This is a genomic window from Bacteroides sp. AF39-16AC (assembly GCF_003602735.1).
GTDB classification, from domain to species: domain Bacteria; phylum Bacteroidota; class Bacteroidia; order Bacteroidales; family Bacteroidaceae; genus Bacteroides; species Bacteroides uniformis.
The window spans coordinates 1-57,671 of record NZ_QTLN01000010.1 but is presented as its reverse complement, the minus strand read 5'-3'; the positions used below and the strand labels follow the sequence as shown (position 1 = coordinate 57,671).

General features: G+C 47.2%; 47 protein-coding genes and 2 tRNA genes (1 of these 49 running past the window's edge). 8 read left to right on the top strand and 41 right to left on the bottom strand.

Annotated features, from left to right (window positions below):
- Both DW039_RS10440 and DW039_RS10435 read right to left on the bottom strand, forming a co-directional pair.
- A protein-coding gene (locus tag DW039_RS10440) for a hypothetical protein (protein WP_120381918.1) crosses the window boundary here: on the bottom strand, positions 1-379 show its beginning. It extends 2,159 nt beyond the left edge of the window; the window shows 379 of its 2,538 coding nt (coding positions 1-379); it begins with the start codon at positions 377-379; its stop codon lies off the left edge, out of view.
- 254 nt (positions 380-633) lie between these two features.
- Complete coding sequence (locus DW039_RS10435; RefSeq protein WP_243635023.1) at positions 634-2,913, bottom strand: exo-alpha-sialidase; 2,280 nt, start codon at positions 2,911-2,913, stop codon at positions 634-636.
- A 287-nt stretch (positions 2,914-3,200) separates the two neighbouring features.
- Here DW039_RS10435 and DW039_RS10430 point away from each other — a divergent pair, with 287 nt between their 5' ends.
- The gene (locus tag DW039_RS10430; protein WP_008664240.1) at positions 3,201-4,256 is read left to right on the top strand and encodes a porin; all 1,056 of its coding nucleotides are present in this window, start codon (positions 3,201-3,203) and stop codon (positions 4,254-4,256) included.
- Between the two features lie 67 nt (positions 4,257-4,323).
- Positions 4,324-5,184 (top strand): hypothetical protein, encoded by an 861-nt coding sequence (locus DW039_RS10425; protein ID WP_016274422.1) that lies wholly within the window; start codon positions 4,324-4,326, stop codon positions 5,182-5,184.
- 11 nt (positions 5,185-5,195) lie between these two features.
- On the opposite strand, the gene DW039_RS10420 is transcribed toward DW039_RS10425, so the two are convergent.
- From DW039_RS10420 to DW039_RS10380, 9 genes are all read right to left on the bottom strand, one after another.
- Positions 5,196-6,251 (bottom strand): Gfo/Idh/MocA family oxidoreductase, encoded by a 1,056-nt coding sequence (locus tag DW039_RS10420; protein ID WP_117703918.1) that lies wholly within the window; start codon positions 6,249-6,251, stop codon positions 5,196-5,198.
- A gap of 22 nt (positions 6,252-6,273) precedes the next feature.
- Positions 6,274-7,290, bottom strand: coding sequence for a metallophosphoesterase family protein (locus tag DW039_RS10415; protein ID WP_117703917.1), 1,017 nt, complete (start codon positions 7,288-7,290; stop codon positions 6,274-6,276).
- A gap of 38 nt (positions 7,291-7,328) precedes the next feature.
- Positions 7,329-7,808 carry a 2-C-methyl-D-erythritol 2,4-cyclodiphosphate synthase gene (ispF, locus tag DW039_RS10410; RefSeq protein ID WP_005833434.1) on the bottom strand — a complete coding sequence of 160 codons (480 nt, stop codon included), beginning with the start codon at positions 7,806-7,808 and terminating at the stop codon, positions 7,329-7,331.
- Positions 7,809-7,964: 156 nt separating this feature from the next.
- Complete coding sequence (locus DW039_RS10405; RefSeq protein ID WP_005833436.1) at positions 7,965-9,266, bottom strand: histidine-type phosphatase; 1,302 nt, start codon at positions 9,264-9,266, stop codon at positions 7,965-7,967.
- Positions 9,267-9,282: 16 nt separating this feature from the next.
- Positions 9,283-10,977 carry a RagB/SusD family nutrient uptake outer membrane protein gene (locus DW039_RS10400; protein WP_005833437.1) on the bottom strand — a complete coding sequence of 565 codons (1,695 nt, stop codon included), beginning with the start codon at positions 10,975-10,977 and terminating at the stop codon, positions 9,283-9,285.
- 23 nt (positions 10,978-11,000) lie between these two features.
- Complete coding sequence (locus DW039_RS10395; protein WP_117703930.1) at positions 11,001-13,949, bottom strand: TonB-dependent receptor; 2,949 nt, start codon at positions 13,947-13,949, stop codon at positions 11,001-11,003.
- A 302-nt stretch (positions 13,950-14,251) separates the two neighbouring features.
- Positions 14,252-15,871, bottom strand: coding sequence for a DUF6377 domain-containing protein (locus DW039_RS10390; protein WP_117703916.1), 1,620 nt, complete (start codon positions 15,869-15,871; stop codon positions 14,252-14,254).
- A 184-nt stretch (positions 15,872-16,055) separates the two neighbouring features.
- Positions 16,056-16,673, bottom strand: coding sequence for a fumarylacetoacetate hydrolase family protein (locus tag DW039_RS10385; protein WP_016274429.1), 618 nt, complete (start codon positions 16,671-16,673; stop codon positions 16,056-16,058).
- Positions 16,673-17,329 carry a redox-sensing transcriptional repressor Rex gene (locus DW039_RS10380; RefSeq protein WP_120381916.1) on the bottom strand — a complete coding sequence of 219 codons (657 nt, stop codon included), beginning with the start codon at positions 17,327-17,329 and terminating at the stop codon, positions 16,673-16,675. The genes DW039_RS10385 and DW039_RS10380 overlap by 1 nt, the downstream gene beginning before the upstream one ends.
- Positions 17,330-17,479: 150 nt before the next feature.
- On the opposite strand from DW039_RS10380, the gene DW039_RS10375 reads away from it, so the two are divergent.
- On the top strand, positions 17,480-17,827 hold the full coding sequence (locus DW039_RS10375; protein WP_005833443.1) for a translation initiation factor: 348 nt from the start codon (positions 17,480-17,482) through the stop codon (positions 17,825-17,827).
- A gap of 107 nt (positions 17,828-17,934) precedes the next feature.
- Here DW039_RS10375 and tsf read toward each other — a convergent pair whose 3' ends face one another.
- From tsf to carB, 12 genes are all read right to left on the bottom strand, one after another.
- On the bottom strand, positions 17,935-18,927 hold the full coding sequence (gene tsf, locus DW039_RS10370) for a translation elongation factor Ts (protein ID WP_120381915.1): 993 nt from the start codon (positions 18,925-18,927) through the stop codon (positions 17,935-17,937).
- A 122-nt stretch (positions 18,928-19,049) separates the two neighbouring features.
- Complete coding sequence (gene rpsB, locus DW039_RS10365; RefSeq protein ID WP_005829604.1) at positions 19,050-19,883, bottom strand: 30S ribosomal protein S2; 834 nt, start codon at positions 19,881-19,883, stop codon at positions 19,050-19,052.
- A gap of 172 nt (positions 19,884-20,055) precedes the next feature.
- On the bottom strand, positions 20,056-20,442 hold the full coding sequence (gene rpsI / locus DW039_RS10360) for a 30S ribosomal protein S9 (protein ID WP_005829603.1): 387 nt from the start codon (positions 20,440-20,442) through the stop codon (positions 20,056-20,058).
- Between the two features lie 6 nt (positions 20,443-20,448).
- The gene (rplM, locus tag DW039_RS10355) at positions 20,449-20,910 is read right to left on the bottom strand and encodes a 50S ribosomal protein L13 (RefSeq protein WP_005829602.1); all 462 of its coding nucleotides are present in this window, start codon (positions 20,908-20,910) and stop codon (positions 20,449-20,451) included.
- Positions 20,911-21,248: 338 nt separating this feature from the next.
- Entirely contained in the window at positions 21,249-21,740 is a 492-nt protein-coding gene (locus tag DW039_RS10350; RefSeq protein WP_117703915.1) for a DUF4488 domain-containing protein, read from the bottom strand.
- Between the two features lie 151 nt (positions 21,741-21,891).
- On the bottom strand, positions 21,892-23,295 hold the full coding sequence (gene asnS / locus DW039_RS10345; protein WP_005829597.1) for an asparagine--tRNA ligase: 1,404 nt from the start codon (positions 23,293-23,295) through the stop codon (positions 21,892-21,894).
- Positions 23,296-23,322: 27 nt separating this feature from the next.
- A complete protein-coding gene (locus DW039_RS10340; RefSeq protein WP_008664272.1) occupies positions 23,323-24,807 on the bottom strand; it encodes a pseudouridine synthase in 1,485 nt (494 codons plus the stop codon).
- A gap of 136 nt (positions 24,808-24,943) precedes the next feature.
- A complete protein-coding gene (purB, locus tag DW039_RS10335) occupies positions 24,944-26,290 on the bottom strand; it encodes an adenylosuccinate lyase (RefSeq protein WP_005829591.1) in 1,347 nt (448 codons plus the stop codon).
- A 157-nt stretch (positions 26,291-26,447) separates the two neighbouring features.
- Positions 26,448-26,522 (bottom strand) — tRNA-Val (locus DW039_RS10330).
- A 31-nt stretch (positions 26,523-26,553) separates the two neighbouring features.
- Positions 26,554-26,628, bottom strand: a tRNA-Val gene (locus DW039_RS10325).
- Positions 26,629-26,758: 130 nt separating this feature from the next.
- Entirely contained in the window at positions 26,759-27,319 is a 561-nt protein-coding gene (locus DW039_RS10320; protein WP_044467352.1) for a sugar O-acetyltransferase, read from the bottom strand.
- Positions 27,320-27,447: 128 nt separating this feature from the next.
- Positions 27,448-30,675, bottom strand: coding sequence for a carbamoyl-phosphate synthase (glutamine-hydrolyzing) large subunit (carB, locus tag DW039_RS10315; RefSeq protein WP_005833447.1), 3,228 nt, complete (start codon positions 30,673-30,675; stop codon positions 27,448-27,450).
- A 641-nt stretch (positions 30,676-31,316) separates the two neighbouring features.
- Between carB and DW039_RS10300 the strand changes: the two genes are divergently transcribed.
- Complete coding sequence (locus DW039_RS10300; protein WP_118931034.1) at positions 31,317-31,961, top strand: HU family DNA-binding protein; 645 nt, start codon at positions 31,317-31,319, stop codon at positions 31,959-31,961.
- 74 nt (positions 31,962-32,035) lie between these two features.
- On the top strand, positions 32,036-33,130 hold the full coding sequence (gene trpS / locus DW039_RS10295) for a tryptophan--tRNA ligase (protein WP_005829577.1): 1,095 nt from the start codon (positions 32,036-32,038) through the stop codon (positions 33,128-33,130).
- A 133-nt stretch (positions 33,131-33,263) separates the two neighbouring features.
- On the opposite strand, the gene DW039_RS10290 is transcribed toward trpS, so the two are convergent.
- The 12 genes from DW039_RS10290 to tig form a co-directional block, all read right to left on the bottom strand.
- Positions 33,264-34,457, bottom strand: a complete 1,194-nt coding sequence (locus tag DW039_RS10290; RefSeq protein WP_044468070.1) for an OmpA family protein — start codon at positions 34,455-34,457, stop codon at positions 33,264-33,266.
- Between the two features lie 129 nt (positions 34,458-34,586).
- On the bottom strand, positions 34,587-36,503 hold the full coding sequence (gene mutL, locus DW039_RS10285; protein ID WP_117703913.1) for a DNA mismatch repair endonuclease MutL: 1,917 nt from the start codon (positions 36,501-36,503) through the stop codon (positions 34,587-34,589).
- Between the two features lie 39 nt (positions 36,504-36,542).
- Complete coding sequence (locus DW039_RS10280) at positions 36,543-36,833, bottom strand: hypothetical protein (RefSeq protein WP_005829571.1); 291 nt, start codon at positions 36,831-36,833, stop codon at positions 36,543-36,545.
- A gap of 4 nt (positions 36,834-36,837) precedes the next feature.
- Positions 36,838-38,559 (bottom strand): OstA-like protein, encoded by a 1,722-nt coding sequence (locus DW039_RS10275; protein ID WP_044468068.1) that lies wholly within the window; start codon positions 38,557-38,559, stop codon positions 36,838-36,840.
- A gap of 25 nt (positions 38,560-38,584) precedes the next feature.
- Complete coding sequence (locus tag DW039_RS10270; protein ID WP_005829568.1) at positions 38,585-39,952, bottom strand: peptidylprolyl isomerase; 1,368 nt, start codon at positions 39,950-39,952, stop codon at positions 38,585-38,587.
- Positions 39,953-39,962: 10 nt separating this feature from the next.
- The gene (locus DW039_RS10265) at positions 39,963-40,811 is read right to left on the bottom strand and encodes a peptidylprolyl isomerase (protein ID WP_117703912.1); all 849 of its coding nucleotides are present in this window, start codon (positions 40,809-40,811) and stop codon (positions 39,963-39,965) included.
- Between the two features lie 57 nt (positions 40,812-40,868).
- Positions 40,869-42,431 (bottom strand): peptidylprolyl isomerase, encoded by a 1,563-nt coding sequence (locus DW039_RS10260; RefSeq protein ID WP_120381913.1) that lies wholly within the window; start codon positions 42,429-42,431, stop codon positions 40,869-40,871.
- Positions 42,432-42,520: 89 nt separating this feature from the next.
- On the bottom strand, positions 42,521-43,996 hold the full coding sequence (guaB, locus tag DW039_RS10255; protein ID WP_005829561.1) for an IMP dehydrogenase: 1,476 nt from the start codon (positions 43,994-43,996) through the stop codon (positions 42,521-42,523).
- Positions 43,997-44,099: 103 nt separating this feature from the next.
- A complete protein-coding gene (gene recQ, locus DW039_RS10250; protein ID WP_005829559.1) occupies positions 44,100-46,283 on the bottom strand; it encodes a DNA helicase RecQ in 2,184 nt (727 codons plus the stop codon).
- 174 nt (positions 46,284-46,457) lie between these two features.
- Positions 46,458-47,702 (bottom strand): ATP-dependent Clp protease ATP-binding subunit ClpX, encoded by a 1,245-nt coding sequence (gene clpX, locus DW039_RS10245; protein ID WP_005829557.1) that lies wholly within the window; start codon positions 47,700-47,702, stop codon positions 46,458-46,460.
- A gap of 2 nt (positions 47,703-47,704) precedes the next feature.
- Complete coding sequence (gene clpP, locus DW039_RS10240) at positions 47,705-48,367, bottom strand: ATP-dependent Clp endopeptidase proteolytic subunit ClpP (RefSeq protein ID WP_005829555.1); 663 nt, start codon at positions 48,365-48,367, stop codon at positions 47,705-47,707.
- A 131-nt stretch (positions 48,368-48,498) separates the two neighbouring features.
- Positions 48,499-49,854, bottom strand: coding sequence for a trigger factor (gene tig / locus DW039_RS10235; protein ID WP_005829551.1), 1,356 nt, complete (start codon positions 49,852-49,854; stop codon positions 48,499-48,501).
- 474 nt (positions 49,855-50,328) lie between these two features.
- On the opposite strand from tig, the gene DW039_RS10230 reads away from it, so the two are divergent.
- Positions 50,329-50,577: an RNA-binding protein gene (locus DW039_RS10230; protein ID WP_005829545.1), complete on the top strand. Its 249-nt coding sequence runs from the start codon at positions 50,329-50,331 to the stop codon at positions 50,575-50,577.
- A gap of 80 nt (positions 50,578-50,657) precedes the next feature.
- Here the strand turns inward: DW039_RS10230 and lptB are convergent, their stop codons facing one another.
- Positions 50,658-51,398 (bottom strand): LPS export ABC transporter ATP-binding protein, encoded by a 741-nt coding sequence (gene lptB / locus DW039_RS10225; RefSeq protein ID WP_034523256.1) that lies wholly within the window; start codon positions 51,396-51,398, stop codon positions 50,658-50,660.
- A gap of 182 nt (positions 51,399-51,580) precedes the next feature.
- On the opposite strand from lptB, the gene DW039_RS10220 reads away from it, so the two are divergent.
- Together DW039_RS10220 and DW039_RS10215 are read left to right on the top strand one after the other, a co-directional pair.
- The gene (locus DW039_RS10220; protein WP_005829541.1) at positions 51,581-52,324 is read left to right on the top strand and encodes an ABC transporter permease; all 744 of its coding nucleotides are present in this window, start codon (positions 51,581-51,583) and stop codon (positions 52,322-52,324) included.
- Positions 52,321-53,091 carry an ABC transporter ATP-binding protein gene (locus tag DW039_RS10215; RefSeq protein WP_005829539.1) on the top strand — a complete coding sequence of 257 codons (771 nt, stop codon included), beginning with the start codon at positions 52,321-52,323 and terminating at the stop codon, positions 53,089-53,091. The genes DW039_RS10220 and DW039_RS10215 overlap by 4 nt, the downstream gene beginning before the upstream one ends.
- A 114-nt stretch (positions 53,092-53,205) precedes the next feature.
- Here the strand turns inward: DW039_RS10215 and der are convergent, their stop codons facing one another.
- From der to DW039_RS10190, 5 genes are all read right to left on the bottom strand, one after another.
- Positions 53,206-54,519: a ribosome biogenesis GTPase Der gene (gene der, locus DW039_RS10210; RefSeq protein WP_005829538.1), complete on the bottom strand. Its 1,314-nt coding sequence runs from the start codon at positions 54,517-54,519 to the stop codon at positions 53,206-53,208.
- Positions 54,520-54,568: 49 nt separating this feature from the next.
- Entirely contained in the window at positions 54,569-55,450 is an 882-nt protein-coding gene (gene era, locus DW039_RS10205; RefSeq protein ID WP_005829536.1) for a GTPase Era, read from the bottom strand.
- Between the two features lie 85 nt (positions 55,451-55,535).
- Positions 55,536-56,540: a beta-ketoacyl-ACP synthase III gene (locus DW039_RS10200; protein WP_005829534.1), complete on the bottom strand. Its 1,005-nt coding sequence runs from the start codon at positions 56,538-56,540 to the stop codon at positions 55,536-55,538.
- 123 nt (positions 56,541-56,663) lie between these two features.
- A complete protein-coding gene (gene rpmF, locus DW039_RS10195) occupies positions 56,664-56,849 on the bottom strand; it encodes a 50S ribosomal protein L32 (RefSeq protein ID WP_004288267.1) in 186 nt (61 codons plus the stop codon).
- A 12-nt stretch (positions 56,850-56,861) separates the two neighbouring features.
- Positions 56,862-57,440, bottom strand: coding sequence for a DUF177 domain-containing protein (locus DW039_RS10190; RefSeq protein ID WP_005829530.1), 579 nt, complete (start codon positions 57,438-57,440; stop codon positions 56,862-56,864).
- Positions 57,441-57,671 lie beyond the last annotated feature (231 nt).

The window sequence follows — 57,671 nt, the reverse complement described above, 5'->3', positions numbered from 1 at the left end:
CTATCTTCACCTTGAACCAATGGGATTTCATCGCCTCCGCCTTACTGACAGGCAAGGCTATCAACACACACTTCCCCTCCTGGCTCAGACGGAACAAGATGTCATCGCCACGAAAATCAAAGAAAAGATTGAAAATCTGTCCTTCGTCAGCTCCCTTAACCCGCAATACATAGCCGACACTCTCGGTAGAATACAGAGCCATGTTGAACTCCAAGTCAAAGTAGTCTTTGAAAGAGGGACAACTGTGGGCAAACACATCATAGGATGTCCTTTCGTCGATAGGGCTGGCTGCGCCACGAAATCTCAATCCGTATGCGGAAACCAGTTGGGTAGTGCAAAGACTTATTATTAAAATGATATATCTATATAAATGTACCATTAGGTTTTCATTTAAGGTTATGCAATGCCATCATAAAACATTAGCCAACATTTATTAAGAAATGATGGGAAGATTAAAATGCAAATATATAAAATATTAATGAACGAATAATATTTTGCTTAAATAAAGTAAGTTCCTATACAGCTATTATAAAAGACTAAAAGTCCGTATCATCTCCGCTCCTATAGAGGCGGAAGATGTACGGACTGGATGAGAAGTAGATACAGAGATGTTATGAAGACTACATGGAAAAGTTATGACGCAGGTACTCCCGTCACAATTCCCCGACCATGTGTCCCTATATAAACCCGCCCATATTCCTGCATGTCACCGCAGATATGCAATACCAGGCCATATTGATGGGCATCATCGTTGATACGTACCCAAGAGTTCGCCGCATCGTCAGAACGGAAGAAACCGTATTGCCCGTTGACTACGCCTATCAGATAGATGGCAGGATAATCATTGCCTGGCTTTGCCTTGCCGAAACCAAAAGCATAGATGGTACGTACCTTATCCAAAGCACGGAAATCAAATTTTTCTGAAGCAGCAGAGCGGTACAAACCATCATAAGCTGCAATCCACAAATCTTTTTCATGACCGGGAGTAGCGTAGATACGGTCTTGTCCTCCACGCGGATCTCCTCTTCGTACGGCGGCACCGGCATTACCCCGTTGGAACCGTTTAACAGTTAAATTCAATGTGTCGGCATGAAAAGTCGCCCCACCATCCTCGCTGCTATACAATATTTCGGCCACAGCATCTACAGCATAAAAACGTTGGGGGTTCACCTTGTCTGCAATGATGCGGATATTCTTAGGCAAACCACGGCAAGATTGCCAAGAAGCCCCCTTATCACGGGTCAGATAAGCCTCCGAGCGGTCGGGTGTCCAAATCCAAGAAGAGCCGTCTGCTGCCACGGCGATATGCCCATTACGAGACTTTTCCGTCGGAACGGTGGCACACATAGTCCAGTGCCTGCCCCCATCTTCTGAATATGAAATGGTCTTTGCACCCGGCTGATGGCCGAACAGTGTACCAACCCTGACTATCAAATCCTGCTTCAGCCAGGCACCCGTCACTCCATTCGTATTTCCGAAATGAGGATTGGCATGGCTGCCCAACGAATCGGGACGATTGAGGTCGAAATGCGTAAAGCCACCATAATCACCGATACCGGAAATCAGACGCGCCCCTTTTTCGGGAGCATAGAGTTCGAGAGGTACGGTCTCTTCGATACCGGCAGACATGATGCTCCATTTCACCGGTTCCCCGCGTTCCACGGCAGATAGATTAAAAGTTTCCCAACCACCGAAACCAGTGGTAAACATGGCATGTTCAGCATCGGCTGGGTCTATCTCAATGTCGAACATCCAGTGCAGGGGCGCCACCTCTGTATAGGGAGCCTTAGAATAATCATACTCATATCCCGTCTTGAAAATCGGTTTCCAGCTCTTGCCACCGTCAGTTGTACGGAACATCTCATCACTTTTATAACCGTGCTTGCCCCCTAGACTGTGTGTACTGGCAATCAGATGCTTCGGATTACGAGAATCTACAGATACGGCTGCATAGCCAAATCCTGCCTTTTCGCCATCTGACAGTCTGACGGGAGAAATGTCTGTCCATTTGCCTTTACGGGTATCGTATTTCCATACGCCTCCATCCCCCATCTGGCTTGGACCGGGAGTATCTCCATACGTCAGGACCAATTGTCCGTCACCGGTCAAGACCATATGCGTGGGGCGATACTGCACCGGCTGCCCCCCGACCGGCCGCCAGCTTTCACCATAGTCGTGGCTCACGAACAGATTTTCCCTTCCCATCAATGAAGCCGCCACATAAATGTCACGGGTACCACGCCCATCGCGGGTGCCTTGTACATCGTAGACTATGCAGACAATGCCACTACCGCGATTCCCCCATGCAGCACGGTCGGCAGGATTGAACTTCTCGGAGACATCCGGGAAAGACACCACCCGTGCCCAGCTCTGCCCCTTATCCATACTGCGCCACAAACCATGCAAACGGGTTCCCATATAAATGATATTCCCATTCTGCGGGTCCACCATCATCCGTTCCCCATTACCACGCCCGTTCTCGTTGCCACCCATCGTAAAGGGCACATCGACACGGGCAAAGGTTCTGCCGCCATCATAAGAACAAAGTATGGCCCCATTGGAGCTACTGGTATACGTACCGCAGGCAATATACATGTTCTGCGGATTCTTCGGGTCGATGGCAATGCTCTCCACCCCCTGCAGATTGCTTTCATCCAGACTTATCCAGTCCAGCAAGGGCGTCCACTGGTTGGAAGCAGCGTCCCACCGGTAGGCTCCTCCCATATCGGTGCGGCAATAACGGACACCAGGAGCTTCCGGGTGAAAAACGATACCGTCCACAAAGCCTCCTCCCACTATCGGTACGCTCTTCCATTCGTAAGAAACGGAATTCACCGGAGATATATCTTGGGCGAGCATCGGCATGCCGCCCAGTATCAAACTTATTCCTGCTAAAAACAACTGTCTTTTCATAAGCATCAGGGTTCTAAAACAAACGTTCTTGATATTTCCTTCAAAGATAAGAATATTTCATTGATATTTCAGACTGAAACATTTGTGGCAGTGCACATACAATCCTAACAACCAACGTTTTAATAAAAACAAGAAACTAAATCAAGCCATAAAAAGATTAAAACGGCACCCATCGCAGTTCTTCCCTCCAACAGTTTTTTGTAACAACAATGCAACATATATGACACAAAAACACAACACGCATGTCCGAACTTTGTCGCCGACAAATCATTCGACAACAACAGATTATGAAAAAAGGTGCATTGACAGTACTAATTGCCCTGCTGCCGCTGGCCGCAATTGCCCAAACGCCCTCCATCAACGAGGACGGAAAAAAGATTGAAAAGGAGAAGATGGAAACCAAAGACTACCTGCCGGAAGTCCACGGAACCATCCGCGCCAAATACGAATATCAGACCACCATGGGTGCAGGACGTTTCGAAGTACGCAATGCCCGCGTCAGCGTGACGGGCAACGTATTGCCCAGCGTAGCCTACAAAGCCGAGATAGACCTCTCCGACGAAGGCCAAATCAAGATGCTGGATGCCTACGCCCGGCTTTTCCCGACAAAAGGACTGACAGTCACCGCCGGACAAATGCGGGTCCCCTTCACCATCGACGCCCACCGCTCGCCGCACCAGCAATACTTCCCCAACCGCTCGTTCATCGCCAAGCAAGTGGGCAATGTACGGGACGTGGGATTCACAGTAGGATATACCCTGCCTACCGATGTACCTATCACCGTGGAAGGAGGACTTTTCAACGGTTCCGGACTGACCAACCAGAAAGAATGGCACAAGGAAGTGAACTACTCCGCCAAAGCCCAGTTTCTCTTCACCAAAGGACTGAACCTGACACTGAGCGTGCAGAGTATCCAACCGGAAGAAGTACGCATGCAGTCCTATGACATCGGCGCTTACTACGAAACCGGCCGTTTCCATATCGAAGGCGAATACTTGTACAAGCAATATTCCGGCAACGCTTTCAAAGATGTACACGCCGTCAACACCTTCATCAACTACGACCTGCCTCTACGAAAAGTATTCAACAAGATGTCTTTCCTGCTACGCTACGACATGATGACCGACCAGAGCGACGCCAAAACCGCCGATGAGGAAACCGGCAGATTGACAGTGACCGACTACAAACGCCAACGCCTGACGGGCGGCATCACCTTCAGCCTCAGCAAGGCATTCCGCACAGACCTCCGGCTGAACTACGAGAAATACTTCTATGCCAAAAACAGCATAGCGAAAGAGTCGGAACAAGACAAGGTGGTATTGGAATTGATGGTACGCTTCTGATATTTCCTGACTTCCCCTTGCTTTTTTCATTCCAAAAAGGTATATTTGGAATAAACTATTCCGAGTTATGGCAAATCCAATCATACCCGGCATACTGCAGACTGAACAAGACTTATTGTATAGTAAGCTGAATGCATACAATCAAGGGAGAGCCTCTTATAAGGAAGTGGGCGCCTATCTTGTCGTACTGCCCCGACCGGAGCATCTCCAATATACTTTATGGATTTACTCTCCACTGCCCGGAAGACAGTCCATCTTCTACATTTGCGACCTTTCCACCGACATTCACGAAACGCTGCGGATGGCAAGCACGCTATGCTTCTACTCACCGCGCAGCCTGTTGCTTGTGGAGTACAATGCCAAAAGAATGCAGAGCAAAGGGGACGACATTATCTCCGTAGGCAAATACCACGGACACTTCCTGCACGAAATCCTCCGTATAGACCCTGCCTATCTTACGTGGATAGCTTTCAAATTCCAACCACGCATCCCCAAGCAGGAACGTTTTGTACAGATTGCCAAGATTTACCATTCGGTCCATCTCGACATACAACGGAGAAAAACGTACCAGACCACCGGCGGACGTTTTCTGGGGAAGGAAGGCGAAAAAGTGGAGAACCTGACGCTGACGGTGCTCAGCGTGCGACTGGAGGACAACCCCTACAAGACGCAGCTCAAAGGGACCACTCCTTATTTCTATGTGCGCCAGGTGCTGAAGCTGAAAGACTCCATCGGCAACTTCGTCAGCATCCGGCTGAATGCACGCACGGCAAGCCGGAAATCATGCCAGCTGCCCGCCGTGGAACATACCTACCAGGTAGGGGAACTGATGGAGATAGCATCGGCACGCATCGCGCGTACCTATATAATAGGAAGTACGAAATACACCCGGTTGACACATGTGAAGCTGCACATCCCTACCGGGTAAAAGATTTTCTATCAGATACGAACCACACGCTGCATACGGCTGCTTTCCCAGCCTGCCTCTATCAAGCGGATGACTCCGACCACCTCGCGGGCATCGCTCTGCAAAGGTTCGCCGTGACAAATATGCCGATAGATATTCTCGTAAAAAGCTGCATAATCACCGGGAAGGCTTGGATAAGGTTCATGCACGATTCTACCGCCCTTTTCCGTATGAAGTATCCCCCAAGAGGATTTGTCCTCCTCGCCCCAGTGCGGAGTGACGGGCAATACGCCTTCGTTCAAGGCGGCTTCCTGCGGGTCGAAACCATATTTCACGTAAGAACCTTCCCTGCCGTGGAGGACGAAACGGGGTTCGCTCGCACACATCAGATAGCTGGATTTCAGCGTTATCTTTACTTCGGGTGCCTTTGAGGGGCGTAGCAAATGAATGATGAAGTAGTCGTCTACCTTGCTGTCCTTGCGCAACGTGGCAATATCTGCAAAGACGGCTTCGGGCATACCGAACAGCTGCACAGCCTGGTCTATGACGTGGGCGCCCAGGTTATAGGTCAAGCCACCGCCATCTTGTCCGGTTTCCTTCCAAGTATTCGGCTTGATAAAATTACGATAACGGGGGAAGGTGGATTCAAACTCCACCAGATGTCCCAGCAGGCCTTTGGACAGTATTTCCTTGACCGTCAGAAAATCGCCGTCCCACCGGCGATTCTGGTAAACGCTCAAGGTCAGCCCCCGGCTTGCGGCAAGTGCCACCAGCTCCTCAGCTTCTGCCACGGTGGTGGTGAAAGGCTTCTCCACAACCACATGCTTACCTGCTTCGAGGGCGCGGCGGGCATACTCATAATGAGTGCTGTCCGGTGTGTTGATGACAACCAAATCCAACCCTTCCAGTCCGATAAGTTCCCCAAAACTCCGCACAATACAAGCGTCGGGATACTTTTCCCGGGAGAGTTCCTTACTGCGCTCCGTAACGGCAGTCAATTCAAAATGAGGGTTGGTGGAGATGAAGGGAGCATGGAAAACACGTCCCGACATTCCGTAAGCGGCTAATCCAGTTCTTATCTTGTCCATATCGTTCTTTTTAAGTTCACCCTTATTCCGTCACCAACGGACGCTTACGCCAATCGTCCTTCATATAGCTGTCGGGGTAGACCGTCTTATCAATGATTTCGCCACCTTTCAGACGAATCCAGGTGGTGAAAGTACGGGCACCTTCCTTCATCACAATGACACGGGCACCGTTGGATAAATGGTTGTACTCGGTATTGCCACCGGTGAAACGGCCGTAAGCCAGCAGAATGCCTTTCCACATTACGGCATAATCGTTGTCATGGTCGTGTCCGACAAACATACCCATCACATCACCGGCCTCTTTCATGGCAGTGAACATGCCCGTATTCAGTTCCGGAGCGCAAGCCTTTTCCATGCGGGTACCTATCAGTATGGCGTTCTCGTCAGAAGCGGCTTCATTATATTCCGGCAGAGGGATATGAAAGAATGCCAGTGCAGGCAAAGGTTGCCCACCGTTTTTTGCTTTATAAGCGGCACTCTGCTGGCGGTACCAGTTCACCTGGTCGAAAGTGAGCCAGTCGTACCCTTTTACATCGGGCAGTTTGGAGTAGGAATGGGAATCCAGACAGTAAAGCAGGGCTGCATCCTTCTTGCCGTCCGAGGATTTCAGTGTGAGGACATAGTCGGGGGATTCAACTCCGCCACGGTCGGGTTGGATATTGAAAGGCATGGAACGGATAACATCATAAAGTTCGGCACGTGTTTTTCCCTGCTCGTTGTCGTGGTTACCAAAGGTTACGACAAAAGGAATCTTACGGTCCGTAGCATAGGAAAGCACCTTGCGCATGGCTGTATCGGCAGGTGCGGCATAGACCACATCGCCGGTAAAGACTACTAAATCGGGGCGCTCAGCATCGAGCACCTCGCCAATACGCTTCAAAGCAATGTCTGAAGCCGGATTACCATACTTAAAGTGGATGTCTGTAAACTGGACGATTTTAAACTCTCCATTCTTGTTGAACTGTAAAGGCGATACTTGTGCCGGGCAGAACAAGGAGAATAAAAGTGCCAGACAAAAGGTCAAGGAGATTTTCTTCATATAAGTGGATGATTAAATTGAGTTGATATTATTTCATGTCATTCCTTCACTATCAATACAGTGGCATAGGCGGATATACCTTCCTCCCTGCCCGTAAAGCCGAGTTTCTCCGTGGTGGTGGCCTTGATGGAGATGTCATCCTCGTCTATTCCCATCACCGCGGCAAGCGTACGTTGCATTTCGGGAATATAGGACTTCAACTTAGGCCGCTCAGCGCAGATGGTAGCATCAATATTACCCACCAAATAGCCTTTAGCAGCTATCAGTTCTATTGTTTTCTTTAACAGAATCTTGCTGTCTATATTCTTGAACTCACCGGCAGTATCGGGAAAATGATAGCCGATGTCGCGCATATTCGCCGCTCCCAGCAATGCGTCACAGATAGTATGGATGAGCACGTCTGCATCCGAGTGCCCCAACAATCCCTTTTCATGTTCCAGGCGGATACCGCCCAGCCAAAGCTCGCGCCCTGCCACCAGTTGGTGGACATCAAAGCCGAAACCTACACGTATCTTCATATCGTTACTTCTTTAAGTTGATACGAAAGTACGGAAAAAATAGGAACAAGAGAAGGAACAAGACACAAATTGCACGGATTACGCCGTTTTTTGCTCCCCTTGTGGAAAGAAAATCGAACGTAAACCGTGCAATCGGTATGGAGTATGAAGAATATGTTACGGTCTGTCGGGCAGACTGTCTACAATTCCTTTATAAAAAGCTCTCACATCTTGCCAGTGATAGAAAGGAGCCATATCCGTCTTCACCGGGATACTTACTTCATGCTCGTGCAGCAACAGTTTTACAATCACATCTTCCGGCGAGCCTTTCTTGCGGAAGAACACCAGCTGTATATTTCCTGCCATCGGCGCAACCTTGTAGTTGCACCACGCCTGATAGAACTTATCGGGGTCGGCCTCCTCGTTATAGCAGTTCTCCAACTTCATCAATCCTGCCAGGGGGATAATGTTTCCATCATGTGCAAAGCGGAAAGTAGCCGAGTTTCTACCCGAAGCAATAGCCTCGTCGGCAGCGGCAATGATGTTCTCCAGTGTCGGTTTGGCGTTTGCCACCATCAGTCCGTTGGTCATGGGCGAGGGACCGTCGCACACGTAGTTCTTGTAGTTGTGTATCTGCCAAATGTCGAATAACTCTTGCTTCTCAAAAATATCATAGAACGATACTTCCTGCTCCACGTCCTGCATGTCCGAGGCTATCGCATAAAGACCGCGCATCAGTTCCTCCGGATTCACACGTTTATGGACAAACTCTTTATCGGAGAAAAGTGAGTTCATCAGACGTTCGGGACGAACATGGCTCTTCTCGAATTTGCGGAACTCCTCGTACCAAGGGCCCTTGTGCGAAGTGAACTTCATGGCTTCCTGCGTATGAAAGTTCAAGTAAGGCATGTATTTGTTGCTGGATTCACGCTCAATCTTCAGTTGGGGATTGAATTCCTTCAGACGTTCGCAGAAGGCATCCATACTGAGTACGCAACGTATTACGAGTGTAGCACATGCCGACATCTCCGGCGCACCTTTAAAGACTTCGGGAAATGCCTGATACATACGTTCGGCAATACCGCGCTGCTGATCCACGCCCACTGGGCTCAAGTCTCCACCGCGTCCTTCGGCATCTGCCCAGACAATAGCCAACCGCTTGCGCACATCTTCGCCCAGCGGAGTAAGTTTACCTGCCTGATGTGCCTTTTCAAACACTTCCATCACACGGATATACTCCTCGTCAGAAATCAGCCAGCGCGAGCCATGACGTCCGAAGTGACTGATATAGAAAGGCTCGTAACCCTTCGGTGCCTTGGTCTGTACACCCGGTGCCGGATAGGCATAATACACTCCTCCGGTAACGGCAATGTTATCGAAGATTTCTTCGCGCGTGGCTTGTGCATACGACGATGTATGCACAGCCGATGCGGCAAAAAGAATGGTAGAAAAAACGATTCGTTTCAATCTAAAATTCATAGGATAATAAAGCTTTTCAGTTCAAGAAATCAGGATTTTGTGTCAAATTAGGATTGGTGGTAAACTCGTCCTGCGGAATGGGGAAGAGGTTGTATTTGTCGTCCACATCCTTACCTATGTAAGAACCTGCCACGCCATTGTCACTACCTTTCCAGTCCCAGTTATATCCCTTGGTGAACTTACCAAAACGAATCAGGTCTGTACGGCGAACCAACTCCATGTGCAACTCGCGGGCACGTTCATCCAAAAGGAAATCAAGATTCAACCGACTGTCGCTGATGCGTCCCGATACGCCATTACCATATTTGCCGGACATGTAAGCACGGTCTCTGATTTCATTCACATACTCCAACGCTTCGGTACGCGAACCACCTTCGGCGCCACGCAGAATAGCCTCAGCCGCCATCAAGTAGGCATCTGCCGTACGGAACATCGGATAATCGACAGAGGAGTACTTCGTGCCGCCTGGTTCCAGTTCACTGCCGTCTTTGCGCACGTTTCTCCACTTGATGCAGGCGTAGCCGTTATTGAAATCGCTCTGGAACTCCTTGCCTTCTACCCAAGTTTCTTTGGTGTGGCCAATAGAGAAGAATTGGGCACGCTTGTCTTTCTTGCCGTTCCCCCAGATGTCGTCTGCCACAAAAGTCTGGTCTTCTTCTTCGAACATATCCACCAGCTGTGTCTTTACGCGGGCATTGCCCCAGGTGCCGTTCACACCTATCCGGATATAGTTGCCCATATCTCCATTCATCAACGCCTTAATCAGGAAGTTAGTACCTGCGCTGCCTTGCGCATAGTCTGCATCCTGCACCAGCGGCCAGATGATTTCGGAACAAGTTTCATTGTCTGCCAAGAAGATGTGGCGATAATCGGAAGCCAGCGGATAATTACCTTCCGTAATTACCTTTTTGGCATATTTGTATGCGTTTGTGTATTCATTCTTTCCTACCCAAGTTTCGGCATTCAAGTAAACACGTGACAGCAAGAACCAGGCTGCTACACGGTCCACACGGGCATATTCGTTCTTTTTGGGTTCTTTCAGCAGGGTGGTCAATTCTTCCAGTTCGGACACCACAAAGTTGTAGATTTCCTCGCGAGTGGCTTGCTCGGGCATGTCACCTACTTCCATCGTTTCGTCCACGAAGGGTGTAGAACCGTAAAGGTCGCAGAGCATACTGTAACTATAAGCACGGATGAAGCGGGCTTCGGCACAATAGTATTGATACTCGTCTTTCAAGGCTTCATACACACCTCTCTCCTGCAATTTGCTCTCTGTACATTCACGTAGGAACTCGTTGCAATAGTTAATGGTCATGAAAAGACGGTAATAAGGATAACCCACAATCTCAGTAGAAGCATCCCAATTCAAGTAAAGCATGGCACGTACACCCTTGCTGCCACCGGACTGGAATACGATTTCATCCGTACAAGCTTCCTGCAAGTAGAACAAGGCACGAGTATAACCAGAATATCCTTCATCGATGCCCGACACATCGCCGTCTCCTCCGTCACCACCCTTCTGCCCTGTCTGTATCAGGGCAGCATAACACTTGGCAATCATGCCGATATAGCCCTCGGGAGTAGAGTACACCATCTCACCGGTCAGTTCGTTATCATCCAGCGGCAATGTATCCAGGTCGCCCAGGCAAGAAGCAAAAAGTGACACAGCCAGCAAACATACTGTTACTAATTTGAAATATCTAGTTTTCATAATCATGTATCTGTTTTTAGTCATTAAAAATTAAGGTTAACTCCCAGCATGAACGTACGCGGACGCTGATAGATGTTTTTATCGATTCCGTCATAAAGCTCCGGATCAAGACCGGAGTATCCGCTCAAAGTGCATACATTCTGTACGGCGAAGGAGAGACGGAGCGATGTCCCGTCGTTCCACAGTTTATTGAACGTATGACCGATGGTGATATTGTCTATACGGAAGAAGTTGCCTCTCTCCAGGAAATGGTCGGTGAACTGGCGGTCTTGCGTAAACTTGTTTTCGAGCGTAGAACGCAGGATGTTGCTGGAAACGCCGTTGCTGCCATAGAGTGCATCCAAGGAGTTGGAAGCAGCCACATAGTTATAGACATAGAAACCGAAGCTACCGTGTCCGTTGATGCCCAAATCCCAATTCTTGTAGGACAGACGGGTGGACAGACCGCAATAGTAAGGGGCCTTGGAACTCTTACCAGTGACGTACTTGTTAGAGTCTTCTTCGCTAGAAGTGATGGAGCCGTCTTTGGCAATGTATTTACCGTCCAGCGGCTGTCCGTTTTCGTCATAAGCTTGCTTCAGTAGATAGTAGGTATTCGGAGTCTCTCCTACCATGTGTACTTGCAGATAGCGGCCTGTACCTCCGGCGTTACCTGTCTTTACGTAGTTGCTCTCGTTGTCGATGGTGTTCAGCTTGGTAATCTTTGAGGCATTCCAAGTGAAGTTACCGCTGATGTTCCATTCCCAATCTTTGGTCTGGATGGGAACCAAGTTCACACCGATTTCAAGACCTTTGCTTTCCATATCACCGATGTTGGTTTCGATACGGTTGGTGAAGTTACTGCCGGCAGGTACAAAAATGTCGTTCAGCAGGTCTTTCGTGTTACGCCAGTAGTAGTCAATCGTACCCGAGATGCGGTTGTTCAAGAAACCGTAGTCGATACCGATGTTGTAAGTTTCCGTAGTCTCCCATTTAATGTTGGGATCGTAGCCGTTGGGGCGGTAGGTGGTGTACCACTTGTTACCGAACAAGTATCTGGACTCATCGTAAGATGCAGTATAGGTGGACAAATGCTGGTAGTAGGAACCGATGGACTGCTGGCCGGTCTGACCGTAGCTCAAACGGAGTTTTAGGTCGGACACTACTTTGTTGTCTGCCAAGAAAGCCTCATCGTTCACACGCCATGCAGCGGCTACGGAAGGGAAGTAGCCCCAACGGGTCTCGGGCGAGAAGCGAGAAGAAGCATCGGCACGTAACGTAGCAGTCAGCATATAACGCTGTTTCCAAGAGTAGTTCAATCGACCGTAGAAGGAGAGCAGGTAGAGTTCAGCTTCCTCGTGCTTGGGAGAGGTAAGATCCTCACCCTTGGTGTCGGTAGTGGTATCATGGTTCTTGTACCAGAAACGTTGCCAGCCGTAACCAGCCATGGCATTGAGGTTATGGTCGTTGAAGTCTTTGGCATAGTTGGCGTAGAAGTCGAGTAGTGTATTGCGTTTGTCGTTATGATATGTATAACGCTTTCCGGTACCATCCTGTTCGTTGCCGGTGTACATGGCGGGGGCCAAGTCAGGCATGTTATCGTGTTTGTCTTCCGTCAGGAAATCATACCCCATGTTCAGGTTCAGTCGAAAGTCTTCAAAACCGTGTATTTTATAATCGAGGGCAATATTACCGATGGAGCGTTTGGTCTTGTTCTGCTTGTCGGCAAGTTCCAAGTCGGAGACGGGGTTTGAGGCAGCTAGCGTGATGGGGGTATTACTTACACCCATCCACATATAGTACCCCAAACCTACATTACCGTCATAGTTCTGATATACAGGGCGTGTAGGGTCGAAACCTACGGCACTTCCGATGACACTGGTGGAAACCGGCTTTTCGTCCTCGATGCTACCCTTGATATTGATGTCAACAGAGAGATGCTTGTCGAAGAACTTGGGCGACAAACCGATACTGGCATTGAGGCGCTGGTAGTTGTTGTTTTTCAACGTACCGTTCTGGTTGGTATAGCCCACGGACACGCGGTAAGGCATATTCTTCAAAGCACCAGTCATGGAGAGGTTGTGGTCTGTACCCATTGCCACGCGGTAGATTTCATCCTGCCAGTCGGTATTGACATCACCCAGCTTGAAAGCCTCCGGAGCATTGGCATACTTGGCAAAGGCTTCGCGATATTCGGAAGCGGAAAGTACATCCAGTTTCTTATACACATTGCCCACCGTCACGTTGGCACTGTAGCTGAAAGAGGGACGTGAAACACCGTCGGTGTTTCCTTTCTTCGTAGTGATAATGATGACACCGTTGGAGGCACGCGAACCGTAGATGGCTGTTGCCGAAGCATCTTTCAATACCGTAAACGAAGCAATGTCATTCGGGTTGATAGAGCTGATGGAGGCGTTGCTGACAGGCACACCGTCGATAACTATCAGTGGGTCGTTGTCTGCTGACAAAGAAGCTCCCATACGGATACGGATGGTACCGCCGCTGCCCGGAGCACCGCTGCCCGGTACAATGTTCACACCGGCAACCTTACCCACCAGAGCGTCTTCGGCAGTCAATTGCTTTCCTTTGTTCAGCTCGTCCGGCTTCACAGTTAGCAGAGAACCAGTGACATCTCCTTTCTTCATTTGACCGTAACCGATTACAACGACTTCGTCCAGCATCTCCGTGTCTTCCTGCAAAGTGATGACGAGCGGTGTATTGCTGCCGGTAACCGTCAGTTCCTGGCCCTTAAAACCGATACATGTAATGGAGAGAATATCATTGACGGCAGCTTTCAAAGTAAAGTTACCGTCCACATCAGAGATAGTTCCCACAGAGGTACCCTTTATCAAGATGTTAGCCCCAATCAGTGGTTCACCTGTGTGGTCTTTCACATGTCCTTTCACTGCAATATCTTGTGCCGAAAGTGACAAAGACAAGAGCAATCCCAGCAACGGGAGAATACTCTTTGCGATTTTAATCATGCTTTTCATATAATACAATATATAGTTAATAAAAATAATGTTTGCCAAGAAAAGGAACCAAGCACGCCCGGTTCCATGCAATCCTTATACCCAATCTTCTTAACTAATACTTATCAAAAAACTACAGTTAACTTTAATCTTTTGTCGATGTTGCAAAGGTATATGATTAACTGTCCCGCGAAAAAGGCGAGTAGAAGCTTAAAGTAGACGCAAGCAGATTAGCTTTATCTATAAAACATTAAAAAACAGCATATTGTGAAAATCAGCAGAAAGTAAGAAAGTAGATTCACATAAAGGGCATAGGAGGAGTTTTACCCTATTTTCTGCACCATATTCAGGAAATCTTCTTTAGAAAGAAAGGATTTGCTCCGCACTTTCAAGCGGTAATTATATACGGTCTGCGAAGAGTAATGCAGGAAGGTGGCAATCTTTCCGCTATCTGAAATTCCCAACCGAATCAAGGCAAACACACGGAGTTCCGGAGTCAGCAGTTCGTCCTCTTTAGGATAGATGCGCTCGTTCTCCTGCAAAAGGTTATTAAAGTCGTTCACAAACTTAGGATAGAGTTTCAGGAAGACGCTGTCGAACGTATGGAAGAATTCTTTCAACTCGCCGGTGACAAAGGTGGTGGAGTGGATGGTTTTCACCAGGTCGTCCAGCTGCCCGGCCTTCACTTTCCTTGCCAGCATCTTGCGGAATTCTTCCTGCTTGTCTATATAGACGGAACACATGTTGAAGACGTAGCCGATGTACTCCTCCTTCACACGGTTCGACTCCTGCAACCGAGCATTCAGTTCCTGCAAGTCACCGTTGATGTGCTTCAATTCCTTGTTCATGTCATCCATGGTCTTTCTGGCAAGGGAAAGGCGCTTCATCTGATGATAAATATAGACCAAGGCCACCAGCAATACTGCCGCCAGGATGGATATCCATATAAATAAGGTGACCAGCTGTTCTTTTTCCTCATGCAACTTGGCCTCGTAGGTGGAGTTGATGACGGGCAACATCCCCGAAATCTCCATCGTACGGTAGCGAGCATTACAGAAGGTAGCATCTTGCATGGAGCATTCCATATAGGTATACGCACGTTCTATGTCGCCCTCGCCATAGAGCAGGTTGGCAAGTTTCCAAAGCGAAATGTATTCCTTTGTTCCGCTTTGCACGTCGGCTATTGCCGAGATGGTAAGATATTTCTTTTCCTGCTTGTGGTCTCCTTTGGCACCATAAACGCTTGCCAATGCAACAGAAGGAATGGCAAGGCTGAAGTCCTTCTGGCTATGGATATCATAGCAACCCTCCAAAACACCTATGGCTTCGTCATACTTACCCTCATACAGTAGTTTGTCGCCCAAAGTCAGTTGATAGCCTTGCGAATCGGGACGCTTCACACGCAGAATGGAGTCTTTGTACTGATATGCCAGCCGGGAGTATGACGCCTGCAATTCTTCTGAAAAAGCATAGGATGCCATCAGCGTGTACACTTTATGATAAAGATTATAGTAGTAGAACATATCTATCGCACCCAGTTCCTCCTGGGGAATGTCTTCCAAAATTTCCAGTCCTTCCTTATACATTCCTGTACCAATCATCACCTCTGCCACACGCATACGGGCAGAGTAGAGATGCGATGCTACGGGCATACGCTGGGCTACTTCCACGCAACGATTTGCTGCCCACAAGGCAGAGTCCATGCGGTAGGCGCTGTATTTGCCGAACAACTCCTGGTAGATTTCCAGTAATTCCGCATCGGAACGGGTAGCCTTCAGCTGGCACTGCAAGGCATTGATTTGAGACTGACGTTCCAGTGTATATCGTTCACGCCCCTGCACAGATGCATCAAGCACCCGAAGCAATGAATCCACCTCTCTATCTTGGCAGAATAAAGGCATAGTGCAAAACAAAGCGAAAAGGATGGCAAACAAACGTTTCATGCAGTACGGTTTCTCTGTCTATAGTTCAAGATTACATCACAAAAGTAAACATTTACCCGTTGATTACAAAGTTCTTTGGACAAAAGATGTTTGGACGAAATTAGTAAAGGGGTACTTTAGCTTTATAAAGCAGAAGTTTAGTAAGCTAACATAGAGGTTTACGGACAAAAATCCCGAATGCCGCTCAGCGGATATTGAAGTCGAGTACTTTCTCTTCCCCAAGATAGCCCTGCAAGTGCTGTCCGATGCTGACGGGACCTACTCCCACAGGGGTACCCGTGAACAGCAAGTCACCGATTTTCAAGGTCATGAAGCGGCTGACATAAGCAATGATTTCATCTACCTGAAAAAGCATATCCGATGTATGACCGCGTTGCACCTCCTTATCATCAATCGTCAAATGGAAGTCCAAATTCTGTACATTGCCGCCCACTTGTTCCAAAGGGACAAAGGTGCCGATAGCTGCCGAATTGTCGAACCCTTTGCAAAGCTCCCACGGATTACCCGCCTCACGGAACTTACGTTGCAAGTCGCGTGCCGTGAAGTCGATGCCCACCGTCACCGCATCGTAATAGCGATGGGCAAAGCGGGGAGCAATATTCTTGCCCAAACGGCAGATGCGCACCACCACTTCCGTCTCATAATGCACTTCGTTGGAAAAGTCGGGGATAAAGAAAGGTTTGCCATCTTTCAGTATAGCCGAATCGGGTTTCAAAAAAATAACCGGTTCCTTATTCTCATGTGTATGTCCCAGCTCCTTGTTGTGCAGAGCATAGTTCATTCCTACAGCAATAATCTTCATTACTTGATCTCATTAAAGTTCAGTCTGTTAAACATCACGGCCAGATGGGCATAAAGGGAAGTGTTCTGCACGACAATGTTCTCGGGAACACGGATACGGAACGGGGTAAAGTTCCATACGGCCTTGATACCGCCCTCTACCATGGAATCCGTTATCTGCTGGGCTATTTCGATAGGTACCGTCAGCACGCCTATATTGACATCGTACTCCTGCATCTTCTGCTTGAACTCGTCCGAATGATAGATGGGGATGCCGCTCAGTGTCGTACCCACCAGTTCGGGCTTCACATCGAAAGCAGCTACTATCTCCAAACCGAAATGGTTCAGACCCGAGTCGCGCAGCAAGGCACCTCCCAAGCTTCCGACACCGAACAGAAAGGCTTTGTGTATATTGGTAAATCCCAGGAAATCCTCCAGCACAGCTATCAGTGTGTCCACCTCATAGCCTACACGCGTACGTCCCGAGATATTGACATACGAAAGGTCTTTGGCAATTTGTGAAGCATCAATATTGATTTCCTTGGAAATCTGGGTGGATGATACGAATCGTTCCCCCTTTTGTTTCAGCAACTTTACATTGGAAAGGTACCACGGAAGCCGGCGCAAGGTAGGTTCCGGCACCTTCATGGTTTCTTTTTTCTGTAACGGACTGCTCATAGTTTCTTATTTAAGTTCTCAATATTGCGATTGGCAAAAGTAGTGCTTTTTTTCTAATCAGTAACACGGATGCAACAAAAGCTTAACATAATTTCTAATTGCATAATTCCACATAATATCGTACTTTTGGGAAGTTTAAAAGAAAGAAGTATGAAGAATAATGATTGGAAAGAACGGTTGAATATAGTCTATTCCACCAACCCGGACTACAACTATGAGATGAATGACGATGAGGAGCAAGCTACCCTCCCCCCTGCACAACAACGCCTGCGTGTACAGCTGGACCGCAAGAACCGGGGTGGCAAAGTCGTCACTCTTGTCACCGGTTTCGTGGGCACCGACAATAATCTGAAAGAACTGGGCAAATTGCTGAAAAGTAAATGTGGAGTAGGCGGAAGTGCCAAAGATGGAGAAATCATCGTGCAAGGCGACTTCAAACAACGTGTCATCGACCTCCTGAAGGCAGAAGGATACACGCAAACCAAGCCCGTGGGATAAACGCATCATCCGTCTCACTGCAACTGTAGAGGCATAAAAAAGTGACCGTTTAGGAATTCAACTCCATATACGGCCACTTCTTTTTATAGAATCGTTTCTAAGCGGAATTATTCAGCGCGCAAAGTAAAACGTTTGAAGTCAACAACCTTCAATTCAGGATCAGCTTCTTTCAAGATTTCTCTAACTGTCTTCTTGCCGTCCATGATGTCTTCCTGGTTCAGCAAGCAAACTTCTTTCAAGAACTTGCCAAGACGGCCCTTAGCAATATTCTGAATCATTTGTTCAGGCAGATGTGCAGCTTTCTCGGCAGAAACAGTAGCAATGATTTCCTTTGCCTTTGCCACGTCTTCAGCAGTAATCCAGCCTTTGGCCATGTTGCTTTCCATGTGGTCTTCGCTGTCCACGTGAGCCGGGTTGATACCAGCCTTCTTCAAAGCGGCCTCAACAGCCTTCTGTACCTGTTCAGCTTTTGTCTTCTCGATAGCAACATCTATTTCCTTCTGCTTGATTTCTTCAGATACGCCATCTTCGTCTACTGCAATCGGGTTCATGGCAGCAATCTGCATGGCAATCTGCTTAGCCAGTCCTTCTTCAACAGCCTTGTTGAAAGCAACAATAGTGCAGAGGCCATTTCTGTTCATGTGGTTATAAACCACAGTGCTTGCACCTTCTACAGTCATGTAACCATCCAACTCCATCTTCTCGCCAGTGATACCGCTACGGTCTGTTACAGCATCCTGTACAGTACCGTTGCCCATCGGCAGAGCTTTTACTTCGTCCAGAGTCTTGCACTTGTTAGCCACGGCAAGGTCCAGAATGTCCTGAGTCAATTTCACGAAATCAGCATTCTGAGCCACGAAGTCAGTTTCGCACTTCAGAGCGATGATAACGGCAAAGTCACCCGTAGTCTTAGCCAGCACACAGCCTTCAGAAGCCTCGCGATCTGAACGCTTAGCTGCAACAGCTTGTCCCTTCTTACGGATAATTTCCATTGCCTTGTCGAAATCGCCTTCAGCTTCAGTCAAAGCATTTTTGCAATCCATCATACCAGCACCGGTCATCTTGCGGAGCTTGGTTATATCAGCCATACTTACAGCCATAATATCTTTTTATTTTAATTGTTAATAATATCCTTATAAAGTAATTGAGAGTTGAGAATAGAGAATTGAGAATTGCCGTAAAGTAACTCTCAACTTTCAATTCTCAACTCTCAACAGTATGATTAAGCCTCTTCTTCCTTCATGAAAGCAGCAGCCTTAGCGGCATTGATTGCTTCCTCGTCGGACTTGTCGAGTCTTGCTTTTGTAGCTTTCTTCTTACCTTTGTTGGCAGGAGCTTCACCGGCAGCTTCCATGTCTACCTTTTCGGCCTTACGTTCTTCCAGACCTTCCTGCATAGCAGCGCAGCAAGCATCAAGAATAACTTCTACTGACTTAGTAGCGTCATCATTTGCCGGGATTACGAAATCGATATTCGTAGGATCGGAGTTTGTATCAACGATACCGAATACGGGAATCCCCAGACGGTTAGCTTCACGAACTGCGATGTTTTCCTTCATTACGTCGATAACGAACAGAGCAGACGGCAGACGAGTCAGGTCAGCGATAGAGCCCAAAGTCTTGTCCAACTTTGCACGTTGACGTGAAATCTGAAGAATTTCTCTCTTGGAGAGGTTTGAATAGGTACCGTCGCTTGTCAACTTGTCGATGGTAGCCATCTTCTTGACAGCCTTACGGATAGTCGGGAAGTTAGTCAACATACCACCCGGCCAACGCTCGATTACATAAGGCATATTTACAGATGCAGCCTTATCGGCAACCACCTGCTTAGCTTGTTTTTTAGTAGCAACAAACAGGACTTTCTTTCCTGATTTAGCGATTTGCTTCAAAGCTTCAGCAGCTTCGTCAATTTTAGCAACCGTCTTGTTGAGGTCAATGATGTGAATACCATTGCGCTCCATGAAGATGTAAGGAGCCATTGCAGGGTTCCACTTTCTTTTCAAGTGACCGAAGTGGCAACCGGCTTCCAATAATGTATCAAAATTTGTTCTAGACATTTTCTTTTAAATTAATCGTTTACTTTCTTTTTTGTTTCTTCTAAACCAACCGCCGGGTAGTCTGAATCTGAAGAGTCCCGGTAGTTTAGATACTAAACGCTTTTTCAGTTGAGAGTTGAGAGGTGAAAGTCGAGAATTAAGCAACTTGTCCGCCCCAACCGTTCTCCAACTCTTAACGTTTACTGAACTGGAATCTACGACGTGCTTTCGGTTGTCCCGGTTTCTTACGTTCAACAGAACGAGGATCACGAGTCATGAAACCTTCAGAACGGAGAGCAGCCTTGTCCTCAGCATTGATTTTCACCAGTGCGCGGGCAATTGCCAAACGCAAAGCCTGAGACTGGCCGGTGAAACCGCCACCGCAGAGATTAACTTTGATGTCGTACTTTTCAGCAACACCCAGCTTATTCAACGGCTGTTTAACTACATACTGAAGAATGCTTGATGGAAAGTACTCTGCGAGGTCTCTCTTATTAATAGTAATCTTTCCAGTACCTTCGCTTACGAAAATACGTGCAATTGCACTTTTACGTCTGCCTAATGCATTTACTACTTCCATTATCTCTTATTTAAGTACGTTAATATCAATCATTTTCGGGTTCTGAGCATCGTGTTTGTGCTCGCTGCCGGCATATACATACATATTGCCCAGCAATTTTGCGCCCAACTTGTTCTTAGGCAACATACCCTTTACTACTTTTCTCAGTAACTTGTCATCACCGTTCGGTTTTGCCTGCAAACGGGCAGGAGTGATTTCTCTCTGGCCGCCGGGATAACCTGTATATGACAGATATACCTTGTCATTCCACTTGTTACCGGTTAATTTTACTTTGTCGGCGTTGATAATGATTACATTATCGCCACAATCTACGTGAGGGGTAAAGTTAGGTTTATACTTTCCTCTCAACAGTTTCGCAACTTTTGCGCCCAGACGACCCAATACCTGGTCTGTAGCGTCAACAATGACCCATTCTTTAGTCACTGTAGCTTTGTTTGCAGAAATGGTCTTGTAACTTAAAGTATCCACTCTTAATTGTTTTTTAAAATGTTACTACTAAAATGTTTTTCTTCACCGCAAGCCAGTCATCCCGGACAATGGAAGATTAACTCGCTATGAATTAAATGCTTATCCTTTTGAGATAATAATCGGCTTGCAAAGGTACGGTTTTTCTTAGAACTGGCAAAAGTTTTCCACTTTTTTTTAGAGAGCCACTTGGCTGATATACAACAGACAAAGTTATCCTGCGGAGAAACGAAAGAATCTCCGCTAGAACAACTCTTTATGATGCGGCCTTCATCGGCCAATGCCGTCATAGAAGACCTTCAAAGCTGCATTGAGAAAGAAACGGGAAAGAGAAAGAAATATCAACGAACAAGGTCCTCGGGGAATTTCGCGGGCATGCCCACCCGCTTCCATGTTTCATGGAACCATGTATTCAGTTCATTCCCATTCAAGTCCTTAGCTATAAAATACTTCAGGTACATTACCCCGTCGTCCCCTATTTCAAACTCCAGTATATTGTCTTTGTGGTCCAACATGGGCAGATGGATGTTTTTCTCAATACTTTCCTTATAGGAACTATCCGTCAGCTGCTGATAAGTCCCATACCCCGTGATGATGGCATCCTTGCCTGGAATAATTGTAAAGTTGACAATGCGGCCGTCATCACTCAGCACTTTAAAGGTATTACTCGGTTTCAATATCCCGGGAACATCCGGGATTTCGGACACATAATGACATAACTGCCAAATTCCTGCCAGTTCCGCAGGCCTAAACTCTGCGCTCTCCTGCGCATTGGCTCCCGCTACCGCAAGCAGCACCGCTGCCAGCATGGTAAAGAAATAGTTCCGTTTCATATTCGTATGATGTTGGTTAACGTTATGTCGTTCCGCTAGACACAAATATAAAGATTTATTTTGAGATTATAACATTTTTGGGTATAAAAAAACCGCACAAACAACAGAATGTTTGTGCGGATGATTTTATCCAGTTTGTATATTCCGAAACCTAGAACTCGGCGTTGCGCGGCGTACGCGGGAACGGTATGACATCACGAATATTCGTCATGCCCGTAACGAACAGCAGCAAGCGCTCAAAGCCTAAACCGAACCCGGAGTGGGGACATGTACCGAACTTACGGGTATCGAGATACCACCACATATCCTTCATCGGGATGTGAAGTTCGTCAATGCGCGTCATCAGCTTGTTGTAATCCGATTCACGTTCGGAACCGCCAATGATTTCTCCAATCTTCGGGAAGAGTACATCCATGGCACGCACGGTCTTGCCGTCTTCGTTCTGCTTCATATAGAACGCTTTGATTTCCTTCGGATAGTCAGTCAGGATAACCGGACGCTTGAAGTGGTCTTCCACCAGATAGCGCTCGTGTTCGGAAGCCAAGTCAACTCCCCAGTACACCGGGAATTCAAACTTATGCCCTTTGGCAACAGCCTCTTCCAATATCTTGATACCTTCCGTATAAGGCAGGCGCACGAAGCTTTCTTTCAAGACACCTTGCAGACGTTCAATCAAGCCCTTATCAAACATGTCATTGAGGAACTTCACATCGTCGGCACAGTTGTCCAAAGCCCACTGTACACAATATTTGATGAAATCTTCCGCCAGGTCCATATTGTCCGTAATATCATTGAACGCCACTTCCGGCTCAATCATCCAGAACTCTGCCAAGTGGCGGGGAGTATTGGAATTCTCGGCACGGAACGTAGGACCGAATGTATAGATGGCTCCCAATGCAGTAGCGGCAAGTTCGCCTTCCAACTGTCCGGAAACAGTCAGGCTGGCCTGCTTTCCGAAGAAGTCATCATCGTAAATAATGGAACCGTTCTCATCTTTCTTCAAGTCGTAAAGGTTCTTCGTAGTCACCTGGAACATCTGGCCTGCGCCTTCGCAGTCGGAAGCCGTGATAATCGGAGTATGAAAATAGAAGAATCCTCTGTCATGGAAGAACTTGTGGATGGCAATCGCCATATTATGACGAATACGGAACACAGCCCCGAACGTATTGGTACGGGGACGCAGATGGGCTATCTCACGGAGGAACTCCATGGAATGACCTTTCTTCTGCAACGGATACGTGTTATCGCAAGTTCCCAGCACTTCGATTTCGCGGGCCTGCACTTCGGCCTTCTGACCGGAACCGACAGATTCCGTCAGCACACCGTTTACGCTCAAACAAGCACCGGTAGTAATCTCTTTCAGCATCTCCTCATCGAAGTTACCCAAGTCTACTACAATCTGCACATTATTTATTGTAGAACCGTCATTCAGCGCGATAAAGTTTACTTGCTTACTACCTCTGCGGGTACGAACCCAGCCCTTCACGTTGACCATAGCGCCAAAATCTTCACGCTTCAACAGGTCAACAATCTTTGTTCTACTAATCTTTTCCATAAAACAGTTATTATACCTTATTATATATTACTCAAAAGAACCCATGCGCAGGAAGTTCACCTCTTGTTCCGTGAGGTAACGCCATTCGCCGCGGCGCAGGCCTTTCTTGGTTAAACCGGCAAAATACACACGGTCCAGTTTCATCACCTTGTATCCCAGCGATTCGAAGATACGACGCACGATACGATTCTTGCCGGAGTGGATTTCAATACCGACATCATCTTTCTTGAAGTCATCCGTATAGCTGATGGCATCTGCATGGATTTCCCCGTCATCCAGTTGAATACCGGCTGCAATCTGCTCCATATCGGCTTTTGTCAGGTTCTTGTCCAAATGCACATGATATATCTTCTTCTTCAGATACTTGGGATGCGTCAGCTTGGAAGCCAGGTCACCATCGTTTGTCAGCAGCAATACACCTGTAGTATTGCGGTCCAGACGACCTACCGGATAAATACGTTCGTCGCATGCGCCCTTCACCAAATCCATCACCGTGCGACGTGCCTGGGGATCATCCGAAGTAGTCACTGTATCTTTCGGCTTGTTCAGCAGGACGTAAATCTTACGTTCGATGCTGACCGTCTGGTCGTGGAACTTCACTTCATCGCCACGCTTAATCTTGGTTCCCAATTCCGTCACCACCTCTCCGTTTACAGAAACGACTCCGGCAGTGATGAATTCATCAGCCTCGCGACGGGAGCAAACACCGGCATTGGCCAGGAATTTGTTCAAGCGGATAGGCTCGTTCGGGTCCACAAACTGCTCCTTATATTCTATCTGTTTCTTCTTGCTGTACTTAGCATTGGGGTCATAATCGGCCGAACGACGGACTGGACGGCTATAGCTGTCTCTGTTGCCGTATCCGCCAGGTCTTCCACCACCCGAATTGAAGCGTGGACGATAAGGACGGTCACCACCCTCATTATTGTAGCGAGGACGCTGCGGACGGTCGCCATCTTCGCTGTTGTAGCGCGGACGATAGGGACGGTCCGTATTATAAGAACGGTCGCTGTTGTAGGAGCGGTCGCCGTTATAAGGACGTTGCGGACGGTCACCACCCTCATTGCCATAACGCGGGCGCTGCGGACGGTCACTATTATAAGGGCGTTGCGGACGGTCGCCACCTTCGCTGTTATAGCGCGGACGGTAAGGACGGTCACCCGAATTGTTTCCATAAGGGCGTTGCGGACGGTCGCCGCCTTCGCTGTTATAGCGCGGACGATAGGGACGGTCGCCATTATCGTTATTGTAACGAGGACGCTGCGGACGGTCACCATTGTCCGCACCAGGATTAAAGCGCGGGCGATAAGGGCGGTCACTGTTATAAGGACGCTGCGGGCGGTCCCCGTTTTCACTGTTAAATCTGGGGCGATAAGGACGGTCGCCATTATCACGGTTGTAAGACGGACGGCTGTAGCCACCTTCCTTGTTAAATTGGTTACCATCGCGGCCGGCACCTGAGTTCTCCTCTGCGGAAGAAGCATCACGCCAAGTTTCGTTTTCTGTACTCATTGTTTTTTATTCGAATAAAATTAAACCTTGGCCTCACGGCCATTCATTGTCTCTATTATACCTTGAATTTTATATGTTTCTATAACAATTGCCGGAGTAAAAAGTTGAAATTCCTCCGGTACACTTCTGTGGTTGCTTAAATTCCCGTATAAGTATGGGGGGTAATCACCCGCAATTCTTTCTTTATCTCTTCACTTACATTCAGTCCCTCTATAAATTCCTTGATAGACGCTTCCGTAATGGCCTGATTGGTACGGGTCAACGCTTTCAACGCTTCATAAGGATGCGGATAGGCCTCGCGGCGCAGAATGGTCTGGATAGCCTCGGCCACCACGCTCCAGCAATTGTCCAGGTCACGGTAGATGGCCGGTTCGTTCAACAGCAACTTACGCAAACCCTTCAAAGAACTTTGTATGGCAATAATGATATGCCCGAACGGCATACCCACATTGCGGAGCACGGTAGAGTCCGTCAAGTCACGCTGCAAACGGGAAACCGGCAGTTTTACCGCCAAGTGCTCAAGAATAGCATTCGCCATGCCCAGGTTTCCTTCCGCATTTTCAAAGTCAATCGGGTTCACCTTGTGCGGCATCGCGCTGGAGCCCACCTCACCGGCTTTAATCTTCTGCTTGAAATATTCCATAGAGATATATTGCCAGAAGTCACGGTTCATATCAATCATCACCGTATTGATGCGCTTCATGGCATCAAAGATGGCAGACAGATTATCGTAATTGGATATCTGGGTAGTATACTCCTCGCGTTCCAAGCCAAGCTTTTCGGAAACGAACTTATTGCCGAATGCCTTCCAGTCATATTCCGGATAAGCCACATGATGGGCATTGTAATTACCCGTAGCGCCACCGAACTTTGCTGTCACCGGACAAGCCTTCAGCGTTGCCAACTGGCGTTCCAGACGGTAGACAAACACCATTACCTCCTTGCCCAAACGGGTAGGCGAAGCCGGTTGTCCGTGTGTCTTGGCAAGCATGGGGATAGCGGCCCACTCTTCCGCATAAGCACGGAGCTGCGCTATCAGTTCCTCTATTTGAGGATAGTACACCTGCTCCAACGCCTCCTTTACAGACAAAGGAACAGACGTATTGTTGATATCTTGTGAAGTCAGGCCAAAATGGATGAACTCCTTATAGTCGTCCATACCACCCAACTTGTCAAACTCTTCTTTCAAGAAATACTCCACAGCCTTCACATCATGGTTCGTCACGCTCTCAATGTCCTTAATGCGTTGCGCGTCGGCTTCGGAAAAGTTACGGTAAATGTTTCTCAAGGTTTCGAAAACGCCCTTATCCACCCCTTTCAGTTGCGGCAAAGGCAGCTCACACAGCGTGATAAAGTATTCTATTTCAACTTGTACACGGTATTTAATCAGTGCAAATTCTGAAAAATAGGCAGCCAAAACATCCGTTTTGCCTCTGTATCGACCGTCAATCGGAGAGATTGCGGTAAGTAAATCAAGTTTCATACGTCGTATTTATGATGATAATTATCGGACTGCAAAATTACTGCTTTTTTCTGAGTAACAAGACATAAAGAATAAAGATTTTAAGAAAAGGAAGTTAATGGATAAAAAAATGGCCTTACAATCACTTGCAAGACCACCTTCGAATGAAAATTTCCAGTGGGCGTTGACGGATTCGAACCGCCGACCCTCTGCTTGTAAGGCAGATGCTCTGAACCAGCTGAGCTAAACGCCCTTTTGATGAACGAAAGTGCTTGGATTTTGTGTGGGCGTTGACGGATTCGAACCGCCGACCCTCTGCTTGTAAGGCAGATGCTCTGAACCAGCTGAGCTAAACGCCCGTACACTTCCGTTTCAAAAGCGATGCAAAGGTACAGCTTATTTTGACATTACCAAAACTTTTGCATAATATTTTTCGATATTTTTTTAGTCATTTAGCGACACGCTCTGTTTCTCAAGCATTTAGTACGTTCACTTTTTTGCCTCATTTTTCCGGATGACCTTTGCCGGATTACCAACGGCTATGCTATCGGATGGAATATCTTTCGTCACCACACTACCCGCACCGATGATACAACGGTCGCCGATGGTGACGCCCGGGCACAGAATGGCACCGCCGCCAATCCAGCAATCCTCTCCTATCGTCACCGGATAGGCATATTCCTTTTCCGTACGACGCTCGATATAATCCATCGGATGATGGGGAGTGTATATCTGTACGCATGGACCGACCAACGTATGGGCACCAATCGTGATATATCCCCCGTCCAGGAAAGTGCAATTGGCATTGACAAAGACATGCTCACCCAGCCGGATCCCATCCCCGTGGTCGCAATGGAAGGGCGGGCAGATGATGGAAGTAGCGGGAATACCTGGCACCAGTTCCTCCAGCAAACTCCGGTAATCCTCATCGTAAGTACTCATCACACGCATTTTTGCCAGCAAGCGCTTGGCATGCTCGAACTTCACCTGTATCTCCGGAACGGACATATCCGCCAACTGGGAGCTACGCATTTTTTCCACTTCATTCATATTATTTCTTCTTTTGATTCATACAGAGACTCAGCCCCGAACAAAAATACGGAAATAAACGCAGTATACCAAAAGAGCGGAAAACCTTTCGGCTTTCCGCTCCTGCAATCGTTTACAGAGCAAACAATTTATTTGTACTCCTGCCAGCTCTTAATCTGGATATCTTCCAGCTTCATTTCACAGAATGCCTCGATAAAGGCACTTGCCAGGCGGGCATTGGTAATCAACGGAATGTTGTGGTCGATGGCACCGCGACGAATCTTGTAGCCATTGGTCAGCTCGCGTTTCGTATGGTTCTTCGGAATGTTGACAATCAGGTCGAAGGCATGGTCGGCAATCATCGTCATCACGTTGTTTTCCGCATCCGGGCGTTCATCCGGCCAGTAAACGGCTTCCGTCGTCACGCCATGGGCGTTGAGGAAAGCGGCTGTACCTGCCGTAGCATAAATCTTATAGCCTTTGGCAAAGAGCATGCGGCTGGCATCCAGCAAATCCACCTTGGACTTCATGGCTCCGGAGGAGAACATCACGCCCTTCTCGGGACGGGGGATTCTGAATCCGGTAGCAATCATGGCATTCAGCAATGCTTCGGAGAAGTCGTCGCCAATACAGCCTACCTCGCCCGTAGACGACATGTCCACACCCAATACCGGGTCTGCCTTGTGCAGACGGGAGAAGGAGAACTGGCTTGCCTTCACACCGATACGGTCGATGTCGAATGCCGACTTGTCCGGTTGTGTATAGGGAGCGTCCAGCATGATGCGGGTAGCAGTCTCGATGAAGTTACGCTTCAGCACCTTGGATACGAACGGGAAGCTGCGCGATGCACGGAGGTTACACTCGATAACCTTCACCTCGTTGTTGCGTGCCAGGAACTGGATATTGAAAGGACCGGAAATATTGAGTTCCTTCGCAATCTGGCGGCTGATTTTCTTGATGCGGCGTGCCGTTGCAAAGTAAATCTTCTGTGCCGGGAATACCAGCGTAGCGTCACCGGAGTGTACACCGGCAAACTCTACGTGCTCGGAGATGGCGTATTCCACCACTTCACCGTTTTGGGCAACAGCGTCGAACTCGATTTCCTTGGTGTTCTGCAAGAACTGGGATACCACCACCGGATATTCCTTAGATACCTCAGCAGCCATCTTCAAGAAGTTTTCCAGTTCTTCTTCATCGTAGCATACATTCATCGCAGCACCGGAGAGTACGTAAGACGGACGCACCAGTACCGGATAGCCCACCTTCTCTACAAAGCCTTTCACATCTTCCAGGCTGGTGAGTTCCTGCCAAGCCGGTTGGTCGATGCCCAGCTGGTCGAGCATGGCAGAGAACTTGTTACGGTTTTCGGCACGGTCGATGGAGATGGGGGAAGTACCCAACACGGGAACTGACTGGCGGTGAAGCTTCATAGCCAGGTTGTTCGGAATCTGTCCACCCACTGAGACGATGACACCGCGCGGCTGCTCCAAGTCGATAACGTCGAGTACGCGCTCGAAAGAGAGTTCGTCGAAGTACAGACGGTCGCACATGTCGTAGTCCGTAGAAACAGTTTCGGGATTATAGTTAATCATGATGGACTTGTAGCCCAGCTTGCGAGCCGTCTGGATGGCGTTCACCGAGCACCAGTCAAACTCTACGGACGAACCGATGCGGTAAGCGCCCGAACCAAGTACAACCACTGATTTTTCATTCTTGTAATAGTTCACATCGTAACCTTGAACGGCGTACGTCATGTAGAGGTAGTTCGTCAGTTCCGGATGTTCGGAGGCCACCGTATTGATGCGCTTCACGGCGGGCAGGATGCCCAGCTCCTTACGACGGGCGCGTACGGCAAGGTTTTCCTTCTCCATATTGCCTTGCGGATTCAGCACGAAGCGGGCAATCTGGAAGTCGGAGAAGCCAAGCACTTTTGCTTCGCGCAGCACGTCGGCGGGGATATCTTCTACCTTATTATATTGAGAAAGTTTCTGCTTGTAGTCTACGATGTTCTTCAGCTTGCCCAAGAACCAGGGGTCAATCTTGGTCAGCTCAAAGATGCGGTCGATGGCATATCCCTTTTCCAGAGCCTCGGCAATGGCAAAGACGCGCAGGTCGGTGGGATGTGACAGTTCGTAATCCAAGTCATCGAACTCCACTCCCTCATTGCCCACGAATCCGTGCATTCCCTGACCAATCATACGCAAGCCCTTCTGGATAATTTCTTCAAAGGAACGTCCGATAGACATGATTTCGCCTACCGACTTCATGCTGGAGCCGATTTCGCGGCTGACACCTACGAACTTCGTCAAGTCCCAACGCGGAATCTTGCAAATCAGGTAGTCAAGCTGCGGAGCTGCGTATGCCGAGTTGGGAGTTCCCATCTCGCCGATTTGGTCGAGCGTATAGCCCAACGCAATCTTGGCAGCCACAAATGCCAGCGGATAACCGGTAGCTTTGGAAGCCAATGCGGAAGAACGGGACAGACGGGCGTTCACCTCGATGACACGATAGTCGTTTGTCTCGGCATTGAAGGCATACTGGATGTTACATTCGCCCACGATGCCCAGGTGGCGGATACATTTGGTGGAGAGCTCCTGCAACATTTTCACCTGCTCGTCGGTCAATGAGCAAGTGGGAGCCACTACGATGGACTCACCCGTATGAATACCCAGCGGGTCGAAGTTTTCCATGCTTGCCACCGTGAAGCAGTGGTCGTTGGCATCGCGGATTACCTCGAATTCAATTTCCTTCCAACCCTTCAGAGACTCTTCTACCAGAATCTGCTTGGAGAAAGTGAAAGAGCTTTCGGCCAATTTAATGAAGGCTTCCTCGTCCGGACAAATACCGCTTCCCAGTCCGCCCAGAGCATAAGCCGAGCGCACCATCACGGGGTAGCCAATCTCGCGGGCTGCCTTCAGTGCGTCCTCCATGCTCTCCACAGCGTGGCTCTTCGGAGTCTTCATCGGAATCTCGTCCAGCTTCTTCACAAAGAGGTCACGGTCTTCGGTGTACATAATCGCCTCAACGGAAGTACCCAGCACGCGCACGCCATATTTCTGAAGAATTCCGTTCTGATAGAGTTCCGTACCGCAGTTCAGCGCCGTCTGTCCGCCGAATGCCAGCAAAATGCCGTCGGGACGTTCTTTCTTGATGATTTCTTCCACAAAATAGGGAGTCACCGGCAAGAAATAAACTTGATCGGCGATACCTTCCGATGTCTGGATAGTAGCAATGTTCGGGTTTACCAAAACAGAACCGATACCTTCTTCGCGCAACGCCTTCAGCGCCTGCGAACCGGAATAGTCAAACTCTCCGGCCTGACCAATCTTGAGCGCACCAGAACCCAAGACAAGCACTTTCTTTAAATTCTTTTCCATATTCTCTTGTTGTCTATTAAGTTACGAGTTACAAGCTACGCACTACGAGTTGCAGCTATTTCACAAAAAAAATGCGTCACCCAATAAAGGATTAACGCATTACCAAAGAACTAAAAATATCTTTCTCGAAAAAAGAGAAACTGACGGCTCCCGAATGAAATTCATTCGAACGGAGGTTATATTTGCTTCTCATTTCCTGCGATTGCATAGTCTCTTTAAAATTTGTGCAAAGTAACGACTTATTTACGAAAAGAGCAAATTGTGGCATGTTTTTTTGCATAAAAGAAACGTCATCTCCCATAATAGAAGAGCAACCGCCGCCCACAACCGAAATCTTTTTCCGTAAAATGCGATTCCATATAAAAAAGAAAGACTATATCTCAGTAAAGGCATTTGCGGATAAATATGAAGATTCTCCCCACCAAAACTTGCTTTTCTCGCCACGGAAACTTACCTTTGTGCCTATACAAAAATAGAACAAGGATTCTGTTTCTACAAACAAAGCCTTTATTCTTAAAAATAAAATTTCTATTCCTTGGAATAAAGGCTTTATTCTAAGATTTCTCCGCCACCAAAAGAACTTTGCTCCGCAGGGAAAAGGACTTTGCAACGAAGGAAAGAAAAGAAAGGAGAACGCAACAATGACCACACGCTACCAAATGAAAGAAATGCCCGACTTGCAAGGCACGGGCGAACCGATCACCTACCCCAAGATGGTGATGACCGGACAGACCAGCACGCGCGAACTGGCGGAATACATCGCCATGACCTCGGGATTCTCGAAAGGCGTAACCGAAGGAATTATCTGCGAGCTGGGCGAAGCCCTGGCCCACGAAATGGGAATGGGACGCTCGGTGAAGATAGAAGGATTGGGCGTATTCACCCCCGCACTGTCCATCTACCCCGACAAGGAACGCGAACAGCCCCAAGAAAGCACCACGAAGCGAAACGCGCGGAGCATCTACGTAAGTGGCGTGAACTTCCGCACAGACAAGGCCTTGATTAGAGAAACCAACCATTGGTGCGAACTGGAACGTGCCTCCTGGAAACCCGCACGTTCGTCGAAGAAATACACTCCCGAACAACGTCTGGCTCTGGCGCATCAGTATCTGGACAAGCATGCCTTCCTTACTGTCAGCATCTACCGGCAACTGACCGGACTCGTCCGCTCCACCGCCACCGTGGAACTGCGCAAATGGGCACATACTCCCGGCAGCGGAATCGATACAAGCGGCATCGGAAGCCATAAGGTATACGTGAAAAGGAAAGAAAGCGTCATCCCTTGAGGTTTCGATAATTATAGGTATCTTTGCCGGTCCTAATGGCTTTTATACAATGAAGAAACTAAAAAATACATAATATGGCAAAAGAAAAAATCATCCTTACGGGCGACCGCCCCACAGGACGCCTGCACATAGGACACTATGTAGGCTCATTGAGAAGAAGAGTGGAACTGCAAAACTCCGGCTTGTACGACAAGATTTTCATCTTCATCGCCGACGCACAAGCGCTGACGGACAATATGGAGAATCCGGAAAAGGTGCGCCAGAACGTCATCGAGGTGGCACTGGACTACCTGGCTTGCGGACTGGACCCGACGAAGAGTACCATCTTCATCCAATCCCAGATACCGGAACTCTGCGAACTGACCTTCTACTATATGGACCTGGTGACCGTGAGCCGCCTGCAACGCAACCCGACGGTAAAGACCGAAATCCAGATGCGTAATTTCGAGACAAGCATCCCCGTAGGTTTCTTCACCTACCCCATCAGCCAGGCAGCGGACATTACCGCCTTCCGCGCCACTACCGTGCCCGTGGGCGAAGACCAGGAGCCGATGATTGAACAAGCTCGTGAAATCGTACGCCGTTTCAACTATATATATGGTGAAACCCTCGTGGAACCGGAAATCCTGTTGCCCGACAATGCAGCCTGCCTGCGCCTGCCGGGAACGGACGGCAAAGCCAAGATGAGCAAGAGCCTCGGCAACTGTATCTATCTTTCGGACTCTGCCGACGAGGTGCAGAAGAAAGTGAAGAGCATGTATACCGACCCCGACCACCTGCGTGTACAAGACCCCGGAAAATTGGAAGGCAACACCGTATTCACTTACCTGGATGCCTTTTGCCGTCCGGAACACTTCGGCCTTTATCTGCCCGAATATCCGAATCTGGACGAACTGAAAGCCCACTATCAGCGCGGTGGTCTAGGCGATATGAAAGTGAAGAAGTTCCTCAACGAAATTATGCAGGAGACACTGGAGCCTATCCGCAACCGCCGCAAGGAGTTCGAGAAAGACATCCCCGCCATCTACGACATGCTGAAGAAAGGTTGCGAAACTGCCAGGGAAACTGCCGCTGCAACTTTGGACGATGTACGCAAGGCAATGAAAATAAACTACTTTGATGATGCGGAACTGATTGCAGAGCAAGTAAAGAAATTCGGCGGAGAATAAGGGATAGGAGATACGAGTTACAAGGAGCTGCCTGTTACAAGTTACTGGTTACAAAAAATGAGGGGCATGCGTCATAATAACGCATGCCCCTTCTCATTTCTATAACTCGTAACTCCTTGTAGCTTGTAGCTTTCTAATTGGCTGATTTCACCAATACCACACGGTTCAGAATCGGCTGTCCGAACTTATCGACACCACCACCGGCATCCACCTTCAGGCGGTCAGCAGGAATTCCGTATTGTTTTACCAATACATCGACCACGGCTTGTGCACGCTTCAAACTCAACTCTTTGTTGAATACCGGCGTACCGGTTGCAGAGTCTGCATATCCGTTTACAGTGTAAGTGGCGTTCGGGAACTGTTTCATCTGGTCTGCCAGATAAGACAAGTTCATTGCTTCACGTGGAGAGACTTCGGCAGAACCGATATTGAAGAATACGGTACGCGGTGCTATATCCGGATCGGGAACAATCACTTCGGTTTCCGTAACTTCGGCCACCGGCTGGTTCTGTGCAGCCACCAATGCATTCTGCAGCTGCTGGTTGGCAGCTCCCATCTCTGCAAGCTGTGCCTGCATGGCATCCAGCTCTACCTGAGAAATCAACTGAGGCATCGGGCGACGGAATCCACGGGCGGGGAAACGGTATGTCAACCCTACCGTTGCACTCAGCACGCCATCATATCCATGATCGCCGCCAACTTCGCCATCGAACTTATCTTCAACACCCATTGCGCTCAGCTCCAGGTTAATATCTATCGCATTCGAAATACGGAAGCGATTGATGATACCCGCGTTTACAGACAGAGCTTCGCGGTGAGGCTTTGTGTAGTTGTGAGTGAAGCCAGCACCTACATAAGGAATGATTTCATACACACGGTGCTGGTTGTATCCTCCAAACAGCGCATTCAGATTGAACATCACATCTCCGTGCAGATTCATATAGTCGAAACGCTGTTTGTAGTAGCCGTCATCCATCTGAGTGCCTTTCACGTAGTCAGCACCTGCATCATACGTATATCCTCTTGCCTGAAGGCCGCTATATTGCAGACGTACTCCCAGTCCCGGGGTGAACCATTTGCCGATGGCAAAATTCAGCGTCGGACTGATACGCTTGCCAAAACTTCCTGCCTTATCATTATCTCCAAAAGTTGCTTCGGCACCACCGCCTATAGAGAAAAACCAATTACTCCAGAACGGATTAGTGATTACCTGATATTTATCCTGAACCTGGATAACACCAAATTCTTCCACAACTTCAGTCTTTTGCTGCGCCATGGCAACAGAAGACACACCAGCTAAAGCCAGTAACATTAGAATCTTTTTCATATACCTTAAAATAGTTAAGTGGTTAATTAAACTCTTTATCATTCAAACTGTCTAATTAACGCCAACAGAACTAAAAGGTTCTGAATATTTGTACTTTTTTTGCCTTGATGCAAAAGAAAGTACTCTTCCTTATTTGGAGAAAAGCTTTTCTATGTCGTCTTCTTTAATGGTCGCCAGCACCGTCTTTCCGTCCGGAGTATAATTCGGGGATGGGCATGCAAACAGATTGTCCACGAGATTGGACATTTCCTCGTTGCTCAGCACTTGTCCATAGACGATGGCCGCAGCACGTGCCAAGGTCGATGCAAGAATTGTCTGCACCTCTTCCTTAACGTCATTCCCTTTTTCCATAGCAGTATGTACCATATTCCGGACCAATTCCACCGGGTTCAACCCCTCTATGCCCGAAGGTATGCCGTTGATGGCATAGCTACCGCCACCCAGCGGGCTCAAATCGAAGCCTACTGCCGACAAATCTTCCAATATACCGTCCAGCACGGCAGCTTCCGAAGCCGGCAACTGGATAATCTCCGGAAACAATACCCCCTGCGATACCCCTTGTTTCTGTCGAATCTGACTCATATAGCGGTCGAACAATACCCGGACATGCGCCCGATGCTGGTCTATCAGCATCAGACCCGATTTAACGGAAGTCAGAATAAAACGCCCCTTGAACTGGAAGTGTTGCGCTCCTTTCTCTACCGTTGCCTCATTGCCATAGAAAGAGGCGCTTGCCCCGGAAGGAACCGTTTCCTGGAAATAAGGAACCCTCTCCTCCTCTCTTGGAGCCGTACCGGTAACCGTATCCTCTGCAAAAGGTTCTTCCTCCATCGGCTCGTTCATCCTGCTGGCTTTTTCCAAACCGGAATAAAGCCCCTCCCACTCCACTTTGGGACGCGAATAATTGCCACCACCTCCATAGGAAGAAGCGGAAGACGTCTTGAAGGGATTGAAATCCGTGTTATAGTGTACCTTCGGAGGCTCTATCGGACGAGCCTGCTCGAATGCAGGAATATCCGGCATGTCCTCGGTATCAAAATCGATAGTAGGTATAGCGCTAAACTTACCTAAGGATTCCTTGACCGCAGCCGACAGAATCTGCCAGATAGCCTGCTCATTCTCGAACTTAATCTCCGTCTTCGTCGGATGGATGTTCACATCGATATTGGCAGGGTCTACCTCGAAATAAATAAAGTAGGAGATTTGCTCACCGGCAGGAATCAGCTGTTCATAAGCATCCATCACCGCTTTGTGGAAATAGGGGTGACGCATATAGCGCCCGTTCACAAAAAAGTATTGGTGCGCTCCTTTCTTGCGGGACGTTTCCGGCTTGGCTACAAAACCGGAAATCTTTATCATCGTCGTATTGACGTCTACGGACAGCAACTGCTGATTCAGCTTCTTTCCGAAGACTGCCATGATGCGTTGCCGCAAAGGCATTACCGGAAGATTGAACAATTCCGTATCATTACTATACAGATAGAAGGCTACCTCAGGATGCACCAGCGCTATACGCTCGAATTCCGTAAGGATATTGCTCAACTCCGTAGAGTTGGCTTTCAGGAATTTACGCCGGGCAGGAATATTGAAGAATAGGTTCTTGATGGAAAAATTGCTTCCCTTAGGGCAGGAAACGGCTTCCTGGCTCTCGACTTTAGAGCCGGCAATCAGCAGCCGCGTCCCCAGCTCCTCGCTGACCGGACGTGTTTTCAACTCCACTTCAGCTACCGCTGCTATAGAAGCCAACGCCTCTCCACGGAAGCCCATGGTGCGTAGGGCAAACAAATCGGCAGCCTCGCGTATCTTTGAAGTCGCATGACGTTCAAAAGAAAGGCGCGCATCCGTTTCGGACATACCCTTCCCATCATCAATCACCTGAATGCAGGTCTTGCCCGCATCGGTAATCAGCACATGTATTTCCCCTGCTTCGGCATCAATTGCATTTTCCACCAATTCTTTCACAACAGATGCCGGACGCTGAATCACCTCTCCGGCAGCAATCTGATTGGCAACCGAATCGGGCAGCAAATGAATGATATCGCTCATGATAATGTTTAATGATTAGGGATTAATGATTAATCATTATTATATGATTCCGTTACTGATAGCATACCACAGATAAATCAGCACAGCTATGACAACAAGGATTATGCCCAAATGCATCGGCTTACGTCCGCTCTCCTTGCGCCGCTTCAGGTGAGTTGTTCCTTCTATGAATTTGCCCCGTATATCCTCGGGCGAGAATTCCTTTTCCGGCAGCATACCCAGGTCACGCTTGGCGTTTTCTTCCATCTTCGCCAACTTCTCTTTCCGCTCATCCACATAGATATAGCTATGATTGAAGCCACGAGGCTTCCGCATTGCAAACATTCCCATGACGCTACTTATTATTTCGTTTAATATGCATATTCCTTGGCGAAGTTACAGGTTTCCGGTCACTTTTCTTCAATACTTCACCTGCTTTTTTAGCCCTCCACTCGAAGATGTCCTCCTTGTTGAGCGGACGGATGTAGTCGAACCAGACAAAAGAAGGCAGCTTGCTCTTATCTGGTGGAATCTGGTCCAGAGGATAGGCTGTACCGGTAGTCTTTCCAACAAAGACTCCGCGCTCCATTCTTCTCTCCTTCAAGTACATTTTCAAAAGTCCACCTTCCGAATAGTTCATCATAATCAGCGAACTGTCCTTCTCCTCTACCGGATAATACACCACCAGTACATTGCCGTTTACCTCCACCAGACGCATGTCTCCATCTATGAAGAAAGCTTTCATCTCCTTACCGGAAACTTGGTTATAGTGAATACTGTCCTTTTTCTCTACCGTCAGGGCCTGATTGATGATATGTGCCCAGTCGATGGTACTATCGTTCATGTAAATTTTAATTTCCTCGCCCAACAACTGTTGTTCCCCGTGCCACAAGATAGGGTCGGTGTACATCGTCATGCAAGAGTCCTTGGAATTATACACCAACGAATCGCATACGGCCTGCACATCCGTGCGATAAGCACGCACCTTATGATAGGCACGCATCTCCCGGTACATGGAATCGGTATTCATATGGTAGGTAATCAGCCGCAAAGTATCACCGTGCATAAACAGACTGTCGCCCTGCGAATAGTCGATAGCTACGGCACGTTTGGTGGCAACGGCGCTTCCGGTCAGTTCGTTGTAGAAACAGTAGTCGCCAGTCAACATGTTCCGGTTGACCGTATCATTCATCTGTACATTGTCAAAAGCCTCACCGTATCCCAAGATGCGGTCGTAGAAAAGGCTGTCACCGGTCAATTTCTTGCCGTCGTTGGTCAGTACGGAACGGTCGAGCAGTTCTGCCTGCTCAGTAGTCGTATTGTACACGCCACGTTCGGAATAAATATGATTTTGATCACTCACAATGTCGGAGGGACCTAGAATGGTAGCAATCTTGGTAGCTGTACTATACTTCAAGGTATCCGAAGTCAAGACAAACTTCGGGTTGACCAGCTTCACGTCGTGGTTGAAGACAGCCAACTTGGTGGCAGGGCTATATTCTCCCCACTCGGAAGTCAGCACATTATCCTCGTCGGTCAGCGTACCGCCTTCGAAGTAATAACCCAAATCGTACAGACGGTCATAGTTCAAACTGTCGGTTGTCAGCACCGTATTACGATTTATCATACGTACATTCTCACGCAGCATGGCCAGCTGCGACATGCCGTCATAATACAGATAGTCTCCATAGATAAACAAGGTGTCACCCTGCTCCATACGCACATTGCCGAATGCCTCCACAGAATTTATCTTTTCGAATATCAGCGCACTATCACAGAACATGTACATACTGTCATGCTTCATCCTCACCGAACCGATGAGTACCTGCACATCAGGACGCAACTGTTTGTCTGCCTGCGCCTCATCTGCGTACAACAAATCGACGCGCGTCTTCTTCTTTTCCGACGTCTCCGTCTTTTTCTGTTCAATCGAGTCCACTTTCCTCTTCTCCGGTGCACCAGTACTCTTCTTTTTGTCCTGCGCACTCAGCAGACAGATGCCAAACAAGCATAGAATGCCTACCAGGAGGTATCTATGCTTGTTCAGGAAATGATTTTTTGTATTCTTCTTTTGCATACAAATCCATGTAAATCCTTCCGGATTATTCTTTGATCCAGCCCGGATACTTGAACGTACAGTTATTCTTCCAATTATCCTTGATACGGACATACGTGTGCTTCTGCTTCTCACGAATCCACTTGTCCAGCACTTCGTCGCGGCGTTTCTCCAACACAATCTCTTTCAAGTTCTGATAGTCATCGGCAATGGTAGCCTTGTGTCCCGTCGTACGGCTCTTCAGTTTCACAATCACACACTCTTCTTTTCCGGTCTTTTGCGGAATCATGGTGAAGGCTTCGGAGATTTCGCCCACTTTCATCTTATCCACCACCTTGGCTATTTCAGGGGGAAGTTCCTGCATCTCAAAACGGGAAGTATTCGTATTGGGATTCGGCAACAAACCATGATTGTTACGCGTATCCTTATCCTGCGAAAGCACTGAGGCAGCCTCTTCAAAAGAGAACTTGTTATTGCGGATATCATCGGCAATAGAATCCAAACGGGCACAACCGGCAGCCAGAGCTTCTTCCGGAATATGCGGTTTCAACAGAATGTGGCGCGTTTTAATACGGTCACCGCGCTTCTCTATCAACTGAATGATATGGAAACCATATTCAGACTCTACAATCTTGGAAACCTTGCTGGGGTCTTGTAAGTTGAAAGCTACATTGGCATAAGCGGGGTCCAGCATACCGCGTCCCGAAAACTCTATTTCACCGCCACGCATGGCCGAGCCACGGTCCTCGGAGTACAGACGAGCCAACATGGAAAAGCTTTCGCCCTTATTGACACGGTCGGTATACTCACGCAGACGCCTCTTTACATCTTCTATTTCCTCCAAAGGAACCTTAGGCTGCTGAGTGATAATCTGCACCTCCACCTGGGTAGGGATATAAGGAATGCTGTCCTGCGGCAAATCCTTGAAGTAACGGCGCACCTCAGCCGGAGTTATCTTAATCTCACCCACCAGTTTCTGCTGCATCTTCTGAACCTTCAATCCTTCACGGGCATTCTCGCGCAGCGTTTCACGAATCTGACTGGAAGTCTTGTTGAAGTATTCCTCCATTTTCTCGCGCGAACCGATGTTGGCGATGTACATGTTCGTCATATAGTCCACACGCTGGATAACCTCACTCTCGGATACTTCGATACTGTCGAGGGCAGCCTGGTGAAGATACAGCTTCTGCACGGCTATCTCCTCCGGTATCACGCAATAAGGGTCACGGTCAAATTTGCGTCCTTCATACAATGCACTCATGCGTGCTTCTTCCACTTCGGACTTCAGTATAGCCTCGTCACCTACTACCCACACTACCTCGTCAATTACGTTGTCTTGTCCATAAACGGTAGAACCGACTAATAGCGTCAAGGCAAATAAAATTACAAACTTAAAGTTCATACACTGTTTCATTCTTGGTGTCTTATTCTAAATAATATTTAATCTTGTCTCTTTTCACCGCCCGTTGGTACAAATCATCCTTCACTTGCTTCATGAATTCCACCTGCTTCACGTTCAGCAGCATATCCTTCACTTGCCTACGGGCAAACTCATAGGGTTCCTGCTCTCCCACCGGGCGATAATCGCTCACATTCAGGAAATAATGGAAAGCCGTATCCTTCAGCTCTACATGGCGATTCTTGTCCAGATACTCGTCCACATTAGGAACCTTCAAGGGCAGCATATCCAGCACTTCCGATACCGGCACCCATTTATCATAAAAATACTCATACTTCACAGCATTCTGCAGACTGTACTTTTCCAGATGTTCCACCGCCTCACGGGTTTCCGTCTTGTACCAGCGACGGACATTGCCCAGCTGCGGGGCTGTCAAAGGAACTTTGATGAACAAGCCTTTCATCAACGGACGTTCCACCTTGAAGAGCGCCTGGTTCTTCTCGTAATACTCCGTCAAGTCTTGTTCTGAAATCTCCTCTGATAGCCGCTGATGTATTAAAGCCTGCTGATAGGTATGCATTATCAATGCTTTGCGATAATTCTCCACAAGTTTATCAATCTCACCGTTATTGGGAATATTGCTCTGCGCTTTATCGTACAGCAAAATATCTTCCACCCAATTACGGATATAATGTTCTGCAAACAACAGACTGTCGTCTTTGGACAAACCGGCAGGAAGTACCGATTGCAAATCTTCCCGGTAAAGGAAATTGCCGTCCAACTCCACTAACGGTGTCCGCCCTTTATGGTCGTGCTGCTCGCTGCACGCCGCACAGAGAAGGAAAATTAAAAGCCCAAAGCAGGTTGTTCGCATCACCAACTGATATTTACTTCGTTTTGAGGTACGAAGATAGTGTTTTAATCGGTTGCATCAGTGATTATTAACGGTTTTTAAAACCTCTTGGTCAATTTCAACCTTACCGGCAGCACGCAACTTTGCCACCCAATGCGTTTCCAAATAGTTCCGATAAGCGGTTACGAGCGGCTCTCGCACCTCTTGCCAACTATCCGGTCCCTTCTGCTTACGACCTTGTACAGCAGTAAAGGGAAATGACAAAACCGGGGTTGCATCCTTCCCTTTGAACACCAAATCATCCACATATACATTATCACCGGGGGCAAATAATCCTTGCTCTGCCTGCACCTTGGGAGTATCGCCGGCATTGAAGGTGAGACGGATGGCATCCATCCACTCCTCTTCCGGAATCTGTTTCAGAAATTTCCGTACTTGCTTCGCCACCCGCTTGGTAGTACAATGCAGCACAATACCCTTATAACGCGGTTCGTCCCAATGGAAGTCCGAACGGTGCGCCTCAAAATATGCTTTCAATCCCGCTTCATCCACCACACTCCTCTTTCCCACTTCACGGTCAGTGATTTCGGCAAGCAACATGCTGTCACGATGCCCCTGCACCAACGCACAGAATTCGGGATGCTTCAATTCCAGACGGGAGTTTTCATAGTCCAGAATCGTTTTTACTGTAAAAGCCTCCAACTGTCTGCGCGTCCCTGCCGGATAAACAGCGGCAAATCCGGCAAACTCTTTTCCACCGTATGCCTTGCCATCCAGTGTAAACAATACACGAGAAGTGCTTCCTTTGGCCAGCAGTTCGTCGATACCGGCTTTATCCGGCATATAGTGATATTCTTTCTTCAGTTTATCCACAAAAGCCCGCGTTCCTTTATCCATTCCATGACGACGGGTTTGACAACGGATTATCTTGTCCTTCATCCTCTCAAAAGGAAGGATTTCCTGCTGTTCGAGTACTTTCACGATATGAATGCCTTGAGGAGTGAGGAACGGACGGGAAATCTCTCCGGCATTCAACCCGAATACAATATCCTCAAACTCCACCGGCATCTGCAGCCAACCCACCCAAAATGCTTTCTTCTCATCGGAAAATTGCTCGACGCAAGCATCGAAAGACGGCACAGCTCCCCCTTCCTTTGCAAGAGCCCTGTAGATAGAATCCATCCTGGACTCCATCTCACGTAAGGTATGACCGGAAATATTCTGGGGGAGATATTTAAAAATATGCTTCACATATACCCGGCCCGCACGCCGGCCGGATTTCATCTTGTCATAATACTGCCGTGCCTCCTGCTCTGCCGTCTCCTCATCTGTCAAGTATGATTTAATCAGACAGCGGCGATACTCATCCTGCTCCTTCTGGAAGACACGGGAAGTATCCAATCCCGCAACTTCGGCAGCCTCTATTTTCAGCCTGAAGTCTATAAACTTATTCACATATGCATCCAATGCCTTCCGGCCTGCACCGACAGAGGTACCGCCCTTATTATAGCTACGTTCGAATTCAGAACGGAGGACCTCCTTTCCATTGATACGCATCAGTACCGGATCGTCCTGGGCCGAAACAGCCAATCCGAACCCGAGGAAGAAAAACACCCAAAACAATCTAACCATAAGCACCATCCGTTCTTTTTATACGGCTGCAAATATAAACAAAATGCCCGGAAAGCGGCAATCTCTCTCCGGGCATTCACTATTATTTTGTTATTATCTTACTCTGGACGGCTATAGTTCGGTGCCTCACTGGTTATAGATACATCATGCGGATGGCTTTCGAGTACACCTGCATTAGTAATGCGGGTAAACTTAGCATCGTGCAGTTTCTCTATATTGGCTGCACCGCAATAGCCCATACCGGCACGCAGACCGCCAACCAACTGATAAATAACTTCATACAAAGTACCTTTATAAGGAACGCGGGCAGCAATGCCCTCTGGAACCAATTTCTTCACGTCACTGGTACCGCTTTGGAAGTAGCGGTCCTTGGAACCATTTTCCATAGCTTCCAGCGACCCCATACCCCGATAGGACTTGAACTTACGACCGTTGAAAATAATCGTATCGCCCGGAGACTCTTCCGTTCCGGCAACCAGCGAACCGATCATCACGCTGTAACCACCGGCAGCCAACGCCTTCACTACGTCACCCGAGTAACGCAAACCGCCATCGGCAATCAAAGGAATACCCGTGCCCTTCAGTGCCTTTGCCACATCATAAACCGCAGACAACTGAGGAACACCCACACCGGCAACTACACGGGTAGTGCAGATGGAACCCGGACCGATGCCCACCTTTACTCCATCAGCACCAGCCTCGACCAATGCCTTCGCAGCTTCACCGGTAGCAATATTACCAACAACAATATCAATATGAGGGAAGTTAGCCTTGGCTTCTTTCAATTTTTCAATAACCCCCTTGGAATGTCCGTGAGCCGTATCAATGACAATGGCATCCGCCCCTGCATCCACCAAAGCCCGCATGCGCTCCAAAGTGTCATTCGTCACTCCCACTCCGGCAGCAACGCGCAGACGACCTTTGCTATCCTTGCACGCCATAGGTTTATCCTTTGCCTTGGTAATATCCTTATAGGTAATCAGACCTACCAATTTGTTGTCTTTATCTACTACCGGCAACTTCTCGATTCTATGTTCTTGCAGAATTTGAGAAACAGCCTCCATATCCGTCGTAGGATTGGTAGTAATGATGTTCTCCTTAGTCATTACCTCATCGATACGCTTATTCATATCTTTCTCAAAACGAAGGTCACGATTGGTAACAATGCCTACCAAATATCTTTCATCATCTACCACCGGAATACCACCAATCTTGTATTCAGCCATCAAAGCCAGCGCATCAGCTACCGTAGAACCTCTCTTGATAGTCACCGGGTCATAAATCATACCGTTTTCGGCACGCTTCACAATAGCTACCTGACGTGCCTGCTCCTCAATGGACATATTCTTATGAATAACTCCGATACCACCTTCGCGGGCAATGGCAATAGCCATCTTCGCTTCGGTAACCGTATCCATGGCAGCAGTTACAAACGGGATTTTTAACTCAATGTTTCGTGAAAACTTAGTCGAGAGTTCGACTGTTTTGGGCAAGACTTCAGAATAAGCGGGGATTAACAGTACGTCGTCATAAGTTAATCCATCCATTACAATCTTATCAGCAATAAATGACATAGGGCTATGCGTTTAAAATTTATTGCGTGCAAATATACGGTTTTTATTCCATTCCGTATACTTGCACGCAACATTTTTTTTCTTTTTTATCAACTAAAACCAATCAGTTTGCCATCTCTGAAATAAACTTGATGCGTACCAAACGTACCTCTTCTTCCGTAAAGTCATCACCCAACTCATCCAGAGCATCGTCAATCTTATCAGTGGTAGATTCCTTGAAATAATCATAGATATCCAGCAAGTGGTCTTCATCCATAATATCCTCCAAGAAATAGTCGATATTCAATTTCGTTCCGGAGTAGACGATAGCTTCTATCTCATCCAGCAGCTCTTCAAACTCAATGCCCTTTGACATGGCAATGTCATCCAATGCCACCTTACGGTCAATGGCCTGAATGATGGCCACCTTCATTTTTGACTTATTGGCCACAGTACGCACACGCAAGTCCTCGGGACGTTCAATCTCATTCTCCTCACAGTGCCGCTTAATGAGTTTACAGAATTCCTCGCCGTAGCGTTTTGCCTTTCCGGCTCCTACACCCGGTATGTTCTGCAACTCGTCCAAAGTCACCGGATATATGGTCGCCATCGCTTCCAAAGACGGGTCTTGGAAAATGACATAAGGAGGCACTTCCAACTTCTTGGACAACTTCTTTCGTAAGTCCTTCAACATGGAGTACAATGCCGGGTCTACCGCACACGCACCGCCTCCACGTGCAGGTGCTTCCTCTTCCACATCCTCAAAGTCATTGTCTTCCACTATTTTGAATGATTTGGGATGTTTAAGGAACTTCTTACCGTCATCTGTCACTTTCAGCAAGCCATAGTTTTCGACATCCTTACTCAGGTAACCGGCAATAAGTGCCTGACGGATCACAGCATTCCACGTTTTGTCTTCTTCGCCCATACCAGAGCCGAACACTTCGAGATCTTCATGCAGATGCGCCTGCACTTCTGAAGTTTCCTTACCTTGTATTATGTCTATAATATAGTCCGCTTTAAAATTTTCTTTCACCGCGAGAATAGCTTCAATCACGGTACACAATAATTCTTGAGCTTCCACTTGTTTTTTCGGATTTAAACAATTGTCACAATTACCACAATTTTCTTCTATATATTCTTCGCCGAAGTAATGAAGCAATGCTTTTCGGCGGCATACGGAAGATTCGGCATACGCAGCAGTCTCCAGCAGAAGCTGCTTGCCAATTTCCTGCTCTGCTACAGGTTTGCCTTGCATAAACTTCTCGAGCTTCTGCAAGTCTTTATTGGTATAGAAAGTAATACACTGCCCTTCTCCTCCATCTCTTCCGGCACGTCCGGTCTCCTGGTAATATCCTTCCAGACTTTTGGGAATATCATAATGGATAACATAACGCACATCCGGTTTGTCAATACCCATACCAAAAGCAATGGTAGCTACAATCACATCAATTTTTTCCATCAGGAAATCATCCTGGTTCTGTGTTCGTGTAGCCGAATCCATTCCGGCATGATAGGCACGGGCATTGATTCCGTTTGCCTGCAGGATTTCAGCAAGTTCCTCCACTTTCTTCCGGCTCAGGCAATAGATAATGCCTGACTTTTCGGGATTGTTCTTAATGAACTTGATGATGTCCCGGTCTACATTTGCAGTCTTGGGGCGTACCTCATAATAGAGATTCGGGCGGTTGAACGATGACTTGAACACCTGCGCATCCACCATACCCAGATTCTTCTGGATGTCATGCTGCACTTTCGGTGTAGCCGTCGCAGTCAACGCTATCAGAGGGGCTTTTCCTATTTCATTGATAATGGGACGGATGCGGCGATACTCAGGACGGAAGTCATGACCCCATTCAGAAATACAATGGGCTTCGTCCACGGCATAGAACGAAATCTTCACCGTTTTCAGAAACTCCACATTCTCTTCCTTCGTCAGTGATTCCGGAGCTACATACAACAGCTTTGTCTTACCACTGAGTATGTCGGACCGGACCTGGTCTATCGCGCTCTTGTTTAGGGAAGAATTGATGAAGTGGGCTATCCCATCCTCTTCGCTGAAGTTACGCATCGCATCGACCTGATTCTTCATCAAGGCAATCAGAGGAGAAATCACGATACCCGTGCCCTCCATCAACAAGGACGGCAGTTGGTAGCACAAAGATTTTCCACCACCGGTAGGCATCAACACGAATGTATCATTACCCGCCAACAGATTCTCTATGATTGCTTCCTGATTTCCTTTAAATGTATCGAACCCGAAGTATTTCTTCAGCTGGTCTATCAAATTAATCTTCTTCCCTGCCATGATTCATTAGGTTGTTGTTTATTGAGTTAACTTTTAATAGTGGTACTCCGCCTTGTTTTCACAAAGAACCCTAACAAAGTTATAAACAACTTCTTAAATTTCAAGCATAATCCATCGAATATTTTTCAATAAAAAGTAAAATAGTCGGTTTTACCCCGTATTACCATCTGATTCTTAAGCACTTTGCAGTCGTGCTATATTTGCCTTTTCAAGCTGGCGCTTGGCGTAGTCCAACGTCACAACAAAATTGTCCTTCTGTTCTGACGGAATTTCGAACATGGCATCCATCATAATTGTCTCCACAATGGAACGCAAGCCGCGGGCTCCCAACTTATATTCTACCGCTTTATCCACGATATATTCAAATACAGCATCTTCAAACGTCAGCTTCACATTGTCCATCTCAAACAGTTTGATGTATTGCTTGATGATGGAATTCTTCGGTTCCGTAAGAATGGAGCGCAATGCCGCACGGTCCAACGGATTCAGATAAGTCAGCACCGGAAGGCGGCCGATAATCTCGGGAATCAGTCCGAACGACTTCAAATCCTGCGGAGCAATGTACTGCATCATGTTGCTCTTATCAATGGTTGCCGTATTGCGTACAGCGCTATACCCGACAACGTGCGTATTCAGCCGCTGGGCAATTTTCTTTTCAATGCCATCGAAAGCCCCACCGCAAATGAACAGAATATTCTTGGTATTGACCGGAATCATTTTCTGGTCGGGATGCTTGCGCCCACCCTGGGGAGGCACATTCACCACAGAACCTTCCAGCAGTTTCAGCAATCCCTGCTGCACGCCTTCACCACTCACATCACGGGTTATGGAAGGATTATCACCCTTGCGCGCTATTTTGTCTATCTCATCAATAAACACGATACCTTGCTCTGCCTCGGGCACGTTATAATCCGCCACCTGGAGCAGACGTGTCAAAATGCTTTCAATGTCCTCACCCACATAACCTGCCTCTGTCAGAACTGTTGCATCTACAATAGTAAAAGGAACATGCAGCAACTTTGCGATAGTACGCGCCAATAACGTCTTTCCCGTACCGGTACTGCCTACCATGATGATGTTCGATTTTTCAATCTCCACATCATCACCGCCGTCCTTCTGGAGCAGACGTTTGTAATGGTTGTACACCGACACAGACAAGAAACGCTTGGCATCGTCCTGACCAATGACATATTGATCGAGGAACTTCTTTATTTCTACGGGTTTAGGAAGTTCTTTCAGATTCAGCTTCGTGGCACTTGCCTTCTTGCCAGCCCCCAAAGCCTCCTGAGTAATCTCATAAGCCTGGGTGGCGCAACTGTCGCAGATATAGCCATTCATCCCCGTTATGAGAAATCCGACTTCATCTTCGGTGCGACCGCAAAAACTGCATCTATTTTTATTCTTTCTTGAATCTGCCATATTTATTTTTTAATCAAAACCTCATCTACCATACCATATTCTTTGGCTTCCTGGGCTGTCATCCAGTAGTCACGGTCAGAATCTGCCCATACCTTGTCAAAGGGAGTGTGGGAGTGGTCGGCGATAATGGTATAAAGTTCTTTCTTCAACTTCTGGATTTCACGTGCCGTGATTTCAATATCCGAGGCCTGCCCCTGGGCACCTCCCATCGGCTGGTGTATCATCACGCGGGAGTGGGTCAATGCGGAGCGTTTGCCTTCGGCACCGGCAACCAGCAATACGGCTGCCATGCTTGCCGCCATTCCAGTACAGATGGTAGCCACATCACTACTGATGAACTGCATGGTATCATAAATACCCAGACCGGCATATACCGAACCGCCCGGCGAATTGATATAGATGGAAATATCCTTGCCCGGATCCACCGAATCCAGATAAAGCAACTGAGCCTGCAAAGTATTGGCTGTATAGTCATCAACCTGCGTACCGAGGAAAATGATGCGGTCCATCATCAGACGGGAAAACACGTCCAACTGCGTTACATTGAGCTGGCGTTCCTCGAGGATATAGGGATTCAAATAGCCGGCTTGTGATTTAATCACATCGTCCAGCACCAAACTGTTCATACCAAGATGCTTGGTAGCGTATTTTCTAAAATCATCCATTTCTTTCTATTTTTTAATTTATAAGGATACAAAGAAACAAAAAAGAACACAGAGACACAAAAAAACACAGAGTTATAGTTTGTCAAACTCTGTGTTTCTTTATAAATTTTAGCCGTAGGCTCACATTACTCTTATGCAAACATCTTATTGAACTCTTCAGCAGAAACGTTCTTATGCTCCAGTTCCACCTGAGACTTCAATGCTGTAGCCAATTTAGATTCAACCACACGATTAACCAAGCCTTCTATGCTCTCTTTCTTCTTAAGCATTTCCTTTGAGTAGTTTTCCAGGATTTCTTCAGGCACACTCATCATACCATATTGTGCAAACTGTGCGCGGGTAGCTTCCTTAGCCATGTTTGTGATGTCTTCCTGCTCAACCTTGATATCATTGGCTTTCACCAGCTGTTCTTTAATCAGGTGCCAAGTCAGCTCTTCGATGCTCTTGTCATAGTTGTCCTCTACAAAGCTTTCTTCCTTGTCAGGATTGTTCAGACGCATAATGCGCTTCAGTAATGCATCCGGGAATTCCAGCTTGCCTACTTTCTCTGTCAGCATCTTACGTGCGTCAATCAAGAACTTATAGTCACTGTCTGCCACGAACTGGTTGGCAATAACTTCCTTCACTTTGGCACGGAATTCCTCTTCCGTTTTCACATTACCTTCGCCAAATACCTGGTCGAAAATTTCCTGAGTCAAGTCACCCGGAACGAAACGTGTGATTTCTTCTACCTGGAAGCTGAAATTGGATTTTACTTCGGGAGCAGCTTCCTTGTCAATCTTCAATAAAGAAGACAATTCGGCAGCATTTCCGTCCCAAGCAGTATTCGGATTGAATACAAGCACATCGTTCACTTTTGCACCGGCAAAGATAGCTTTCTGTTCATCATTTTTCATGTACGAAGGCATCATTACAGCACCTTCCACCTGAATACCACCCTCTTTGGTATTACCTTCTTCATCCAGTTCAGCAAGCAAACCTTTCAGCATGTCATTGTCCTCGTAAACGTCTACCTTGTCATACTTGCCGTTACGTTGAGTGTAAGCCTTGACCTGGTTATCCACCATTTCGTCTGTAACTTCAATAGTATAGTAATCTACCTTATCTTTTGCACTGACTTCAGCTTTAAATTCCGGAGCCAAAGCAATATCAAACAAGAATTCGAACTCTTCCATAGTATCGAAATCAATTTCCTGCTGCTTGTCTTCGTTGGGCAAAGGCTCGCCCAATATATTTACCTTATTGTCCTGGATATACTTATATACTGTTTCTGAAAGCAGCTTGTTCACCTCTTCAGCCAATGCAGACTTACCATACATTTTCTTAACTAAGCTCATAGGAACCATTCCCTTACGGAAACCGGGAATCTGTGCCTTCTGACGGAAGCTCTTCAATGATTTGTCTACTTTTTCCTGATAATCTGCTTTCTCAAGCTTTACAGTAAGCAGTGCGCTTACTTTGTCAATGTTTTGTAATGAAACGTTCATTCTGACAATTATTTATTTGATTTATACTTTGTTCCATATCTCAAATGGGCGTGCAAAATTAGCGTTATTCTTTCAATTATCAAAAGAACATTGCCGATTTATTTCAGTTTAATTCTTGGATAGAGCGGTAGAAGAGCCCAACCATCGGACTGACAACGGAGGACGTTTATGGGAAAGATACTCAGGGAAAAGACGATGATAAACCGAACCGTCCAGTTTCTATGAAGAGAAATGGGAGTTGCCCGAAGGCACGACAATCTACAAAAATAATTAAGGAAAAACATTGTTTATCCGAATTTTATGCGTTTCTTTGTCGCGGAATGATGGCGCATTAGTTTTTCGATTTCCATTACATGGTTTTTACTTCCGTTTTCAAGAACGCTTTTGTAAACTCTCTGTCGTTGTAATCCATTTATTATTCAGCCTTCCTTCCAAGAGAGTTTTATTCATTATATTTATTTTATCAATTTCATTATGAACATTTATGTTGGAAACCTTAACTACCGCGTTAAGGAGAGTGACCTGCAGAAGGCAATGGAAGATTACGGCACAGTATCTTCTGTAAAATTTATCAATGACCGCACCACCGGACGTTTCAGAGGCATCGCTTTTGTAGAAATGGAAGATGACGCTGCTGCAGCTAAAGCTATTGCCGAACTAGACGGTGCTGAATTCTTCGGCCGCCAAATGGTAGTGAAAGAAGCAAGACCTCCAAAATATTAATCATAGAGATTTAAGGAGAAATAAAAAAGGCCACTGAATGAGTGGTCTTTTTTATTTCTATCAATCGACAGTATCCGGGATTACTTCATAAAATCCTTGCGACGAAGTACGAAGCTATTACTCAGGTACTTTTCACGTACAATCTTATTCTCGGCCAACTCTTCCGGCGTACCCTGGAACAGAATTTTTCCTTCAAATAGCAGATAAGCACGATCGGTAATGCTCAGCGTCTCCTGCACATTGTGGTCAGTAATCAAAATGCCGATATTCCTATCTTTCAACTTCCACACAATCTGCTGAATATCCTCCACTGCAATCGGGTCTACACCAGCAAAAGGCTCGTCCAACATAATAAATTTGGGGTCAATGGCCAGACAACGGGCAATTTCTGTACGGCGCCGCTCGCCACCTGATAACTGGTTACCCTTGTTCTTCCTTACCTTCTGCAAGCGGAACTCTGCAATCAGGCTCTCCAGCTTGTCTTTCTGATACTCCAAAGGCTTGTCAGTCATTTCCAGTACAGATGCAATATTGTCTTCCACACTCATTTGACGGAACACGGAAGCCTCCTGCGCCAAATAACCGATACCCGTCTGCGCACGCTTGTATACCGGATATTTCGTTATATCCAAATCATTCAAGAAGATACGTCCCTCATTGGGAGTAATCAGCCCTACGGTCATATAAAACGAAGTTGTCTTACCAGCACCATTCGGTCCCAGCAAACCGACAATTTCTCCTTGCTTCACATCAATGGACACATGGCTCACCACCGTACGCTTTCCGTACTTTTTCACCAAATCCTCCGTACGCAGCACCATGCTACCTTCCTCCCGTGGCTCTGCCCCGGCAGTCAAGCTTGGTCCAGCCTGCAGATTTTCCTTAACTTCCTCTACATTGTCCTTTATGCCTTTTTCTTCTTCCATACTCTAAAGGTTTTCGCCGCAAATGTAGCAAAAATAAGCCGAAATAGTGTACATTTGCATTCAAATACTTATATGTTATGTTTAAAGCACTTAAGACAGTGGGACGATATATCATACTGATGGGACGCGTATTTGCCCGTCCCGAACGTATGCGTATGTTTTTCCGCCAATATGTCAACGAGTTGGAACAGCTCGGCGTGAACTCTATCGGCATCGTATTGCTGATATCGTTCTTCATCGGAGCTGTAATCACCATACAGATAAAGTTGAACATCGAGAGTCCTTTCATGCCTCGATGGACAGTGGGATATGTAACCCGAGAAATCATGCTGCTGGAATTCTCCTCCTCCATCATGTGTCTGATTCTGGCAGGAAAGGTCGGGTCAAACATCGCCTCGGAGCTGGGCACCATGCGAGTCACCCAGCAGATAGACGCCCTTGAAATTATGGGTGTCAATTCTGCCAACTATCTCATCCTACCGAAAATTGCCGCTATGGTGACAACCATTCCACTGATGGTGACGTTCAGTATATTCGCCGGTATCATAGGTGCCTTCTGTACTTGCTGGTTCGGCGGTATCATGTCGGCAGTAGATTTGGAATACGGCTTGCAGTACATGTTTGTCGAATGGTTTATTTGGTGCGGCATCATCAAGTCGCTGTTCTTTGCCTTTATCATTGCCAGCGTATCGGCATTCTTCGGTTACACCGTCGAAGGCGGTTCCATCGAAGTGGGCAAGGCGTCCACCGACTCCGTAGTATGCAGCAGCGTACTTATCTTATTCGCCGACCTAATATTAACTCAACTTTTAATGGGATGATTGAACTGAAAGGACTTTGCAAATCATTTGAAGAAAAAGAGGTACTGAAAGATATCAATGCCACTTTCGAGAATGGAAAGACCAACCTGATCATAGGGCAGAGCGGTTCGGGAAAAACCGTACTCATGAAATGTATCGTGGGTCTGCTGACACCGGACAAAGGAGAATTGTTGTATGACCACCGCAACTTCCTCGCCATGGGAAAGAAGGAAAAGAAAGCGCTCCGCCGGGAAATGGGAATGATTTTCCAAAGTGCCGCGCTGTTCGATTCCATGACGGTACTGGACAACGTGATGTTTCCACTGAACATGTTCAGCAACGATACCCTGCGCGACCGGACTCGTCGTGCCATGTTCTGCCTGGAGCGTGTAAACCTGATTGAAGCCAAAGACAAATTTCCCGGAGAAATCAGCGGCGGTATGCAGAAACGCGTAGCCATTGCCCGTGCCATTGCCCTAAACCCGCAATACTTGTTCTGTGACGAGCCGAATTCAGGACTTGACCCCAAGACCTCGCTTGTCATCGACGAACTGATACAAGATATAACCCGAGAATACAATATGACTACTCTCATCAACACTCATGACATGAACTCTGTAATGGGTATCGGAGAAAAAATCATCTATATTTACGAAGGACACAAAGAATGGGAAGGCAATAAAGACGATATCTTCACTTCCACCAACGAGCGGTTGAACAGTTTCATATTTGCATCTGACCTATTCCGGAAAGTCAAAGAAGTGGAGATACAGAACCTTGAAGGATAAAACCACACCTCATTTTCTAACCTATTACATAAGAAAGCGTCCGGAAGCTATGTTCCGGACGCTTTCTCTTCATAAAACCAGTTAATAGAATCGACTATATCATCACGATATATTTTACTTCTGCCGGATATAGATATTTATCGGAGTTCCGGTCAACTTCCATTTCTCACGCATCTTATTTTCCAGGAATCGTCTGTAAGGCTCTTTCACATATTGTGGAAGATTTGCAAAATAAACAAATGACGGCACCTGGGTATTGGGCAACTGCGTAATATACTTTATCTTGATATACTTACCCTTAATTGAAGGGGGTGGATACGCCTCGATAAGCGGCAGCATTTCCTCGTTCAAACGAGCTGTCGGAATACGCGTCATACGATTTTCGTACACATCACGCGCCTCTTCCAATACCTTCAGAATACGCTGTTTGGTCAGTGCCGAAGCAAAGATGATAGGAAAATCCACAAACGGAGCGAAACGGTTGCGGATAGCATCTTCGAAAGTCTTCATCACCTTCACAGTCTTGTCCTTCACCAAGTCCCACTTGTTCACCACAACCACCAGCCCCTTGGCATTCTTCTGTATCAAGGAGAAGATATTCAAATCCTGGCTTTCGATGCCACGCGTAGCGTCTACCATCAAAATACATACATCTGCATTCTCAATGGAACGAATGGAACGGATTACGGAGTAGTACTCCAAATCCTCATTCACCTTGTTCTTCTTACGGATACCCGCCGTATCTACCAGGTAGAAATCAAAACCGAATTTATTGTAGCGGGTATAGATAGAATCGCGCGTGGTACCGGCAATCTCCGTCACGATGTTGCGGTCTTCTCCAATAAAGGCATTGACTATGGAAGACTTTCCGGCATTAGGGCGTCCCACTACTGCAAAGCGGGGAATATCCTCGTCCAGAATTTCATCAGATTCCTTCTTGAACTTGCTGACGATAAGGTCCATCATATCGCCCGTACCGCTACCCGTTACAGCAGAAATACAATAAGGGTCACCCAAACCCAAGCTATAGAACTCAGGGGCATTGTATTGCAGTTCATGATTATCAGTCTTATTGGCAACCAGCAACACAGGCTTCTTGGCACGACGCAAGATGGCAGCTACCTGCTCGTCGAGGTCCGTAACCCCGTTCATCACATCCACCACGAACAGTATCACGTCGGCTTCGTCCACCGCCATCAATACCTGCTTACGAATCTCTTCTTCGAAAATATCATCAGAGTTCACTACCCAACCGCCGGTATCTACCACGGAGAACTCACGTCCCAACCATTCGGTCTTTCCATATTGGCGGTCACGGGTGGTTCCCGCTTCCTCATTCACAATTGCCTGACGTGTCTTGGTCAGACGGTTAAATAATGTAGACTTTCCCACATTGGGACGTCCTACGATTGCAACTAAATTTCCCATAGTTCACACTCTTTGTTTTTTGCGACTGTCACAGTCGTATGAATAACTCTTAATCCAGCTGATAACCAAAATTACGCAGTTCCTTGTCCGAACTCCGCCAATCCTTATCAACTTTCACAAACGTCTCCAGGAATATCGTTTTCCCGAAAAACCTCTCCAAATCACGGCGCGCTTCAGTAGCCACTTTCTTCAAAGCCTTCCCCTGCTTGCCTATGATAATACCTTTTTGCGAATCACGCTCCACATAGATTACGGCACTGATATGAATCTTCTTTGCCTCCTCCTTAAACTGTTCTACCATCACCTCCACCGAATAAGGGATTTCCTTATCGTAGTACAACAGAATTTTCTCACGGATTATTTCGGTCACGAAGAAACGCGCCGGCTTGTCCGTCCACTGGTCCTTGTCGAAATAGGGAGGAGAGTCGGGCAACAGCTCCTTCACCCGCTTCATGACATAATCCACATTAAATTTCGAAGTAGCAGAGATAGGAATAATTTCCGCCTTCGGCAGCAATTCCTTCCATGCTTCCACCAGTTCCACCAGCTTTTCCTGGTTGCTTAAATCAATCTTATTGATAAGCAGCAATACCGGAACGTCCAAGTGTCCCACTTTCTCCACAAAGTCATTATGCTTGTCGGGAGTCTCAACCACATCTGTCACATACAGCAACACATCCGCATCCGTCAATGCCGAAGTGGAGAAATTCAGCATGGACTCCTGTAACTTATAGTTTGGCTTCAATACACCCGGAGTGTCCGAAAACACAATTTGCATGTCATCCGTATTATAGATGCCCATAATCCGATGACGGGTGGTCTGCGCCTTGAAAGTGGCGATAGAAATGCGCTCACCTACCAAAACGTTCATCAATGTGGATTTGCCCACATTCGGATTTCCCACGATATTTACAAAACCTGCTTTGTGCATGACTTCAGTATTTGAATTGAGACAAAAAAACGCATCGAATCGAAATAGGATGCGTTTTTATCATATTATATTTAGCAATAGTATGTTACTGCTTCTTTCCGTCGTATCCCCACTTCACATACACGGCTCCCCAGGTAAATCCTGCGCCGAATGCAGTGAAAATAAGGTTGTCGCCTTTCTTCAGCTTATCTTCAAAGTCCCAGATGCAAAGAGGCAACGTAGCAGCACTGGTATTGCCGTAACGTTCGATATTAATCAGTACTTTCTCACGAGGAACTTCCAGACGATGTGCCACAGCATCAATGATACGAAGATTGGCCTGGTGCGGAATCACCCAGTCAATGCTATCCTTTGTCAGACCGTTTTTCTCGGCAATGGCCGCGCTAACATCCGACATATTGGATACGGCATACTTAAACACAGTACGTCCTTCCTGATAAATGTAATGCATGTGGTTGTCTACAGTAAAATAAGAGGGAGGACAAACCGACCCACCCGCTTTCATATGCAGGAAAGGCAAACCTTTGCCGTCGGTTCTCAGAATAGCATCCATAATACCTACATCTTCTGTTGTCGGCTCGAGCATGAAAGCTGCAGCGCCGTCTCCAAAGATAGGACAAGTAGCACGATCTGTATAATCAACCATTGACGACATCTTGTCGGCTCCCACAATGATAACCTTCTTATATCTTCCAGAACGGATGAAATTGGCCGCCGTCTCCATCAGATAGAGAAATCCGCTGCAGGCTGCCTGCAAGTCAAAAGCATATGCATTTTTCAGCCTTAGCTTATCACATAAAATAGAAGCTGTAGAAGGGAAATGATAATCCGGAGTGGAAGTAGCTACAATCACCAGATCTATATCATCCGGATCCGCGCCAGTACGTTGCATCAGCTGTTTGGCAGCTTTACGCGCCATATAGGAACTACCTAACCCTTCTTCATTCAGGATACGTCTTTCCTTTACTCCGATACGAGTCATAATCCATTCGTCATTGGTATCCACCATTCTTGAGATTTCGTCGTTTGTCAAGACGTAATCAGGTACATAACCGCCGACTCCTGTAATTACTGCATTTATTTTTTCCATTAAAATCTTGTTTACTTATAGAACTACTGAAACAACGGTAGTCTAAAAAGGTTTGCTTATTAAATTACAAATCTTTTTAGACGCCCGATATTCAAGTATAAGTTTTAGTCAAACTGACCGTAATTATACGGCAGCTTCCTTTTCAACTGCAAGCTTACCTCTATAGTAACCACATGCACCACATACAGTGTGATATACATGCCACTCACCACAATTCGGGCAAATAGCCAGTGTAGGAGCTACTGCTTTATCATGAGTTCTTCTCTTCGCAGTTCTTGTTTTTGACTGTCTTCTCTTAGGATGTGCCATTTTCTTTAATCTTTAATTGTTATCTAATATTTTCTTTAATTCGTCCCAACGCGGGTCTACCTGCGTTTCTTCTTCATTCATCAGCTCCACCTCTTCTTCCGGAGCAAATGTGTCCTCAGCCATATCATCATCCGGAGTAGTGCGCATATGCTTACTCAATTTGCTGGTCATTGCCTTGTTACACTTACCCGGAGCATGCACATGCTTCATGGGGATGGCCAAAGCTACAAACTCGTACATAAACCATGCTACATTAATCTCACCTTCCTCTTCGGGAATTACAATGAGATTGTCACCTTCTTCGGCATATTCATGACCGAACTTAACCAGCAGCTTATCTGTCGAGCTGACAAGCTGTTCCATATCGTCCAAACAACGGTCACATGGCACCCACACCATTCCGTCTGTCTGGAAGTTCAATTCGAAAGCACGAGATGTTTTCTTTACAACTAACACCACATTGACTTTACCCTTCTGCACTTCCGGTCCATCAATATTGGCAAAGAAAAGGTTGTCTAGCACAAACTCATATTTGCATGAATCTGCTTGCATACCTTTCAGGTCTATTTTGTATTTATCAAACTTTCCCAAAGCTTCTTTTGTTTATTCGGGCGACAAAGATACGAATAATTATCCTCATTATGTAGTATTTAGAGTAAAATATTCATTTTTTTATGTTCATTTCACCCTGATATCACTACAAATCAGCAGAAAACTCATGGCCTAAAACACAAGAACAATCCATGCCGGCATCCAAGTATATGTAAAGATATAAAACGAACAAAGCCTCCGTATCCTTATCAGACACGGAGGCTTCTTCTG

Excerpts from the sequence above, each read along its gene's own strand:
- DW039_RS10380 (WP_120381916.1), bottom strand. The coding sequence starts at position 17,329 with ATGAGCAGTCCGTTACAGAAAAAAGAAACCATGAAGGTGCCGGAACCT.
- DW039_RS10215 (WP_005829539.1), top strand. The coding sequence starts at position 52,321 with ATGATTGAACTGAAAGGACTTTGCAAATCATTTGAAGAAAAAGAGGTA.
- DW039_RS10415 (WP_117703917.1), bottom strand. The coding sequence starts at position 7,290 with ATGAAGAAAATCTCCTTGACCTTTTGTCTGGCACTTTTATTCTCCTTG.
- trpS (WP_005829577.1), top strand. The coding sequence starts at position 32,036 with ATGGCAAAAGAAAAAATCATCCTTACGGGCGACCGCCCCACAGGACGC.
- DW039_RS10425 (WP_016274422.1), top strand. The coding sequence starts at position 4,324 with ATGGCAAATCCAATCATACCCGGCATACTGCAGACTGAACAAGACTTA.
- clpP (WP_005829555.1), bottom strand. The coding sequence starts at position 48,367 with ATGGATGATTTTAGAAAATACGCTACCAAGCATCTTGGTATGAACAGT.
- DW039_RS10395 (WP_117703930.1), bottom strand. The coding sequence starts at position 13,949 with ATGAAAAGCATGATTAAAATCGCAAAGAGTATTCTCCCGTTGCTGGGA.
- DW039_RS10435 (WP_243635023.1), bottom strand. The coding sequence starts at position 2,913 with ATGAAAAGACAGTTGTTTTTAGCAGGAATAAGTTTGATACTGGGCGGC.
- purB (WP_005829591.1), bottom strand. The coding sequence starts at position 26,290 with ATGAAACTTGATTTACTTACCGCAATCTCTCCGATTGACGGTCGATAC.
- DW039_RS10300 (WP_118931034.1), top strand. The coding sequence starts at position 31,317 with ATGACCACACGCTACCAAATGAAAGAAATGCCCGACTTGCAAGGCACG.
- rpmF (WP_004288267.1), bottom strand. The coding sequence starts at position 56,849 with ATGGCACATCCTAAGAGAAGACAGTCAAAAACAAGAACTGCGAAGAGA.
- rpsB (WP_005829604.1), bottom strand. The coding sequence starts at position 19,883 with ATGTCTAGAACAAATTTTGATACATTATTGGAAGCCGGTTGCCACTTC.
- tsf (WP_120381915.1), bottom strand. The coding sequence starts at position 18,927 with ATGGCTGTAAGTATGGCTGATATAACCAAGCTCCGCAAGATGACCGGT.
- DW039_RS10280 (WP_005829571.1), bottom strand. The coding sequence starts at position 36,833 with ATGGGAATGTTTGCAATGCGGAAGCCTCGTGGCTTCAATCATAGCTAT.
- DW039_RS10390 (WP_117703916.1), bottom strand. The coding sequence starts at position 15,871 with ATGAAACGTTTGTTTGCCATCCTTTTCGCTTTGTTTTGCACTATGCCT.
- DW039_RS10385 (WP_016274429.1), bottom strand. The coding sequence starts at position 16,673 with ATGAAGATTATTGCTGTAGGAATGAACTATGCTCTGCACAACAAGGAG.
- rpsI (WP_005829603.1), bottom strand. The coding sequence starts at position 20,442 with ATGGAAGTAGTAAATGCATTAGGCAGACGTAAAAGTGCAATTGCACGT.
- DW039_RS10375 (WP_005833443.1), top strand. The coding sequence starts at position 17,480 with ATGAAGAATAATGATTGGAAAGAACGGTTGAATATAGTCTATTCCACC.
- carB (WP_005833447.1), bottom strand. The coding sequence starts at position 30,675 with ATGGAAAAGAATTTAAAGAAAGTGCTTGTCTTGGGTTCTGGTGCGCTC.
- DW039_RS10420 (WP_117703918.1), bottom strand. The coding sequence starts at position 6,251 with ATGGACAAGATAAGAACTGGATTAGCCGCTTACGGAATGTCGGGACGT.
- DW039_RS10270 (WP_005829568.1), bottom strand. The coding sequence starts at position 39,952 with ATGAAACAGTGTATGAACTTTAAGTTTGTAATTTTATTTGCCTTGACG.
- DW039_RS10290 (WP_044468070.1), bottom strand. The coding sequence starts at position 34,457 with ATGAAAAAGATTCTAATGTTACTGGCTTTAGCTGGTGTGTCTTCTGTT.
- DW039_RS10405 (WP_005833436.1), bottom strand. The coding sequence starts at position 9,266 with ATGAATTTTAGATTGAAACGAATCGTTTTTTCTACCATTCTTTTTGCC.
- DW039_RS10260 (WP_120381913.1), bottom strand. The coding sequence starts at position 42,431 with ATGGTGCTTATGGTTAGATTGTTTTGGGTGTTTTTCTTCCTCGGGTTC.
- DW039_RS10230 (WP_005829545.1), top strand. The coding sequence starts at position 50,329 with ATGAACATTTATGTTGGAAACCTTAACTACCGCGTTAAGGAGAGTGAC.
- ispF (WP_005833434.1), bottom strand. The coding sequence starts at position 7,808 with ATGAAGATACGTGTAGGTTTCGGCTTTGATGTCCACCAACTGGTGGCA.
- asnS (WP_005829597.1), bottom strand. The coding sequence starts at position 23,295 with ATGGAAAAGATTAGTAGAACAAAGATTGTTGACCTGTTGAAGCGTGAA.
- era (WP_005829536.1), bottom strand. The coding sequence starts at position 55,450 with ATGCACAAAGCAGGTTTTGTAAATATCGTGGGAAATCCGAATGTGGGC.
- guaB (WP_005829561.1), bottom strand. The coding sequence starts at position 43,996 with ATGTCATTTATTGCTGATAAGATTGTAATGGATGGATTAACTTATGAC.
- DW039_RS10220 (WP_005829541.1), top strand. The coding sequence starts at position 51,581 with ATGTTTAAAGCACTTAAGACAGTGGGACGATATATCATACTGATGGGA.
- tig (WP_005829551.1), bottom strand. The coding sequence starts at position 49,854 with ATGAACGTTTCATTACAAAACATTGACAAAGTAAGCGCACTGCTTACT.
- DW039_RS10340 (WP_008664272.1), bottom strand. The coding sequence starts at position 24,807 with ATGAGTACAGAAAACGAAACTTGGCGTGATGCTTCTTCCGCAGAGGAG.
- DW039_RS10275 (WP_044468068.1), bottom strand. The coding sequence starts at position 38,559 with ATGCAAAAGAAGAATACAAAAAATCATTTCCTGAACAAGCATAGATAC.
- lptB (WP_034523256.1), bottom strand. The coding sequence starts at position 51,398 with ATGGTGCTGCGTACGGAGGATTTGGTGAAAAAGTACGGAAAGCGTACG.
- DW039_RS10400 (WP_005833437.1), bottom strand. The coding sequence starts at position 10,977 with ATGAAAACTAGATATTTCAAATTAGTAACAGTATGTTTGCTGGCTGTG.
- DW039_RS10200 (WP_005829534.1), bottom strand. The coding sequence starts at position 56,540 with ATGGAAAAAATAAATGCAGTAATTACAGGAGTCGGCGGTTATGTACCT.
- der (WP_005829538.1), bottom strand. The coding sequence starts at position 54,519 with ATGGGAAATTTAGTTGCAATCGTAGGACGTCCCAATGTGGGAAAGTCT.
- DW039_RS10320 (WP_044467352.1), bottom strand. The coding sequence starts at position 27,319 with ATGAATGAAGTGGAAAAAATGCGTAGCTCCCAGTTGGCGGATATGTCC.
- DW039_RS10350 (WP_117703915.1), bottom strand. The coding sequence starts at position 21,740 with ATGAAACGGAACTATTTCTTTACCATGCTGGCAGCGGTGCTGCTTGCG.
- clpX (WP_005829557.1), bottom strand. The coding sequence starts at position 47,702 with ATGGCAGATTCAAGAAAGAATAAAAATAGATGCAGTTTTTGCGGTCGC.
- mutL (WP_117703913.1), bottom strand. The coding sequence starts at position 36,503 with ATGAGCGATATCATTCATTTGCTGCCCGATTCGGTTGCCAATCAGATT.
- recQ (WP_005829559.1), bottom strand. The coding sequence starts at position 46,283 with ATGGCAGGGAAGAAGATTAATTTGATAGACCAGCTGAAGAAATACTTC.
- DW039_RS10265 (WP_117703912.1), bottom strand. The coding sequence starts at position 40,811 with ATGCGAACAACCTGCTTTGGGCTTTTAATTTTCCTTCTCTGTGCGGCG.
- DW039_RS10430 (WP_008664240.1), top strand. The coding sequence starts at position 3,201 with ATGAAAAAAGGTGCATTGACAGTACTAATTGCCCTGCTGCCGCTGGCC.